The organism is Marinomonas flavescens, from assembly GCF_004352835.1.
In the GTDB taxonomy this organism is placed as follows: domain Bacteria; phylum Pseudomonadota; class Gammaproteobacteria; order Pseudomonadales; family Marinomonadaceae; genus Marinomonas; species Marinomonas flavescens.
In genome coordinates, this window is the sequence record NZ_SJSB01000004.1 from 230,687 (window position 1) to 288,357 (window position 57,671).

The window sequence follows — 57,671 nt, forward strand, 5'->3', positions numbered from 1 at the left end:
TTGAATGAGTGCTCAGCTTGGCTTGGTTGAATGAGCTCCCAAGCTGACCACTTGCTCAATACCGTTGAGTTATTAGGCTTTAAACTTATCGGTAATGCTTTTTATAATTTGTGCTTGTTTTTCTAATCTATCCATCTGAACTGAAGTCTCATTAGAATCATTACCAATATCCTCTGCTAACTGAGCAATACCTGACACGTTTTGAGAGATACTATTTGCAACTTGAGATTGTTCGTTTGCAGAGGTAGCAACTTGAACGTTCATCAATGTTAGGTTTCTAATAGACTCGGTGCTTGAGTCAATGATGCTATTAATTTTGGTCATAGACTCAACGACTTTTTCTTGCTGTTCCGTTGAACCGTGCATTTCATCGATCGTTTTAACGGCACTGGTCTGAAGTTTTTCCAGAATGTCTTTAATTTCTACGGTGCTTTGTTGAGTGCGTTGTGCGAGACCGCGAACTTCATCGGCGACAACCGCAAAGCCTCGACCTTGCTCTCCAGCCCTTGCTGCTTCAATTGCAGCATTGAGCGCTAAGAGATTAGTCTGCTCTGAAATACCTTGTATTACCCCTAGCGCTGTGTTGATTTCTTCGACATTGACTCCGACTACTTCTACGGATTGTTCTACATTGGTTAATACACGACTTAATTCATTTAACTGAGTGCTTGAGAATTGAACTTGTTTCACCACTTCCTGAATTTCTGCTTCAACGTGTTCGGCAGAATGCTTAGTGGATTCTGCTATATCGGCAATTTGTACAGAATTGGAAGCCATTTCTTCAACCGCAGTAGCAACCATATTGGTTTCGTCTATCTGCTTAGAAGAGACTGCTTGCAACTTTGCTTTCTGTCCATTGGCAGTCATTGAAATAGAATGTAATTCGTCACTCGAACGCTTCAGCTCTTTAATATCAATCGCCATTGAGCTTAAAAATGTATTAAAGTCATTTGCTATATTGTTAAGGATATCAATTGAGCTGTTTGGTAGCTGATTGGTTAGGTCTCCTTGGCCAGACGCTAGGTCTTTGACTGAGTCGCTCAATATGTATAAGGGTTTCAAAATTGTCTTGGAGGACAATAAAACACATAAAGTAAGGGCGATAAATACAGCTGCGAGGATTAACAAAGCATTTAGTAAGCTATTGTCTTGAATTTTTTTGATCGAGGTTTGGATGCTTCCAATGAGTTTGTTTGTGCTGTCGATGTAGAAACCTGAGCCAATGACAACATTCCATTTTGATATATAAACTGCGTAGCCGAATTTCTCAGACGCTTCTTTTGCACCTGGTTTAGGGAAGTAGAAAGTACTAAAACCATCTCCTTTCATGGCAGACTTGATTATGTCCTGAATGAAAAACTTGCCTTTTTTATCTTTAGCATCCCAATAGTTTCCACCTAAGGCGGCGCCTGCGCCATGCATCACCCGTACACCACTTGTGTCGTAGGCATAAAGGTAGCCTTGACCGTTATCAAATTTCACCTTGTTTAAGGTTTTTAGAGCATCTTCTAAGCCTGTTTTATCTGGCTTGTTTAGATCGTCTTGGATGACGCTCAAAGAAGTGCTTAAAACGGAAACTAGACGTTTCTTCTCAATATCAATTGTGGTCTTTTCGGTTAGGCTAGAAACGCCATCGCTAATAGATCGTAATGTGTTCATTTGTATGATTGCGCTAATAACGGCAATTATTAGAAAAGGTGCAAAAGCGAGTAAGTAGATACGTAGTTTTAAGGACTTAAATATCATTTGAAATAGATTTCCTATTATATTTTATGGGCGCTATGTTTACCGATAAATTGAGCGAGCAAGTAGAAATGGAATGTAGGAAATTTGAATGCAGAGGGTTAGGACAAGTTTTTCTTTAGGCTTCCTTGATGAAAGCGGTAAGTAAATGCCTTGATTTATACCTTCCTTAACAAATATTAGATTGGTACTATGCTCAGCCCAATTTAGCGGGTAGATAGTTAAGTATAGCCTCATTAAAATCAATCAGAAGCTAGTTTTATTTTGTTAAAACATGCCAAACATCAAGATTTCATATTTTTTGTCTATGCATTCTAGTTTTCAGTGGCTATCTCTTTTTAAAACCTAAGATATGAGTTCTTCATGAATACCGATTTTTCTATTCTCTCGACGTTTTTATTGTTCCTGTTTGTTATTGACCCTTTTGGTAACATTCCGATCCTACTGTCCGTGATGAAAGGCGTTCCACAGAAGCGTCAATATACAATCGTTGCACGCGATGGTGTGATTGGTTTGGTTATTTTGGTGGCGTTCTTGTATTTCGGTGCGCAATTTATGCAGCTGCTGCATTTGGAAACAGAGTCTATCTCTATTGCGGGTGGGGTGGTCTTGTTTGTGATTGCGCTTAAAATGATTTTCCCATCGGTCATGGCGAAAGAAAAAAACGCGGTGATCGAACCCTTCATCGTACCCATTTCTATTCCTATGTTGGCTGGACCATCAACGCTGGCGACCTTATTAGTCATGGTGAAAAGCTACCCAAGTGATCACGGTGGGTTGTTGGTCTCTGTTGTTTGTGCGTGGGGTGTGTCTGTTTTCGTTTTAATGATGGCGCCAATGCTGAATAGGTTATTGAAAGAAAAAGGGCTAGCTGCATTAGAACGCTTAATGGGGATGCTATTGTTGATGATGTCTGTTCAGATGATTGTTAATGGTGTACGTAGTCTGTTCACACACACGCTTAGTGCATTAAGTTAGCGAATAGAGCAGCTTTTTATTATGGATGCTCGTAAAAAAACGCCCAATTCATCACTGAATTGGGCGTTTTAATTGTGTTTTAAACCGCTAGCTAGTTGAGCATGTTACGCAGTACGTATTGCAAAATACCTCCGTGGTTGTAGTAATCCCACTCTTTTGGCGTATCAATGCGCACATCAACAAGAATATCTGTTTGCTTACCGTTATTGTCGGTGGCCACTAGGGTGACTTGCGTTGCTTTGTCGGTCAGACCCTTGATATCAAATTGCTCTTGTCCTGTTAAGCCTAATGACTCATGGCTTTCACCGTCTTTGAATTGTAAGGGTAGAATCCCCATACCAATTAAATTAGAACGATGGATGCGCTCATAACTTTGTGCAATGACCACTTTCACACCCAGTAACAAAGAACCTTTTGCTGCCCAGTCACGAGAGGAACCAGTGCCATATTCTTTGCCGGCTAGAATGATAAGCGGGATATTATTGCTTTGGTATTCCATAGCGGCATCATAAATAGTCGCCAGTTCATCATTAGGTTGTGTGCGGGTTACGCCGCCTTCTGTGCCAGGAGCAAGTAAGTTTTGCAGCCTGACGTTGGCAAAAGTGCCGCGCATCATCACTTCGTGGTTACCACGACGAGATCCGTAAGAGTTAAACTGTGATTTTTCTACGCCATGTTCTTGTAGATACAAGCCTGCTGGAGCGTCTACTTTAATGGCGCCGGCTGGCGATATGTGATCAGTGGTCACTGAATCCCCCAGTTTTGCCAAACAGCGAGCACCTTCTATGGTAGGAATCCCTGGTGGCGTTTTGGTCATACCATCAAAAAAGGGCGCTTTTTTGATGTAAGTGGATGCCGTATTCCAATCATAAAGTTTGCCATCGGGGATTTGAATTGTTTGCCAATGCTCATCGCCTTTGTAAACATTCGCATAGCTTTTTTCAAACATGTCTTGGGTGACCGTCACCTTAACCAGATCGCTTACTTCTTTGGCGCTTGGCCAGATATCTTTAAGATAAATGTCACGGCCTTGTGGATCTTGTGTGAGCGGTTCGTTGTAAACATCTATGTCAGTACGACCAGCAATTGCATAGGCAACGACCAGTGGTGGTGAGGCCAAGAAGTTCATTTTTACATCTTGGTGAATGCGTCCCTCAAAGTTACGGTTACCCGATAAAATGGAACTTACAATGAGTTGATGTTTTTGTATCGCCTCAGATATTTCATCGCCTAATGGTCCTGAGTTACCGATGCATGTGGTACAGCCATAACCTACGAGATTAAAGCCGAGGCTGTCTAAGTCCTCCAATAACCCTGCTTTTTTTAAATAGTCTGTTACAACTTTGGAGCCGGGCGCGAGAGACGTTTTTACCCAAGGTTTTGTATTGATGCCTAATGCTTTGGCTTTTTTAGCAACCAGCCCAGCCGCCATAATAACGCTCGGATTTGAGGTGTTCGTACAGCTTGTAATCGCGGCAATAACACAAGCGCCATCGTTTAGCTCAAACTCTTGGCCTTTAAAGGTGACGTTGGCGGCCCCCATGAATTGCGCTTCATCTATTGGCTCTTCTGGGTTGGTGATAGGCCCTTCACTGTCAATGAGCGTTATGGCGTCACCGTTATGAGCACGGCGAGCGATTCGTTCGTCTTGAAAGGTTTTTAAGTGGTTACGAATGACGCTTCCGGCTTCATTAAGCGGTATTCTATCTTGAGGTCTTTTAGGGCCTGCAAGGCTTGGCACGACATTATTAAGTGCAAACTCAAGCTCATCGGTATAGTCCGCTTCGTCGCCCTCATTTCGCCACAGTCCTTGGTGTTTTGCATAGTGCTCAATCAGTTGAATCTGTTCTTCATCACGATTGGTTAAACGGAGGTAATTAATGGTTTCATCATCGATTGGAAAAATACCGCACGTAGCACCGTATTCTGGTGCCATGTTGGCAATTGTCGCTCTATCCGCTAGTGGTAAGTCAGCCAAACCATCGCCGTAGAATTCGACGAACTTGCCTACAACCCCATAATTTCTGAGCATTTCCGTCACCGCTAATACTAAATCTGTCGCGGTGGTTCCTTCTGGTAATCGGCCTGTTAATTTCACACCAACAACTTGCGGGATGAGTAAGCTAATAGGTTGACCCAGCATGGCAGCTTCGGCTTCAATGCCGCCAACACCCCAGCCGAGTACCCCCAAACCATTGATCATGGTGGTATGGGAGTCTGTCCCAACCAGCGTGTCAGGGTAGGCGACCTTTTTGCCATTTTTGTCTTCATTAAAGACAACGCGTGCCAAATATTCTAAATTTACTTGGTGAACAATGCCGGTTGCTGGCGGCACAACTTTTAAATTATCAAAGGCGGTTTGACCCCAACGCAGAAATTCGTAGCGCTCTTTATTGCGTTCATATTCGAGTTTTGCATTTAAATCGAAAGCCCCATTGTTGCCATAGCCATCCACTTGTACTGAGTGGTCAATCACTAATTCGGCGGGCGACAGTGGGTTGATTTTGGCGGGATCTCCACCCAGCTTTTCCATTGCATCGCGCATCGCCGCTAAATCAACGATGGCAGGTACGCCAGTGAAATCTTGCATAACAACGCGCGCGGGAGTGAAGGCAACTTCGGCTGTGGGGGTTGCTTTGGAATCCCAGTCTAATAAGGCTTGAATATCTTGTTTTTTGATATTAACGCCATCTTCATTTCGCAGTAGATTTTCAAGCAAGATTTTTAAAGAAAAAGGTAAACGATTGGCTTTCTGGCCAAGCCCTTTTAAAGAATGAATATGATAGTGCTCGCTGTTAACAGCGAGAGAGTATTGGGTGTCGAAACTATTGTTCATCATGTGCCCCTTTGATAATTAAATAGAGTTGTAAGGATTTACCTCTGTTAGTGATGTTGAAAAGTTCATACCTCGTTGTCGTACTTAGTATGAACGCAGTTAACTAGCACATTGCAGATAGCGTGCTGAGTTCTAATCTTTATAACGAAAACTTTATAATGAAAAATGCTATTTACGACTTTGGCATTGCAAGCGGTTGTTTAGCAACTGCAATCCCATTTAAATCACAATATATATAGTCGCCTTGCATCACGGTTATGCCTGCAAAGTGAAGCGTTTTACCAACGTCTCCTAAGCCACGTTTTTCAGTTGGTACCGGGTGTGCGTTCAAAGCGTGAATACCGAGATTGACTTGAGATTGGGCGGCGACATCACGAATTGCGCCATTAATGACAATCCCTTCCCAGCCATTTTTCGCGGCTTTATCTGCCAGCATGTCACCCAGTAATGCTCGACGAACGCTGCCTCCGCCGTCGATAACTAACACCTTACCTTTGCCTTGAGTGGCGACGAGCTCTCGAACGCGGCTGTTATCTTCAAAGCAAGATATGGTGACAACTTCTCCATAGAAATGGGATTTTTTGCCATAGGATTTGAAAATTGGATCAGCAATCTGAAGATGTTCACGGTAGAGATCGCATAAGTCGGGGAGAATATCTATCACAAGGGCTCCAGTTTGAGTCAGAAAAGGTAAAGTTAATCATTAACAATTAATCTCTTCTGACTCTAAATAGGATACCTTAGTAGCGCCAGTTTCTTGTCTTTATACTCATCATTTTATTGACCTATAACAGTGTCAAGAAACCTTACTCTTGGGTGCTATCTGGAATGTCTGCGGGATCTATCAATCCGTGTTCAACCGCAATCTGCAACAATTGAATGATAATTTCATCAGGTGGTAGCAAGTGTAGAGGGGTGGTTAGGCCTTGCTCTGCCAGTGAATCGTTTAGCGACACGCCGCGTTCATCGAACCAAGAATGAATACTCAGTATTTCAAAGCTCGGATCTAAGTTTTTGATGTTATAAGTGGCTTCCACCAGTAGGCTTAACTCATCAGGGTCAAGTCCATAAATAACGTCAGTATCGAATTCATTGGTCCACTCAACCAATATGTCGCTGGCTTCAAAGCCGAATTCGTACAGTTGATTTTCATCAAGGTTTAGGGCGTTCGCATCGATATGATGATTTTCTAACCATTCGTCATCAGGAATCACAAGCACTTCTTTCACTTGTGCTTCTGGCGTTGACCAAGTAAATAAAAGAGGAAAAGCGGGCTCGTCAGATGAATTGGCGACAGCCGTCATGAATATAGGTAAACTTGCCATATATAGAACCAATGTTTGATTTTTAAGGAATAAAGAATGACCAGCCGAATCAAGATCAGTAGTGCGTTTGATGGCGGTAACATCTTTGTTATTGAAGCCTCGGATCCGGACAATATTAGAGTAAAAATCCCCAATGATACAAACTCTAAATTCCTCCAGTGGTTTTATTTTCGATTACAAGGCGGAATGGGCGAAAGTTGCGTAATTCAATTCGAGAACGCGAGTGATGCTGCCTACCCAGAAGGTTGGGTTGATTATCAAGCGGTCGCTTCCTACGACAGAGAATACTGGTTTCGTGTTCCTACTGAGTATATTGATGGCAAACTGGTAATTAACCACCAGCCAGAGCAAGACAGCGTTTACTATGCGTATTTTGCGCCATACAGCTATGAGCGTCATTTAGACATGATGGCGTGGGCGGCAAGCAATGAAGACTGTATTACTCATCATCTAGGTGAAACCGCTGAAGGGCGAGATATCACCATGCTGGAAATCAGTAAAACCCAAGGTTTAGCGAAAAACATTTGGATTACCGCTCGTCAGCATCCAGGTGAAACCATGGCAGAATGGTTTATTGAGGGATTATTAGAGCGATTGTTTGACGAATCTCACCCTATTTCACGCGCCTTGTTGGAAAAATGTCGATTCCATATTGTACCCAATATGAATCCAGATGGTGCCGTTCATGGCAATTTACGGGTAAATTCAAAAGGTGTGAATTTAAACCGTGAGTGGAAAAATCCGACGAAAGAATTCAGCCCAGAAGTATTAGCGGTTCAAACTAAGATGGCTGAAACTGGGGTAGACATGTTTTTAGATATTCATGGCGACGAAGCCTTACCAGTGAATTTTGTGGATGGTTGCCAAGGTGTGCCTTCGTTTGATGCTCGCATGGAAGCAATGGAAACCTTGTTCAAAGACATGTTCGTGGCAGTGAGCCCAGATTTTCAAACTGACATTGGTTATGCGCCAGATCAGTTTGGCGAGGCTAATCTAACCGTAGCGACCAAATGGGTTGGTGAGACCTATAATTGCCTTTCTTTTACCTTAGAAATGCCATTTAAAGATAACCAGAATTTACCTGATGAGATTGTAGGTTGGTCGCCTGAACGTGCCAAAATATTAGGTGCGGATGCCTTGTATCCTATCTACCATGTGCTTAATAGCAAATATATGAAAGTCGATAGTGAGTAATGGATTCTCTTGAAATACTGAAACAGACAATGCGTCAATTTGCCGAGGAGCGAGAGTGGGATCAATTCCACTCTCCGAAAAACCTTTCTATGGCGCTCGCAGGGGAAACTGCAGAATTATTAGATTGTTTTCGCTGGCTCACGGAAGAGGCGTCTTACCAATTGGACGAGCAGCAAGCTCAAGCGGTAAAAGAGGAGCTGGCAGATGTTTTGCTTTTTACCGTGCGCTTGGCAGACAAGTTGAATATTGATTTAATGGCGGCGGCGGAGCAGAAAATCGAGAAAAACGCACGCCATTATCCAATAGACAAAGTAAAAGGCAGTGCGAAAAAGTACAATCAGTATTAGCGACTGTAATTGGCTCTATAGAGTGAATTATTGCTAGCAGTATTTTGCTAACTGGATTAGCATCAGCGGCGAAATATCGCCGTATAATGCGATTGATTGGCACCGTAATAGGTGATTAGCATGGTGCCAAAAAAGATAAAACTTACCTATTTAATAACATGACAGTTTAGGATGTAGAAAATGCCAAAGGCGAGTGACATTAAAAAGAATATGGCCGTCGAATACGATGGTAAAACGTACATTGTGCGAGATATCGAACGTTCAGTACCGCAAGGTCGTGCTGGTGGTAGTCTTTACCGCATGCGTATGTATGATGTTGTATCGGGTCGTAAGCTTGATGAGACGTTTAAAGATTCTGATATGTTAAGTCTTGCAGATCTCATTCGTCGTCCGGTTATGTTTTCTTATGCCGATGGCGAAGAATACGTTTTTATGGACACCGAAGATTACACACCTTACAACCTAAATAAAGAAGCCATCGAAGATGAGCTCTTGTTTATCAACGAAGAAACCACAGGTATTCAAGTTATATTGGTGAATGACGCACCAGTAGCACTGGATATGCCTGCCAACGTTGAATTAGAAGTCATTGAAACAGATCCTTCTATTAAAGGTGCTTCTGCAACGTCTCGTAACAAACCTGCGAAGCTTGCCACTGGTGCGATCATTCAAGTTCCTGAGCATATTTCGACAGGTGATAAGATCAAAGTGAACGTTGAAGAACGTAAGTTCGCTGGTCGTGCTGAGAAGTAATTCTTTTTGCACACAGTCTGAATAGCTCTGATAAAACGCAGCCTAGGTTGCGTTTTTTTATGGGCGGTATTTCACTATCAGAGTTTTACTTATGATGGGTAGGCGCTTTTCCTGTACAATTCGCGCACCTTTTCTATCGAGTGTCCTTTTTACTAAGATCGATGCCGATTTCTCCACTTTTATGCAGTAAGTGATTTTTATACCATGGCGACTAAAGCAACCGTTTACAAAGCTTCTCTACAAGTGTCCGATATGGACCGCAATCATTATCAAACTTACGATTTAACCTTGGCGCTACATCCATCAGAAACACAAGAACGCATGATGGTTCGTTTAGCCACGTTTGCTTTATTAGCGGATGAAAAAGAGGGTGTTGAGCAGCTTAGTTTTACTAAGGGAATTAGCACCGAAGATGAACCTGACCTTTGGCAAAAGAACTTTTCAGACGAAGTTTTGATCTGGGTAGAGCTAGGACAACCAGATGAGAAACGCCTGCGCAAAGCGTGTGGGCGTGGTCAGCAAGTGATCGTGGTGAATTACAATGACAAATCAGACATTTGGTGGGAACAAAATAAAGGCAAGATCAGTCGATTCAGTAACCTGCGTACCCTAAAATTTGTCGAAGCAGAAGTGCAAAAATTGTCTGCGTTGTGTGCTCGCTCTATGCAACTTAATGTGACTATTCAAGATGGTGAAATGTGGATGTCTAGTGAGCTTGGGGAATGCACCTTGAATCCAATTTGGCGAGGCGAGCACTAAGCTCACCTCAACCAGTTAACGCTTTAAAGATGACAAGGCAAAAAGATTAGCTTTTGTGCAGCGTCTTTTGAAACAGCGCCACGGCTTTTGCGTAACATTCTAAAGCAAGAGCCGGATCATATCGGTCGCCTTCATCACGCATAAAGGCGTGTTGACCATTGACCTCATACCAGGTGAAGTTTCGATCTGTATCCAGTAATTGTTGGTAAATTTTCTGACGGCCTTGGGTAGATACATGCGGATCTTGTTTGCCCCATACCATGGTTAATTCCCCTTGAATGTCTTTAGTGCGAGTAAAGGAATCGTTGCCTTCATCGCAAGGGATGGTATTGGAATGAATGTCGGTCGCGTATAGGCAAAAGCTGGACTGAATGCGTGGGTTAAGCGCCGCACGGTACGCCAAATGACCACCCAAACACACGCCCATGCTGCCAAATTGCCCTGTGCAATATTCTGGCTGTGCAAAGTAATCCAACATGGCGATGGTGTCTGTATCGTGAGCTTCTAACGTCTTAGTGAATTTATCTTCATTGCCTTTGTCTTTACCCGCGTCGTCATAACCCAATACAGTGCCAATGGGATTTAATTCATGGAACACTTCGGGAACGACCACGACAAAACCATGGCCCGCCATAATGGCTGCTGAACGTGCGATCGGAGCGGTTTGTTGAAAAATTTCAGAATAAAAGAAAATACAAGGAAAGCGGCCTTCGGCTTGCGGGCGGTACACAGTACAGCGCATGGTGCCTGTCGGCGTGTTAAGATCCTGATTGTGTTTTTGAATAATCATGATTTTCCTAATGTCAGTGTCTGATGAAATACAGTGGGAATAAGCGTTAAACAAGGATGGCAAAACCACTATGGTTGACATGATATTCGACCCAACAACGATGAGCCAGTACTTACCATGCTATCGAAACCGAATAAGGGTATTTTGTGCGAATTTTATTAATTAGTGCTTACGAAGCGAGCAGCCATAAGGCGTGGGCGCAAACTTTGATGGATCAACTCCCAGAGCATGATTGGACTTATATGGCATTGCCACCGCGGCATTTTGCTTGGCGGATTCGCGGCAATGCCATGAGTTTTGCGTTTGACCCTAAGTTTAAACCCTTATTAGAAAAACCTTATGATTTGATCATCGCTACCTCGATGACAGATTGTGTGGGGCTGAAAGTGTTTTGTCCTGATTTACAAAATATCCCTTGGTTACTCTACTTCCACGAGAACCAATTTGCCTATCCACCTAGTGATAAACAACAGGGCTTGGTCGAAATGCAGATGGTGACCTTATACAGTGCGTTGGCGGCGGATCAATGTGTGTTTAACAGCCAGTTTAATAAAGCGTCATTTTTCTCTGGCGCACGAGCCTTATTAAAAAAACTGCCTGATTATGTGTCTCCCGATTGGTTAAATTTGACCGAAGAAAAAGCCTGCGTGGTGCCGGTGCCTGTCTCAGTGCCCAGCTCGATGAAAAAATTGAAAAATGATAAGCAAGAAGGGCAGGCTCCGGTTCGGTTAGTCTGGTCAGCAAGGTGGGAATATGACAAAGGTCCAGATCGTCTATTGGCGATTCTTCAAGCATTAAACGCTCGTCATGTGCCATTTGAAATCGCCATTCTAGGCGAACAGTTTCGCTCAATACCTAAAGAATTCGAACTGATTCAACAAGCTTTTCCAGAGCAAATCACCCAATTCGGTTACGCTAAAAGTAGACAGGACTACCTTAGTTGCTTAGCGTCTGCTGACATCGTCTTATCCACTGCTTTGCATGAATTTCAAGGGTTGGCTGTGCTCGAAGCAGTTGCTCTAGGGTGCGTTCCAGTGCTGCCCAATAGGCAAGTTTATCCTGAACTCTTTGGCGACCAATATCTCTATCAAAGTTATCTTTTGAATATAGATGATGAGGCCGAAAGCGCTGTCGACTTAATTGTTAACATAATGAAAGAAAGGCTAGAAACACCTTCTGTTGAGCCTTTTCAAATAAAGGGTCTGTTGCCGACGTATCGAACGATGATCCAAGAGGTTGCCGTGAAGCCTTTATTTAGAAATATTTAGGCGTTTATAAATATTTAGAAGTGATTGGAAAGTTTAGAGTATTTTTACTAATACTCTAATTGCTTTCTGCTTTCTGTGGTTACTCTGGTGCGTCTAAATTAATACAAGACCCTTCCATGGCTTTGGCGTCTTCGGCGTCGTGGGTGACGAGTAGGGCTGGAATGTTGGCTTTACGAATTTCATCCAATACAAAAGCTCGCACATCACGACGTAATGCAGGGTCAAGCTTGCTAAAAGGTTCATCAAGTAAAAGAAATTTAGGCTCAGACAGTAGCGTGCGTTGCAGTGCAACACGCGCTTGTTGACCACCGGAAAGTTGCTCTGGAGTGGCATTTGCCTTGTCTTTAATACCTACTTTTTCTAACGCCTCAAAAGCGAGCTCGAGTCGATCGCATTTTTTTACTCTAGCAGGGATAGCAAAGCTAAGGTTTTCTAGAATGCTCATATGTGGGAATAGCAAGGGTGTTTGTTGAAGTAATCCAACTCGACGGTCTTGCGCTTTCTTATTATGAATCGCAACATCGTTTAAAAATACTTCTCCTTGGGCATTGAGCCCAGAAGACAAGGTGCCGCTTAAAAACCCTAATAAGCTCGATTTACCAATGCCACTGGGGCCCATTATAGATACCACTTGTCCATTTTCTATTGTTACATTGAGATCTGTTATTAGTTTTTTATTCGCTAATGACAACGAAAAATTTTTAATAATGAGCACATTCTCTCCCGTGAGCTGCATGATGTACGTTGTTCATTTTAACGATTGTTTAGGAATTTGTTTGTAACACTTTTTGATACGTAAATAGATAGATAGGCGCCATTTTGTCCAGCGCGGCGGTAAGGCGTGAGCTAGCCAGAATATGAAAACTGGGAAGAATGCTTGTAGTAATGCCATGCTCCCGACTTGTTTTCTATCGCCAGAGGCCGCTTGTGCCACCGCTTCTGTGGTGAGTGTGCTGTATCGTCCATCACCTGCAATGAGAGTGGGCAAATACTGGGCGATACTCACTGAAAAGCCGATGGCGAAAGCGGTGAGTATTGCTGGTTTGAGCATGGCGAGCTTGATGAAAAAATAGTTACGCCAAGGTCGATTATTTAAGCGATTAGCCTGCACTAGGTAGTCTTCTTGATACGCTAAGTAAGGGCCTTTTAATGACAAATACACATAGGGTAAAACATACATCAGGTGTAGGCCAATAATCGCTACGAGTGTCCCGTTTAGATTAATTTGAATTAGCAGTATATGCAGCCCAAACAAAAAACCAATTTGCGGCAATAAAATAGGAACATAAATGAGCCAATCAAAAGGGTGGTTTTTCGTTGTTTTTGAGAGACGTTTAGTTTCTAGCATGAGCGCGCTCATTAGGCAGGCAATAACGGTCGCCACAATAGCGATTATGAGTGTGTTGCTAGACAGCTCTAAAAGTAACGGATAAGCGTGTTGGACATTGTCTAGTGTCCATGATGCCGGTAAAGCATCAGGAAAGCGCCAGCGACGGGTTAGCGACCAAATGGGTAGTATGACAAGGGAAACAAAAGCACTTGATAAGGTGATGAGGCCTAATACCACGCCCAAGCGCAGAAAGTAGTCTGTTGGCCCCGAACGTTTGCCATTACTGCGTTCGGCTTTGGTGAGTCGAGTGAAAAAGCAGTGAGCCATCTCCCAACCAAATATGACGAAAGCAATAACCAGAACCAATGCAATTGAGCCGGCGCTGGCAATAAAGCGTTTAGATAATGATGGGTCATTAAACCAACGAAATAAGGTGACAGCAAGAGTCGATGGGGTGTTTGGGCCAATAACAAGAGCTAGATCTACGACAGTGAGGCTAAACGCAATGACAATAAAAATAGGCATGCGAATAATTGGGTAAAGTTGTGGGATGAGTACCTTGCGCCATATCGTCAAACGCTTGTAGCCCAGTGTTTGGCAAACTTCGAGTGTTTTTCTCGCATCAATCGCATGCAAGCTTGCCAACATAATGAACAGTAAATAAGGCATTTCTTTCATAATGATGGCGAAGATTAAAGATAAGCCATAAGGATCTTGAACGGTAATCCAATTAGGTGGACGATCAAAGCCTGTTAACCAAGGGCTAAATAGGCGCATAAGCCAACCAGATGGACTCAGTAAAAAAAGTAATCCTATGGCGATGGCGGCATGTGGTATAGCGAGTATTGGTGCCAACAGATTTTCAATTTTTTGAAAAAATGGTCGTTGGTATCCCCAGGCTAATATAGACAAAGCCATCCATAACGCAATAATGGGTGAAATAATCCCAGTGGCTAGGGTCAGCCTTAAGCTTGAATAAAACTCACTACTATGAAGTAAGCTGATCCAAGCCGCGAAGGTAACATGGTATTCGCCAAGTGGTGGGAAATAGTGAAACGCGGGTAATAATGTGCCAATTAATCCAATAAGGACTGGAATAGCAAGCAATATTGCGACCAACCAAGTGATAAATCGTACGCTTTTTAATGGCATTCGGGGTTACATACTCTACTTTTAGATTACATGGTTGATTACAAAATATTGCTTAATAAAGCGTTAACAGTACTTCAATTCAGTAACAAGAAATCATACGAAAATACTACTCGCTATTGTGCATAGCGTTTTCGCCATTCTTGCTCAAGAGGTTTTACCCAACTGCTATGAGGTTCGGGTAAGGTTTTTCCAAGCTCGGCTATGCTAAGAGTCGCGATGCCTCGTGGTATTGCATCAAATTTCTTTTGGTCAGCTGGTGACAATTTATCATATGACAATACACTTAAGTCACCCCATACAGTGGGGGTTTGCTTGTGCATTTGTGCTTCAGGAGACAGCATGAAATTTGCCACGACTTCAGCGCCCGCGGTGGCGCTGCTGTTATAAGGGATAGCAAGGAAATGTGTGTTACCTATAGTGCCTTTGGTGAAAACGTATGAGCGAACGGTGTCAGGTAAATTACCTTGTTGAATTTGAACAGAGGCGGCAGAAATATCGAAGCTTAGTGCTACATCAATTTCCTGATCATCCAGTAAGCGAATCATTTGGGAGGAATCAGTGGGAAAGGTTACGCCATGACGCCATGCTACTTTGTTGAGTTTATCTAAGTATGCCCATAATGGCGCTGTGACTTTCTGAAAATCGGCTTTATCGACAGGCTGAGAAAGTGCTTGCTTATAGGGTGTTAGTTCATACAAAGCTTGCTTTAAAAATGTGACACCTAGGAACTGCGGCGGTGCTGGATAAGTAATTCGCCCAGGATGTTGTTCCGCATAAGCGAGCAATTCTGGCATGGATTTGGGCGGATTTTTCAATGTGGCGGTATCATACATGAAAATAACTTGGGCCATTCCCCAAGGGGATTCCATGCCATCGACAGGAGTGCCAAAATCACGAGTAATACTTTGTCGAGCATGCTCATTCACATATTTTTTATAGTTTGGTAACTCGGTACTGAATGGGCCATAAAGAAGGTTGTTGTCTTTCATTGCGCGAAAGTTTTCACCGTTTAACCAGATAAGATCAATCGAGCCATCGGTATTTCTACCGGCTGCTTTCTCGGCTAGAACGCGATTCACCGCATCAGATGTGTCAGTCAGTTTTACTTGTTTGAGGGTCACATCGTATTGCTCTTTAATGTGTTTAGCAGACCAGCGAATATAATCGTTTATATTGTCCGCACCACCCCAAGCATTAAAATAGACCGTTTGGCCTTTGGCTTCTTTTAGCGTGTCTTGCCAATCAGCTTGTGCGTGGATGCTGGTGAATAATAAAGCACCGCTTATTGATGCGGCGATCAAAGATTTGAGCATTCCTTTCTTCCTTAATGATGGCTTATATGACAGTGAATACTATATAGACGTAGTAGAGTGGTCATTTATTACAGTATTTTTTAATACTGAGAAGTTTTTATTATAGATATGTTTTAGCGTACCATGTTGCCTGCTCTGTTGCCTGTTCAATGTGGGCGCGTATTTCACCGAACTATACGAGTTATTATGTCATATCAAATTTATTCCCATACTTTACCGAGTGCAACATTGGGTACTCAGCGAATTCTTAAAGCGCATCATTTCGGCGAGCAAGGTGCGCGACCTAAAGTGTATTTACAAGCTGGTCTTCATGCCGACGAGTGGCCGGGTTTTTTGGTGCTTAATAGCTTGATCAAGTTACTTAAAGACGCCGATGAGAAGGGTTTGATTCAAGGAGAGATTATTATCGTTCCTGTGGCGAATCCGATAGGCTTGGCACAAAATTTCCATGGCTATATTCCTGGTCGTTTTGCCTTTTCTGATGGTGGCGGTAATTTTAACCGCAACTGGCCTCAGCTTGGCGAGAAAGTAAAAAAGCGTCTTAAAGGCGAAGTCAGTGCAGATGGCCAGGAAAATGTCTCTTTGGTGCGCTCTATCATGGCTCAAGAGTTGGCTGCGCTGCCTGAAAACACCGAATTACAAGGCATGAAGAAAACGTTACTGGCCTTGTCTATGGATGCGGATGAAGTGCTGGATCTGCATTGTTCTGGTGAAGCGAGCATGCACGCGTACGTAGCGCAAGAATTTGAGGAGCATTTTAAACCGCTTTTGGCGTTGTTGGGTGCAAAAGTAGGCTTGTCTGAATTAGAAACAGGAGCGGCGTCTTTTGATGAAACTAATGTTAGCGTATGGCGAACGCTTAAATCTGACTACGCTCATTTAATACCTTGGGGCTGTCGTTCTCTAACCGTTGAGTTACGAGGCGAAAATGACATTTCAGATGAATACGCCACTCAAGATGCACAGGCATTGTTTGCCTATTTAGTGCTGCGCAATGTGATTGCTGGTGACGCGCCTGTGATCGATGACAGCGCCGTGGTGTATTACCCATTAGACGCAATGGATTTGGTAAAGGCGCCGAGCGCCGGCATCGTTTGTTACCGAAAAAATATAGGCGGCACCGTGGAAGCGGGTGAAGTCATTGGTGAGGTAGTAGACTTAATGGACGACGATGTCGATGCGTCTCGTTACCCGTTGGTAGCCCGAGCCGATGGTGTGTTTTTTGCTCGTGTACAGCGTCGTTTGGTGGTGCGTGGTGAATCGATCGCAAAAATTGCAGGTCGTGAGCATCTAGCGTTTCGTGAGATCGGCAACTTATTTGAAGACTAGGCAAACGTATTTTGATGGATGAGACTTTGATAGATCAGCAAGTGGCGCCACGCCAATTGACGGCCGAGCAGCTTGCTGTGGTAGAGCACAATATTAGCTCACCGGCCAAAGTCATTGCGGTGGCTGGGGCGGGTAAAACAACCACCTTGATTTCGCGCATAGAATTTTTGCTTGAGCAGGGCGTCGATGCGTCTGAAATCGGTGTGTTTATGTTCAACAAAAGCGCTCAAGAAGAATTTAGTGAGCGCTTAAGCCAGCATTTAAACAACACTGGTCATATGCGTTCCCCCAGTGTGATGACCTTTCATGGTTTTGGCTTAAAGCTGTGTCGGCGTTTGGAGCAGCAAGCTTGGTTGCCCAATGCTAAATTGCTAACGGACGACTTTAGTTTGGTGAAAATGTTGCGTGAAGCGTTAAATCGCTTGGTACGCAAAGGGGAAAAAATCACCTTACAAGACGAAAAGGATTGGCTGGAAGACGTATTATTGTTTATTGATCAAGTGAAGGCCTCTGCGACCTCAGCCAGTGCGGTGTTTGAATCCCTTGGTTGGTCAAAAGAGCGGCAGTTTTTTCCTGCTTTGTACGATGAGCTTGAAGACCTGCGAAAACGCAATAACGTGCGTTTCTTTGCGGATCTATTGGCCGATCCTTATGCCTTGTTATTAGACCTTGATGAAGCAGAACGTCATCAAGTTCACGGTTTTGTACCGAACTTTCGTTATCTCTTGATTGACGAGTTTCAAGACATTAATCCCTGTCAGTATGAATTACTCAAAATCCTTTATCCGGCGCCTTGTCAGTGGATGATTGTAGGGGATGTGCAGCAGTGTATTTATGAATGGCGCGGTGCCAGCCCAGAGATTATGGCGAGTCAGTTTGATCGTGATTTCCCTGCGGTGGAAACGTATCCCTTGAGTAGCAGTTTTCGTTTTGGTCATGCAATCGGTTTGATGGCGTCGAGTGTGATTAGCGAAAATGACCCAGACGCCTTGGTGATTGGAGAAGGGAAGAGCACACAAGTGTCCTTTGCGCGCGCGCCGAAAACGGGCAAAGCCTTATTGGGCGAGTTAAAAGCGTGGGTAGAATCCGGTCGCGCCTTAAATGAATCGGCGGTCTTGGTGCGTTTGTACAGTGACATGGTGCCGGTGCAGCTGGCGCTGATGCACAAGGGCGTGCCTTACCAATTGCATGGTGATTCGCCGCTGTTGGAGAATCGACAGATACGCATGTTGATGGCGTATCTCGCCGTGATAGCAGGCGCATTAGAAAAACCGGCGCTCTTTTTTCGTCGTGACGATGTGGATTTTTTGCTGAGTGTGCCAAGTCTTGGTGGCTCGGTAGCGCAGCGAAATACCTTGATCCAGCAAGCAAGGCAATCGCCGCATTTATTGCCGCAAATTATCGAAACCATGGCGGAGCAAAGTGAAGGTTGGCGGGCTAAAAAGCTTTATGGACGCGCCGATTGGCTGCGCAGCTTGAGTATTTATCGCTCGGACCCGGCACAAGGTTTGGCGCATACTCTCGAAAAACTGGGGATTTATCGCTATTTCGAAAGCACCAGTAACAAAGACATTCAAACTCAAGAAAAAATCGCCACCTGTGATGCCTTTATGGCGTATGTGCGTGGAGTAGGCGGCGACGCCGAAAGTGTCTTAACGCAACTGGCGACGCTGAATGAAAAGCAAGCGGATGATGCGCGCGGCATTCACCTAATGACAATCCATAAGTCTAAAGGGCTGGAATTCGATTTGGTGTTGTTGTCTGGTTTACAAGAAGGGCGCTTTCCGTATTACGATGAAGATTTGAGTGCGATTGATAAAAAAGCCGCCAGTCAGATGGCCTCAGAGCGGCGTTTGTTTTATGTGGCGATTACCCGTGCTAAGCAAAAGCTGGTGTTGCTAGAAACACCGACACCAGAAGAAAGTAAAAAAATGAAACGTGGCGACATCCCACGTGCCGCTTTAAAGAATCTCGCGCTGTCGCGTTTTGTGTTTGAAGCGCAGCCTTATGCGGTCAGTAAAATTACTCAGCTGTGGCATGAAGACGCCAGCGAAGAGCCCATCGATACAGAGAAAGGCACCTTGTTTCAGCGTTATTTGAGTCGTGTGACACCTTCTCCGAATCTGGTGTTTCGCCATCAAATGAGCGATAACAATAAAGGCTTACAGTCCGGCGATAAGGTACGCCATGATCAATTTGGTCAAGGGGTAGTCGTGCGTCAGGAAGCCGACGGTAAACGGATGATTTTTGTCGATTTTGGTGAAGAAGGGTTGAAGCGATTTAACCCACAACATACTCAACTGGTGAAATTGTCGTCACGAACCTAGTGTGCTTAGATGCCGCTGGTTCGCCTATAAACACAATGATTAAATTGGAGCATCCAACCGTGTCTATCCCGTTAATTGATTTAGCAAAGCTAACGCACAGTAATGATTCGGTACGCCTAGAAGAAGTGGGTGCGCTGGATAAAGCCTGCCGCGAAATTGGTTTCTTCTACTTGGTGAATGCCGGTATTCCGGCGGCATTGTTTGATCAGCTGATGTCGACTGCTAAGACCTATTTCGCCCAGCCTGATGAGGTGAAGCGAGCTATTGATATCAAAAATAGCCCGAATCATCGCGGTTATGGGCGCATTGGCGAAGAGCAGCTTGATGAAATTTCCCATGCGGATTGGAAAGAAACCTTTGATATGGCGTTGGATTTACCGGTGACGCATCCGCTGGTGGCCAAATACCCTAAAATGTACGGCCCAAATCAAAATCCAAGTGATCCATCGGCAGTGGAAGTGCTGCAAGATTATTACGTGGCGGCTTTTGATGTAGCAAAAGTAGTGTTGACCAGCATGGCTCAAGCCTTGTCTCTTGAAGATGACTTTTTTACACGTTGCTTTACCGATCATGTGACGGTGCTGCGAATGATTCATTATCCGCCACGCCCACAAAGCGATCACGATAATGGCGCCGGTGCGCATACTGACTACGGTTGTGTTACGCTATTGTTGCAAGATCAAATTGGTGGATTGCAGGTCAAAAACCGTCAAGGTGATTGGGTCGATGCAACGCCGATTGAAAACGCCTTAGTGGTCAATATTGGCGATTTAATGCAGCGCTGGACCAATGATGAATACGTGTCTACGGCGCACCGAGTGGTGTCTCCGCTAGAGGGTGTACATCGTTATTCGTTTCCATTTTTTGTAGAGCCAGATTACGAAACCAATGTGGTCTGCGTTGAGTCTTGTCAATCACCCGATAAGCCTGCTAAGTATGAGCCGATATTAAGTGGCGATTGGATTCAGTCTCGCTTTGATGCGACTTATGCTTATCGTGAAAAAATATAAATATTTGATTCTAGGTGTTAAAAGCGGCTTATTATTAAGTAATAAGCCACTTTTAACGCTGTAGGTTAGTAGGATAAATAGCCACCATCTACCGGATAGTAGGCACCTGTTACAAAAGAGGCTGCATCACTGGCTAGCCAAGCCACTAAATTAGCAACTTCTTCAGGTTTGCCTAAACGTTTCAGTGCATGTTTTGACGCTAAGATATTGAGCATTTCATCTGAAAGTGCTTCGTCTACTAATGGCGTATGAATAAATCCAGGCCCTACTGTATTAACACGGATACCGTCTTCAGCATGTTCGATAGCTGCCGCTTTACTCATCCCTACAATGCCGTGCTTTGCGCATACATAAGCAGATGAGTTTTCAAATGCCACTTGACCAAGAATGGATGCCATATTAACGATGCTACCAGAGCCATTCTTGCGCATTGCAACAATGGCTTCTCGTTGGCAGTAGAAAACACCGCTTAAATTTATATCAATAACTTTTTGCCAGCCGTCAGTGGGGTAATCTCCTGACTTAGCAGATACACCACCAATACCTGCATTGTTTACTGCAATATCTAATCTACCTAGCGCTTTAACTGTTTCGTCCATAGCGTACTTGACTGCTATAGGGTCACTTACATCAACTTTAAAAGTGATGCACTGAACGCCATATTTGCTAATGGTTTGTTTTGCTTTTAGTAGTGAATGGTCATGTAAGTCCCATATGGCAATATCGGCACCAGAAGAGGCAAGTAATTCAGCACAAGCTAAACCGATACCGGATGCACCACCTGTGACCATCGCTTTTTTATTGTTAAGTTGGTAATTAATCATTGATAGCACCTTCCTTTATGGTTACGTGTTTAATGCCATTACACTATGGCACAACACGTTACTAAGAAAGCTTTAGTGCAAAAGTGATATGAAAATATAGAAATTGGTTGTCATAGAGCAAAAGATGGCCGCTTAAGCGGTCATCTTCATGAGGTTTGGTAAGGCTTCAACTTGGTATTTATTGTTTTTAATGCGTGCCATATGGCCTTGTGGAATCAATGCCCATCCTTCACTTGAAAGATCTAACGGCTCAGAGCCAATAACGATATGCTTTTCAAATTCTTTGCAGTACAAGCTTGGGGCGTGATCGTCACTTGAGAAACGTATTGCAAACATTTCCGTGCCATTGGATAAAATAGCAGTGAAACGAAATGGCTCGGTGATATTTCTTTGTGCCATCAAGTTAAGAATTTGAGAGATGGTGTCTGAAATGGCTTTTTCTGGATTTTTCTCTAAGCCATTGGCCACCATTAGCAAAAAGATCACTTCAGAGTCGGTCGCGCCCCGTCGTTCGTTATACAGATATTCAGGGATTAATCTGTCTAACTGCCAGCGTAATGTCTCATAATCACCAATTTGACCGTTATGCATAAACAACCAGTTTTTATAGCCAAACGGATGGCAATTGGAACGATTGGTTGCAGTACCGGTAGAGGCTCGAACATGAGCGAAAAATAAACCACTTTTGATGTGTTTTGCGAGACTTTTTAAATTGCAGTCGCTCCATGCGGGTAATATTTCATGATAAAAACCTGGCTCGTCTCGTTCGTCATACCAGCCTAATCCAAAGCCATCTGCGTTTACTGTCACTTCGGATTTCTTTGCGCTAAGGCTTTGATGGATAAGAGAGTGTTCCTGTTCAAATAATAATGACTCAAGGTATACAGAGTCACCTTGATACGCCATCCAACGACACATTTAAATCTCCTAAAGTAGAAAGGGGAGCGTTCCCCTTTGTGATTATTGTTTCTATGTAAAATTACATTTTAAAATAGCTAATCTTGGTCGAAAGCTGAGTCGCTAAATTGGCTAGTTGCTCTGCAGATTCGCTGATAGAGTGAATGGATTCCGTTGTTTTAGAAGCTATGTCAGTAATGTTGGTTACATTGCGGCTAACTTCTGAAGTAACGCTTGCTTGTTCTTCTGCTGTGCTGGAAATTCTATCGTTCATATCTCGTATTTTAGACACAGACAAATTGATATTTTCTAATGACGTTTCCTCATGCTTAACTTGGTTAACGGCTTCTGTTGAACGCTGATGGCTTGATGTCATCGCCTTAACCGCAGAAGAGGTGCCAGTGTTCAATAGCGTGATCATTTTTTCAATTTGTTGTGTGGCATCCTGAGTATTTTGTGCCAGATGTCTTACTTCGTCGGCCACCACGGCAAAGCCACGACCTTGTTCGCCTGCTCGTGCCGCTTCTATCGCTGCGTTTAAGGCCAATAAGTTAGTTTGATCTGCGATGCCGAGAATGACATTAAGAATATTACTGATTTCTTTGGTATTCGTTTCCAGTTCATTAATTATAGTCGCAGAACTGGCGATATCTTCAGCTAATTCTTGGATGCTGACAATAGTGTTTGCAACAATTTTCGCGCCTTCATTGGCCGCAAGTTCAGCATCGTGGGCTGCTTGGCTTGCTTCACTCGTAGATTCAGAAACATGAATAGCAGTCGCCTGTATTTCTTGTACCGCTTGAGATATTTGCGATGTTTCTTGTTGTTGGCGTTCAACCATTTCAGACGATTCATCGGTAATACGATTTAAGGCCGTAGCAGAACTTGTCAACATGCTACTTGATTGTGCTACTTCATTAATAATACTGCTTAATTGAGAAACCAATTTATCCATCGCTGTTTCAAGCATGCCAATCTCATCTTTACGCGATGAGTGAGACTCTTTTCGTACGAGTTCGCCTGATGCGATTTCTTCTGCGCGTTGAACAGCCTTACGAAGAGGGACGCAGATGCCATTCACAATCACTAAGCTGATAACAATGCCAACAACAATAAGCACAGCGGCGATAATCGCGCTAGCGTAGGTGCTTTTGTTCATTATGCTTTCTTGCTGCAACATGGCTTTGTTGTTGTAAGTGTGAATGGTTTTAATGATGTCTGCCATTTGAGTGTTTATTGACTTTAAGCTGGCGTCTGCTGCACGGCGAGACTTGTTTGCTTGCATCGTTTTTAATTTAGTCCACCAAGTATAGGTTTCTGTGCTTGATTTAAGAAAAGAGGTTTGCTGATCTTCTAAACTACTAATTTTTGTGAAAAGTTCAGTGATGTCTTTATTTTTTGGCATTGTGGCTAAAATGCTTTTTACATTGTTAATGCTCAGCATTAAATCAGCCGTGTATTTTTTGAAATTATTTTCTGATGCTTTGATTTGTTCGGTGCCATAACCATTCATTGATTTAGCAATGGATACTTGGAAAAAACCACGCTCGAATTCGACTGATTGTTGAAGTAATAGTTGACGGCTTTTTTCTAGATTACTCATCAAATCTAAGTTTTGTGTGGATAATCTTTGAAGTTCAGAAAAAATAGTCTTGCTCGATATGGCGGAATTAACGCTAACACCAATAATCACTATCGAAAACAGTGCAATAAGAGAAAGTATTTTAGAGCGTACAGACAGATTTAGCATGTATTGACCTAATTGTTATTATTGAGACGATGGTTTTTTATATTTAGCAAAACATATGCCAAGAGATAGAGGGGTTAACTGTATCTTTTCATCAGTTTAATGCTTGTGTGCAGTGAATGTCTATCTGGTTGAAATTTGAACAGAATATTTGTGAACATAAGGAAAGGTGCTGAGTAATAACGTCTTTCAGTGGCGGGAGTGTTATGTTCAATAAGAAATGTCTTCAAACTGGTTATTTGGCAGGTTGGTTTTGTGTTTAAAGCTTATATGAAAAAGAAGCGCAAAATAATGAAATTTAATCTGCGCTTCTCTATGGTGCGTTTGAATGTTGTTAGGTGTTTTGTTCTGGTGCGGAGTTAATAGTGACCTGATCGCCATTTACTCGAAAGAAAAAACAATCCCTACGATTTGTGTGGCAAGCGGGGCCGTTTTGGTTTACTTGCAGCAATATGCAATCACCGTCGCAATCAAATGACATAGAAACTAAGGTTTGACGATGTCCAGAGCTTTCACCTTTGCGCCAGTAAGTTTGGCGTGATCGAGACCAGTAGCAGACTTGACCTGTTGCTAGTGTTTCACGAATCGACTTTTCATTCATATAAGCAAGCATTAGAACTTCGCCGGTGTCATGCTGCTGGGCTATGGTGGCAATTAAGCCGGCATCGTCTGTTTTTAAATTGGCAAGCACCTCTTCTAAGGGGATGTTCTCGCCTTTGTTCATTGTTTCAAACGCTTTCAAACTCATGCTGTGTTTCCTGTTCTGTTGATGTTAGCTCTGTTGATGTTAGCTCTGTTGATGTTAGCTCTGTTGATGTTAGCTCTGTTGATGTTAGTTATGCTGCTGTTTGTTTTTCTGAAATAGCACCTTTGCCAATGCCTTCAAAGGCATAAACTTCGAGGTGCTTGCCAGGGTTTTCTGTAGCCAATATGCCTGCTATGTGTGCAGAAAGAGACTCTACTGTGGTGTCTTCATTAATCATATAGACTTGTTTGCTGTCGATTTTAAGCTCAAAAAGACCTTGGGCGCTTTCATAAGCAAAGTGGTGATACTGTTTGCTCTCTTTTTGAATAATGCCAAGTAAGTCTTCATCTGTGCCTAGGTAAATGTCTTTCCAGCGCTGCGCCCAGTTTTGCTCTAAAGAAGGCGAGCGGATGCCATCTAGATAGATTTTAATGGTTGATCGATGACCATGAGCAATACGCTGGCAATTTCCTGCATGCTTTTTTAATCCGTGGCTATATTGATACTGCGCACCATCAATGCGTTCTGATGAAAGTTGTAGGCTGATGGCCTCCAATTCGACTGGCAATAAATCTAATATTTTAGATTCAATCCATCTGGCAGCGTTTTCTGGTGTGACTGTGTCTGTTGGCAATGCGCAGATGGCTTGAGTAGGGGCGTCACACTGAAAGTGTCGACCGTCATCGTGTTTGAATTGAAACGATACTCGGTTGTTGTTGAGTGTGGTTATGGTTGAGTTTTTATGCTCTGCTGGCACAACCAGCATGTGGTCAATGTTTTCATCTAGCCATTTTTTAATGCGCTTTTTTACGATGCTGAAATCACATATCATGCTTTCATCATTTAGTTTGCCCGTTAGTGTGATATCGGCCTGCCAGCTTTCACCTAAAAGGCCTCTTTCAGCGTCAAAGTAAGACAGGTCAACATGGGTCAGGTTTTCAACAAACAACTTCAAGCAGTCACTCCTATAAATATAATGGCGAATATATTAGCGTAAATAGCGAAACGGGTACTAATTTTAAACCCCGCAAGGGGTAGGGTGGTGTTTATAAAGCGTTCAAATCAGTGGGCGAAAATGCTTTTTTGCTAAGCATTTGAAAAACGTAGCAAAAGTTGTTGATATTTCATAATAGCTGCGTATAATTCGGCTCCAAGGTCAACAGGCCTCCTTTATGGTGTCTCTGCTGGTCCCCTCGCAACAATAAGTCGTTAATCTGGTCAGATCCGGAAGGAAGCAGCCACAGCGATGGATTTGTGTGCCGAGGTGCGGCTGGTAGAGGTGCCACCTTATACTCCAGTCCTGAACGCCTACTCGTATACTAATATTTTATTATTAGTGATGTTTTTAATATTTGATTATCATGCTTAAGTTTTTAGCAGCTGTTTGACGTCGGCATCATAAATGGTGCGTCTGTTTAGATAATGCTTGGCTATTAAGTATTTAAATAACTATTTTGTATTAGCATCAATACGTGAACGTATGGGTTCTCTAGTAATTGTTCTGCTTTTTGTATACTGGCTAAATTTATTTAAATTGTATATAATTCGCGATCAGGTTTTCCTCAGAGAATATCCAGAAAAAATTTCGTTAAGGCATGTAAATTGTTACAGGCCTTGCTCCCACCAAAAAAGGTACACATTTACATGTCTGACGCTGAAATTCAGCCTACATTTGATTCGTTGGGCTTAATTGCCCCTGTTCTTAAAGCGGTTGCCGATCTCGGTTATGAGCAACCCTCAGCTATCCAAGCGCAAAGTATTCCATATTTACTAGAAGGTCGTGATCTTCTGGGGCAAGCGCAGACGGGTACTGGTAAGACGGCAGCGTTCGCGCTACCGCTACTGTCTCGCATAGACGTTACAGACAAAACGACACAACTACTTGTATTGGCTCCAACACGTGAACTTGCTATTCAGGTTGCTGAAGCATTTCAAACGTACGCTCGCCATCTTCCAGATTTTCATGTTTTGCCAATTTACGGCGGCATGTCATACGACACTCAACTTCGTCAGCTAAAGCGTGGCGTTCAAGTTGTTGTTGGTACGCCTGGTCGTGTGATGGACCATATTCGTCGTAAAACATTAAAACTAGATGGTCTTAAAGCGCTAGTTCTTGATGAAGCCGATGAAATGTTACGCATGGGCTTTATCGATGATGTTGAATGGGTTCTTGAACAGACTCCACCAACTCGTCAAATTGCTTTGTTTTCTGCAACGATGCCTGCAGTGATTCGTCAAGTGGCTAACCGTCACCTAACGAACCCTAAAGAAATTAAAATTGTTACGAAAACATCGACAGCAACAACAATTACTCAAAAATACTGGCAAGTAAGTGGTCTGCATAAGCTAGACGCCTTGACTCGTATTCTTGAGATGAGCGAACACGATGGCATGATCATCTTTGTTCGTACTAAAGCGGCGACAGTTGAATTGGCTGAGAAGCTAACGGCTCGTGGTCATGCTTGTGAAGCCTTGAATGGTGACATTAGCCAGAATTTACGTGAGCGTACGGTTGATCGTATCAAGAAAGGTCAAATCGACATTCTTGTTGCGACAGACGTTGTGGCGCGTGGTTTGGATGTTGAGCGTGTTAGTCACGTAGTCAACTACGACATTCCATACGATACAGAGTCTTATGTTCACCGTATCGGTCGTACTGGTCGTGCTGGTCGTTCTGGTACTGCGATCTTGTTTGTTGCTCAACGCGAACGTCGTATGTTGCAAGCTATTGAGCGTGCGACTCGTCAGCCGATTGAGAAAATGAATTTACCTACTGCTTCTGATATTAATGAGCAGCGTGTAAGTCGTTTCAAACAGCGCATTACAGACACAATGGATAATGAGAACCTAGATTTCTTCTTGGAGCTTGTAGAAAGCTACCAGAAAGAAAACGAAGTTGATCCGTTGAAAATGGCCGCTGCTTTGGCCCATATGGCTCAGGGTAAAAATCCTTTGCTATTGTCTGAGATGGAAGTGCGTCAAGAGCGTCGCGAACGTTCTGAGCGTAGCGATCGTCCAGATCGTGGTGATCGAGGAGACCGTGGAGATCGTCCAGATCGCGCGCCTCGTGAACGCAAACAGCGTCCAGTTACTAAAGATGCGATGCCATTGAAAGACGATCCAAATACCGAGATGACTCGTTATGTGGTTCAAGTTGGTTACAGTGATGGCGTTAAGCCTGGTAACATTGTAGGCGCGATTGCGAATGAAGCGGACATCGAAAGCCGTTACATTGGTCATATCGAAATCTACGAAAACTTTGCAACGGTTGATTTGCCAACAAATCTTAAAGCAGAAGCGATCGATAAGCTGAACAAGACCCGCATTTGTGGTCAGCGTTCTGAGATTGCTAAACTTGAAGATGCGGATGCATTGAACAAGCTTGCGGCAGCGCCAGCGCGTCGTCGTCCAAGCAGCAATGGTTCTGGTGATCGCCGTCGTCCGGCTAATCGCGATAATAATCGTGGTGATCGTCGTCCAAGAGCACCTCGCAAAGACAGCTAATCCTGTTTTGTAGCGTGATATTTTAAAAAGGCTGAGCAATTATGTTGCTCGGCCTTTTTTTATGGCTAGGTAAAAGCTTTTATGATTGGATAAAGGTGTTTATTGACGAGATGAAGGTCTTTATAGCTGTATGAAAAGAGCCATGCTCTGCTTTACGCTGTCTCTGTGTTGTGAATCTGTTAGAATCTTTTTGCTTTCTTTTTTTGACCAAAAGGCCTGTGATGAACGAAATTACTATAATCAAGCCAGATGATTGGCATCTACATTTTCGCGATGACGACATGCTGCTAGAAACCGTACCGGCCACGGCGCGCTGTTTTGAGCGTGCGGTGGTGATGCCGAATCTTGTGCCACCTGTGACCACAGCGGCGTTGGCATTGAGCTACCAAGAGCGCATTCTAGCGGCTCGACCTGAAGGGAGCACCTTCACGCCTGTGATGACGATCTATCTTACTGATAAAACCTCGGTGGAAGATATTCAGGACGCAAAAAAGGCCGGTGTATTGGCGGCTAAAATGTATCCAGCTGGCGCGACCACGAATTCCGACTCAGGTGTGAATTCCCTAGAGTCATTGTATCCCGTGTTTGAGGCGTTAGCGGACAACGACATGTTGTTACTGATTCACGGTGAAGTGACGCAAAAGCACATTGATATTTTTGATCGTGAAAAAGAGTTTATCGATCAGCATATGGTTAATATTGTTGAGCGAGTACCAAACCTGAAGGTGGTATTCGAGCATATTACAACGAAAGACGCGGCCGATTTTGTGTTGGCGGCCCGTGATGGTGTTGCAGCGACTATCACCCCTCAGCATTTGTTATTGAACCGCAACGACATGCTGGATGGCGGCATGCGTCCACATAATTACTGCCTTCCAGTGTTAAAGCGCAGCACTCACCAAGAGGCACTGCGTGCCGTGGTGAAATCTGGCTCTCCTAAGTTTTTCTTAGGGACAGATTCGGCGCCACATGCGAAGCATCGTAAAGAGTCAGATTGTGGCTGTGCTGGTTGTTACAGTGCTTGGTCTGCCCTTGAGCTTTACACGCAAGTGTTTGATGAGCTAGATGCGTTGGATAAGTTAGAAGGCTTTGCTAGCTTGCATGGTGCTGATTTTTACGGCTTGCCTCGAAATACACAAACTGTCACCTTGGTAAAAGAAGCGTGGCAAGTGCCTGATAGCATTGTTTTGCCAAATGGTGATTCAATTGTGCCTTTCTTTGCTGGCAAGCAAGTGAATTGGAAGTTGAAATAGTGTCTGCAAGGCGCTAAACAATAGAGCGAAAAGAATGGAAAGAAAGGTCGAGTTCAGTAATGGGCTTGGCTTTTTTTATGTGAAAAACTGAGCGTTAGCCAAGGGTTGAATGCATCTTTAAAATATATTCAGGGCTGGTGGCGATAAGTTGTTTAGAAGGTGTGGAAGTATTTATGGATAAGACAGATCGAGAAGTTACTAAGAGAGGTATTAAGTGGTGCGGATGGAGAGACTCGAACTCTCACGCCGTGAAGCACTGGAACCTAAATCCAGCGTGTCTACCAATTCCACCACATCCGCATGTCGTGTTGACGCGTGCATAATACTTATATCTAGCTGTAATGCAAGGTTTTTTAATTTTATTTGAGTGGGTAGCAACGGCTTTCTTTTTGGCTATTGCCCGCCCTACCAAGGACAAAGCACACAAAAAGTGATTTAATAAAGATCCTCTTTTATTCGCCTTTAGATAGAGTTTCAAAATGGAAAGCAGCTCAGTTTCTTCGCTTCTTGACCCCCTTGATCTTGTTACCTTATTTGTATTTATTGCCTGTTGGGGTGGTTATGCTTTTTATGCGACTTATAACGCTAAGCGCCGTCCTTGTCTTGTGAGTGTGTTGCATCAATTTCGGCTGGCGTGGATGTCGCGCTTATTAAGGCGTGATAATCGCATTGCTGATGCGTCCGTTATGGCGAACCTAGAAAGAAGTAGTTTGTTTTTTGCCTCGAGTTCATTGCTGATTATTGCCGGTTTATTTGCTGGCTTTAAGTATTCCAGTGAGGCGCTTGAAGTCTTGTCGGACTTTTATTTAATGGCGCCGGGTAGTCGCCAAGAATGGGAACTTAAAATCATTGTGCTAGTGCTGATTTTTGCCTATGCCTTTTTTACCTTTACTTGGTCGGTTCGACAATATAACTTTTGCTCAGTATTAGTGGGTAGTGCGCCATTGGCGACTGAACGCGGTATTGAAGATAGTGAGCGGGAGCTGTATGCCATGTATATGGCGCAAATATGCAGTTTGGCGGCCAATCAGTTTAATTACGGGTTGCGAGCATTCTATTTTTCCATGGCGTTTAGTGCTTGGTTTCTTGGGCCATATTTCTGCATGGCGGCGAGTGTTATGGTTGTTGCTGTTTTATACCGTCGAGAATTCAGATCAAAAACTTTTAAAACATTGAGTCGAGGGCTCGTTATTAAATCCCATGCTTCCTAATTTTCCTAAACCATTACCCGATCATGACACCCCCACCAACCGTACTGTTAAGGTTGATGACAGGTTGTATCAATATTTAATCGATGTCTCCGTCCGTGAGAGCGACATATTAAAAGCCTTACGACGTGAAACCGCCCAATATCATATGGCCAGAATGCAACTTTCTCCCGAAGTCGGGCAATTGTTGAGTTTGCTGGTTAAGCTGCAAGCGCCGAAAAAATTATTAGAAATTGGCGTCTTTACCGGCTACAGCACCTTATCGATGGCGATGGCGATGCCTGACAATGCCAGACTAGTTGCGATTGAAAAGAAGCAGATGTGGCTGGACATTGCGTCTCGTTATTTGGAGGAAGCGGGCGTTCTGGATCGCGTCACTACTTATTGCGATAAGGCGTTGCCAGTGCTTGAATCTTTGCTGGATGAAGCGGGCACCTTTGATTTCATTTTTATTGATGCGGATAAAAAGAACTTACTGGCGTACTACCATTTAGCCAAGCAATTGCTGCGCCCTGGTGGCTGTCTATTGATCGACAATACCTTGTGGTGGGGCAATGTGGCCGACGAGGCGTTTGATGACAAAGACACCTGTGTGGTACGTGAGTTAAACAAAACCATTCATCAGGACGCTGAGGTCGAGTTGTCTTTGATTCCCATTGGTGATGGTTTGACGCTAGTACGAAAAAACACCGAATTCTCCTGATATATCCCTTCCTGCTGGGCAGCGGGCTTCTAGAATGCTGTATTTTATGGTTTTTGCTTCTTTTTTATAAATACGCCTCTTGAAATTCGTTGAAGAGGCTTTATTTAGATTGCACAAGTATTAAGAAATACACCCTTGGTTTTATCTGAGGGTTCATTCAAATAGGAGCAAGCTATAACATGGCAACTGATACTCAAAAAGAAACGTTAGGATTCCAAACAGAGGTAAAACAACTACTTCATTTGATGATCCACTCTTTGTACTCCAACAAAGAAATTTTTCTAAGAGAGCTCATTTCTAATGCGTCTGACGCAGTAGACAAGCTTCGCTTTGAGTCTGTCGCTAACGCAGACCTTCTCGCTGAAGATCCAAATCTACGTGTGCGCATTGAATTTGATAAAGACACGAACACCGTCATTATCGATGACAACGGCGTGGGTATGTCTCGTGAAGAAGCCATTACTAACTTAGGTACCATTGCTAAGTCTGGTACTTCTTCTTTTCTAGAGCAATTAAGTGGCGACCAGAAAAAAGACAGCCAATTGATCGGTCAATTCGGTGTGGGCTTTTACTCTGCTTTCATTGTTGCAGATAAAGTCACAGTAGAAACACGTCGTGCTGGTGCCACTGAAAACGAAGCAGTACGCTGGGTGTCTGATGGTTCTGGTGAATTCACTATTGAAAACATCGACAAAGCCACTCGCGGTACACGCATTACTTTGCACTTGAAAGCAGACGAAAAAGACTTCGCGGATAATTTCCGTCTTCGTTCTTTGGTGACTAAATACTCAGATCACATTTCTATCCCTGTGGAAATGGAAAAGCCGGTTTACCCAGAAATGGACGAAGAAGGCAATCCAAAACCTGTTGATGAAACCAAGGCGCCTGAATTTGAAGCAGTGAACTCTGCAAAAGCTTTGTGGACTCGTCCTCGTAACGACGTCACCAAAGAAGAGTACGAAGAGTTTTACAAGCACGTTTCTCATGACTATCAAGCGCCTTTGAAATGGTCACATAACAAAGTCGAAGGTAAGTTGGAATACACAAGCTTATTGTACATTCCATCCAAAGCGCCGTATGACCTTTGGAACCGCGACATGCAGCGTGGTCTAAAGCTCTACGTGCAACGTGTTTTCATCATGGATGAAGCCGAAGCCTTCCTACCTCCTTACATGCGATTCGTAAAAGGTGTGGTGGATTCAAACGATTTGTCTTTGAATGTGTCTCGTGAAATCTTACAGAACGACCACGCGGTTGATTCTATGCGTTCAGCATTGACGAAACGCGTATTGGATATGCTGGCGAAAATGGCGAAAAACGAGCCAGAAGATTACCAAAAATTCTGGGATGAATTCGGTAATGTAATCAAAGAAGGCCCTGCAGATGACATGGGCAACAAAGACAAAATTGCTGCATTAATTCGTTTCAGTACGACGAAAACCGATGCACCAGAGCAAACAGTGTCTTTGGCTGACTACATTGAGCGCATGACAGAAGGCCAAGATAAGATTTACTACATCTACGCTGAAAGCCATAACACGGCGAAAAACAGCCCTCACTTAGAAATTCTTCGTAAGAAAGGCTACGAAGTGCTTCTATTGAGTGATCGTATCGACGAATGGATGATGTCTTCTCTACAAGAGTTTGATGGCAAATCTTTCCAAGATGTGACCAAAGGCAAGCTGGACATCGCTGAAGACGACAGTGAAGAAGCGAAGAAAGAGAAAGAAGAGAAGGCGGAGCATATCAAGCCTTTGCTTGAGCGCATGAAAAAAGTATTGGATGGAAAAGTCGCGGATGTTAAGAGCACCGATCGTCTAACCAGCTCTCCTGCGTGTCTTGTGGTTGGTGAGAATGACATGGGCTTGCAAATGCGTCGTTTGCTTGAGCAAGCGGGTCAGCAATTGCCAGACTCTAAGCCAAGTCTAGAAGTGAATCCTGATCACCCAATTGTGGCGAAAATGGATTCTGAATCCGATGAAGAGCGTTTCTCTGACATGACTTGGTTGTTGTTTGAGCAAGCAACGTTATCTGAAGGTGGTCAGCTTGAAGATCCTGCAACCTTTGTTAGTCGTATGAATAAGTTGATCGTTCAGCTGAGTAAATAACATCACACCAATGTTTTGTACTTAGACTCAGCGTTAATATGATGTAAAAGCCCAAACTCCTTGTGGAATTTGGGCTTTTTTTGTTTCTTTATATTGCTGAGATGTCAGATCGTCAGTAACACGAAATTTGTCTGTGTGTTGAAGGAAATCTACATGGCTATGATTCTAGAGACTGAATATAGGACTCTAAGGGTGAAATGTACTAAGCTTACCTCAGTGGTTCTCAACAGTAGGTAGTAATGGGGTACTGGAATTTAACGAAGGGGAGTAGCAAGGCATAAAAAAGCCAGCGTGGTTTTAGCGCTGGCTTAGTGGTTAATCAGGTATTTATTTTTTTGTGGGGCAAATTTTTTGAAAATATTAGCGTCTTCTTAGTTTTCGTTCTTTCCAGCGTTTTATTACGTGAAGTCGCCAAACTATCAAGATAGTCATATATGCAATAGCGCCAAATACTAATCCTGATACTACGGAGCCTACGTATAAGGGGAGCCATATGTGCTCTAATTTCGCCCATATCCACGCGACAGAAAGATGGAAGTCTTTCCCTTTGTCTCCGCCAACAATCATGGTGCCCACTTTATAATTAAAGTAGAAAACAAACGGCATGGTGAGTGGGTTAGTAATCCAAACAAGCGCAATGGACAATGGAATATTAGCTCGCAATGGAATGGCCAGCAGAGCAGATACGACCATTTGAAATGGCATTGGAATAAATGCCCAAAACAAACCATTAAAAAAAGCTTTGGCGACAGAGCGTCTATTTAAGTGCCATAGATCAGGCTCGTAAATCTGTGTTCCTAATAATTTAAGCGCTTTGTTTTCTTTTAATTTTTCTGGATTTGGGATGAATTTTTTTATGTAACGCTTCGGCATAAGCAAGTATAAGTCAGGTTAGCAATCTAAGACACGGAGGTCTTATGTTACTAAGTGTTTTAATCTTGATTGGCGCCATTTTGGTGCCAACTGAATATATGTGGCTGTATTCTACTCATATCATTCTGGTGTGTCTCTATTTAATCTGTACACATCGTTTCTTGATGCTACTTTTGACCTTTGTTTCCCTGATTGTTGTATATCTTAGTGAAGTAGATAATGTCATCGACATTTCTTTTGATAAAAATCTGCCAATGCGCTTTAGCCCAGAGTTAAACCAGCTTTATGTGAGTGACGTGGCGGCACTTGAGAAGATTGACGAAAGATTTTTTTTAGTAAGATTAAGTCATATTGAGGGCGGCAAACAAAATTTTAATAATGTTCAAATTAAACCGCTGTCACAAGCATCTTCTTCGTCAATAGAGGTTACCTTGAAGCGTTTTGTGCTTGCTTCCAAAGACGGTAGTTGGTTGGAGCAGAGGCTTTATGCGCAAAGGCAAGCTGCGCAACTGGATATACAGTCTGATTCAAAATTTCAAAATCCATTGGTAAGAGAGCATTCCATCAGGTCATACATACATGCTCGGCTGGAAGGTGTTTTGTCTTTTTATTCAAGCTGGCGTTTTTCAAAGGCTTTGCTGCTTGGTGATGATAGTGGCTGGGATGATCGAGACAAATGGATTGTTAGATCGCTAGGTTTGGCGCATTTATTTGTCGTGTCTGGGCTACATACGGGCTTTGTATTTGTTTTTGGGCGTTTGTTAAGCCGCTTTTTATGGCGTTTTTCACCCAATAAATGGGTGCTTTCTGGTGTTAATTGTTGGTCTGTTGATGCCATTATCATTATTCCTATTTTATTCTTTTATGCTTATTTGACAGATTGGGGTGCGCCAGTGGTGCGCGCAGCCATTATGTTAAGCCTGTATTTATTATCAAAAGTGCTTTTTACACAGACATCGCCCTATAAAGTCATTCTCTTTGCTTTGTGGGGGATTTTGATGTTTGATCCAAGAGGGGTGTTGCAGCCAGGTTTATGGCTGTCATTTAGTTTGGTCTGTTTTCTTATTGCATTTAGTCAACCAGCTAGGCGCTGGTCGCGTTTTTTACTTCTCCAGCTTATGCTTTCTACTGCCTCAATGGTGCTCATCTGGGGGTGGCAACTGTCTATTTCGATTCTCTCAATTCCAGTGAATTTGTTGATGATTCCATTGGCTGCTTTTTTATGGTTTCCGATTGGAATTTTAGCCAGTGTTGAGGCGCTATTAATACAAACATCCTATTTGTATTACGTTTTAGATAGCGGCATTGTTTTGGTTGTCAGCTTACTAGAGTATTTGGCTTTTACTCTGCCTATGTTGGCTTTTGATACTTACCTCAATAGCACCACTAAAGTTATGTTGCTGTGTATGGTTGTTTTTTGGGTTTGGCAAGCGCCATTAAAGAGAGGAATAGGGTGTGTGTTACTCATTTGGTGTGTGCTTTTGTTGCCAAGGGATGATGTCTCTGGGTATCAGTCTCGTATAGTTAATAACGGCAATGAGCTGGTTTTTGAACGTGATTATGACATTGAGAACTCGAGTAATTGGTCAAAGCATGATTTATCTAAGCGCTTGATAACACCGCTAAACGACGCAAATAAACGAGATTATCCGGTAATATTGCTAGCCAGAAATCTAGAGGAGCTTTCTCCTTCAAATCTTCTGAAAAATAACATTGATTGGGTATTACTTAAAAGCAAGCCATCGGAGTCGTTACAATCCATGCTCAAAGGCTTAAATATACATTGGCTTTCTATAGAGTCTGGTGAATCGTTGCTATTTCGTCAATACAATAACCGCGTCTCGATTCGCCACTTAGCCTGTTCTTTTTCGATTTTTCTCTTTAAATCTGACGCTTGTAAGCGTGTTGAAACGTTAGAGTTTATGTTAAATTAACATCACATTTAAAAGGGAGTTCGCGGTGTTAACCTTTATTCAAACTGGTGGTTTTTTCATGTGGCCTTTATTGGCCTGTTCTATTCTTACGCTAGCAATCATCATTGAACGCTTTTGGACATTACGGAAGTCGCGAGTCGCACCGAAAAATTTGTTACTTGATGTTATGTCACGCTTGCGCGATGACAGAATGTCTCTTGATTATATTCGCTCTATGCAAGCCCAAATTGGTCTATCTTCTATTTTTGCGGCGGGTTTAATGAACTCAAAGCACGGCCGTACGACCATGAAGGAAAGCATGCAAGGCGAGGCAAGCCATGTCATACATGATTTAGAAAGATTCATGAGCAGTCTTGGTACCATCGCAGCGGTCTCTCCATTGCTTGGTTTGCTGGGGACTGTTGTGGGTATGATAAAAGTGTTTTCTGTTCTAATGGAACATGGTGCAGGTAATACTTCTTTATTAGCGGGTGGTATTTCTGAAGCGCTCTTAACTACTGCTGCGGGTCTTGGTGTTGCTATTCCCGCCTTAGTTTTCCATCGTTTTTTCAGTCGTAGAATAGATGATCTTGTTGTTAGCATGGAACAGCAATCGACCAAGTTAACTGACGCATTACATGGCGACAGAGATTCGAAGTCGGGAGTAAGTAAGTGAAATTTCGTCGTCAAAAAATAGATGACGTACAAATCAATTTAACGCCTTTGATTGACGTCGTTTTTTTGTTGCTGATTTTTTTTATGGTCAGTACCACGTTTAATCACAGTTCTGAGTTAACGATAGACTTGCCATCCGCAACCAGTGGGCAGGCAATGGCCAATCGAAGTCAGGATGTCGAAATTGTCATTACCAGTGATGGCCAATATGTGATTAACGGCAGAACTTTAATTAATGAGAAAGTAGACACGTTAGTTAAAGGCATTCAAGAAGTCTCGCAAGGTGACACTAAGCGTCCTCTTATTATCACGGCTGATGCTAAAGCGCCTTATGAAATGGTGCTTAAAATTTACGATGCCGCTGCGCAACTAGGTATCGCTAAAATTGCTCATACTGCACAAAGCGAGCAAACTAAGTGAATGTAGAGTCGTTATTTCTGCGTGCTTGGTATGGAAGCTGTCCTTGGACGAAGGTATTTTCTCCTTTTATGCCTTTCATTAAGAATGCGATTCAAAAAAAAAGGGCTGCATTTTTAGCGAATCCCAATCAATCTTATACTGCGCCGATTCCTGTCGTTATCGTGGGCAATATCAGCGTTGGTGGGACTGGAAAATCACCAATGGTTGTGGCGTTATGTAAATTCCTGATTGGTCATGGATTTAAACCTGGGATTATTTCGCGTGGTCATGGCGTTAAGCTGATTAATCCCATTGCGGTTAATTCAGACAGTTTGGCTTCTCAGGTTGGTGATGAACCCGTTATGCTTGCCCGCAGGACGCAATGTCCTGTTGTTGTTTTCCCTCAGCGAGCAGAAGCGATTAAGCAGTTACTTGCTACTACTGACGTAGATGTCATTGTTTGTGATGATGGGATGCAGCACTACGGTCTAAATCGGGATATTGAAATTGCTATGGTGGACGCACAAAGAGGGCTTGGCAATGGTCAGCTATTGCCAGTTGGTCCATTACGTGAACCTATCAGTCGACTGGATAGTGTTGATTACGTCATGAGTGTTACAGATGGCATGACACAAATATTGTCTGATCTTAATCGAGCTGTTTTAATTGCCTCTCTTTCTTCTTCAAACTTGGTGTCGCTTGACGGCAAAAGAGAATTGTCTTTTATTGACGCTTTTCGTGAAGATCAGGATTGGCACATAATGGCAGGAATTGGTAACCCAGATCGTTTTTTAGTGACACTAAAAGCGTTGGGGTTAAATAAACCCAAATCAGTTTGTTGGTTTGGTGATCATCATAACTACATTGAAAATGATATTCCAGAGCATGGGCGTGTCATTATGACAGAGAAAGACGCCGTAAAGTGTCAGGCCTTAGCGATAAAAAATTTAGATATTTGGTATTTGCCTGTCTCGTTAGCGTTACCAGAGGCATTTACAGCAACATTTCTACAAAAATTACAGCATATTAACAATGAGAAACGACATGAATAAAGTTTTATTAGATATTTTGGTTTGCCCTGTGACTAAAGCGCCACTGACGTTAAGTGAAGATGGTACTGAGTTGATAAGCAAGGCGGGTGGTATGGCGTATCCTGTTCGTGATGGCATTCCTGTCCTTTTGGAGACAGAGGCTCGCACATTAAATGCTGAAGAAAGATTGGATTCAGGCTCAGCAAAGTGAAAAAGGTCAAAATACTGACTGTTTGTTTGGGGAATATTTGTCGTTCACCAGCCGCTCAGGGGATTTTACAATCTACAGCTGAATCTTATAAGGGATTGGCTTTAGAGGTGGATTCAGCAGGTACAGCGGCTTATCACATAGGGCATTCCCCAGACTCACGTTCAATTCAGGTGTTATCAGAGGTTGGCGTTGATATTTCAGGTCAACATGCTCGTCAAATTTCGTTAGAGGATTTTGAGTGTTTTGATTGGATTTTGGCAATGGATGCAGAAAATCTTTCAAACTTACAAAAAATTCAACCTGAATGCAGCAAAGCTAAAGTCGTTTTATTTGGACAGTACTGTCCTGATGTTACTTTTGGTGAAGTTCAAGATCCTTATTATGGCGAGCAAGATGGCTTTATTAAGATGAGGGACAAGTTGCAAGTAATAGCGGAAAGTTTTATTAATCATCTTATGTCGTCTGAACAGGATCTACATCGTTCATAATGAATATTCGAGAAAAAATAATCGGTGACATGCCGGACTTAATTCAAACAGATGTTTCTCTTTCTCCTTTTAATACCTTCAAGTTTTCTTATCAGGCGCAATATTTTGCTTTAGTAGAAGACCTTGTTTCTCTGAAGGCCGCCATTGCTTGGGCGAAGGCCAGTGAAATACCCATTACTATTATTGGTGGCGGTAGTAATCTACTTATCCGTAATGATATTTCAGGGCTGGTTATCGTTAACAGATTACAGGGAAAGCAACTTGTACGAGATGAAGGCGACAACTTGATTTTAAGTGTGTCAGCGGGTGAAAACTGGCATCATCTTGTCGACTTTACCGTTCATAAAGGGTGGTTTGGGCTAGAAAATTTAGCGCTTATTCCGGGAACAGTAGGGGCTGCGCCAGTGCAAAATATTGGTGCTTATGGTGTTGAAGCCAAGGATGTTCTCGAACGAATACAGGTTTTGGATCTAATAAGTGGCGAATTGCTGTGGTTGCTTGCTAAGGAATGTGGCTTTGCATATCGTGATAGTCACTTTAAAGGGAAATGGAAAGGGCGCTATATTATTACTGCTGTCGAGATGCGCTTATCTCGTTCGTCTCAGTTTATCCTTAGCTACGGAGGGTTGAAGGGGAAGATTGAAGGTGAGTTAACGCTTGAATCGGTATTCGAGGCAGTATGCTCCTTGCGTCGTAGCAAGCTTCCTGATCCTAATATTATTGCCAATGCAGGAAGCTTCTTTAAGAACCCTATTGTCAGTGTCGAAAAGCATGATCAACTTAAGCTTATTTTTCCAGAATTAGTGTCTTTTTCTTTTGCCGGTGGCTACAAGCTGGCGGCGGGGTGGATGATTGACCAAGCAGGTTGGAAAGGCATTCGTCACCAAGGTGTTGGGGTTTATGAGCATCAGGCATTGGTTCTGGTTAATTACTCTGAAAACCAAGCACCACCCTTGTTGGAATTAGAGGCTTTAATAAAGCAATCTGTCTTCGATCGTTATGGCGTCTGGTTAGAAAGAGAACCAGTAGAGTTGCCTGATGCTTTCAATGTGACTTCAAGTGATACAGAGGCGTTCTCTTGAAAATAGGGGTGATGGACTCAGGTGCGGGAGGGATAACGATTCTGAATACGATTCGTCAGAAAATCCCTATGCTTGATTTGGTTTATCTCGCGGATGAGTTTTTTGCACCTTACGGTGAGAGAAGCCCGGCAGATATTCAATCACGAGTCGTTAGTATTGGCTGTTTTTTCGAGAGCCAAAATGTGGATGCTATTGTGGTTGCGTGCAATACCGCCACTGTGATTGCTATCGATGCATTGCGGGCTAGAATTGCTTTGCCAGTCATTGGCGTCGAGCCAGCAGTTAAGCCTGCCTTTAGGGTGAGTAAGACAAGGCATGTTGCTGTATTGGCAACGCCACTTACGGCTCATAGTCAGCGACTTAAAGAACTTATTTCCTTGTGGCGTGAAGACAGTAATGTTCACATTATGTCTAGTTCCACGTTAGCTTTTGATATTGATGCTTGGCCGCAATCAAAAGTGACAGTAGAAGAAACAGTCAAAAATCTGTGCCTTGAAATGATTGAATCAGGCATTGATACCTTAGTGTTGGCCTGTACGCATTACCCCTTAATAAAGAAGTTATTTGCTGTAGAGCTTGGTCCTGATTGTGAAATTATAGAGCCTAGTGAAGGCGTTGTTGCTCAGCTAGTGCGACGCTTAAATCAAACATACCCAACTCAATTCCCCGCATTCTTGTCTAGTGTCACCAAAGGAAGCATTGAGGTTATCAGTACGAAAGGGCTTGATAATATGGATAGGTTAACCAGTTGGATAGAGGATCGAGACTCTATTGCGGCTAAAAAAAGTATTAATCTCTCCGCTTAAAATTACTAAAATTATTTCTATTAACGAATAATAGGAAGTGTTGTTCTTCCATTTACTCGACGTTATTGCTCTCCTGTCTGACTCGGCTTAGTCAATAAACACTAAACAATAGACAATAAAAAACCCGCATTAAGCGGGTTTTTTGTTGCTCTGAATAAGTGGTTTATTCAGCTGAAGAAGACTCTTCTGTTGTTTGCGAAGTGTTGCTTTCTTCACGAGCTATTCGTGGGTCATTCTTGACGCGACCAGCTGACGTTGTACGACGTCGAGAGGCTGCAGCTTGACGTTTTTCGGAAAGGTCTTGCTTCATCTTTTCTTGTTGAGCAAGGATTGCTTCAGGCAGTTCTACAGCAGCTTTCTTTTCAGTCGCTGGCTTAGTAGCAGGTTTTCCTCGTCCACGGCGTGGTGCGCGGGTGCTGCTAGCTGTTTTGGTCTCATCAATCACTGGTTCAGCTTGAGTTTCAACAACTGGCTCAGCTTGAGTTTCAACAACTGACTCAGCTTGAGTTTCAACAACTGACTCAGCTTGAGTTTCAACAACTGACTCAGCTTGAGTTTCAACAACTGACTCAGCTTGAGTTTCAACTACTGGTTCAGGTTGTGCTTCAACTACTGGTTCAGCTTGTGTTTCAACAACTGGCTCAGCTTGTGCTTCAACTACTGGTTCGGCTTGTACTTCAACCGCTGGTTCAGGTTGTGCTTCAACCGCTGGTTCAGGTTGTGCTTCAACCGCTGGTTCAGGTTGTGCTTCAACCGCTGGTTCAGGTTGTGCTTCAACCGCTGGCTCAGGTTGTACTTCAGCTACTAGTTCAGCTTGTACTTCAACAACTGGCTCAGCTTGTACTTCAACAACTGGTTCAGGTTGTACTTCAATAACTGGCTCAGGTTGTTTTTCAATAACTGGCTTAGCTTGTACTTCGACAACTGGTTCAACTTGAGTTTCAGTAGCGGCTTCAGTGTTCTCAGTATTTGCTTCGTCTGCTTTTTGAGGGCGCTGACGAGAGCGGCGAGAGCGACGTGAACGGCGTTGTTCGCGAGGCGCATCTTCTGAATCGCCATCAGCGCTACGAGCTTCTTCAGCAGCTTGGGTAGCGGCTTCTGCCAATGCAACTTCTTCTTGCTCTCTTACTTTTTCTGATATTTGAATATCTTCTTTTAATTTGCCATTGCGACGACGGTTGTCGTTACGATCGCGTTTACGCTCAGTAACTTCAGGAACGACCTTTTCTCTAGGAGCGGCTTTAGCTGTAACTTCCCTTTTTTCGCCTCTAGTTTCTTGGTGGTCTACTTTGTTATCCGGCTTATTGTTACGTGAACGATTATTGCGGTTATTTGTTTTCTCAGCAGATGTCGTTGTTGCTTCAGCTTGTTCGCGACGAGATTGGCGAGTAGATCGAGTATTTTCAGTGCTTGAGCTAGTCTTCGTTACATCGCGATCTGAGTTCTGGTGCTTGCTGCGTTTGTTGCGATTGTTACGGTTCGCATTATTGCTAGCAGAAGGGCGTTGTTCGCTTGAATTACGCTCACCTCTTTGGTTTGTATTAGTATTCTTAACAGTAGTTTTCTTAACTGCTGATGTTTTTGGCTTGGTTTCTGTCGCGTTGCTTTCGCCAAATAGAGCGGTAAGGATGCGTTTAATCAAGCCTGGTTTAGCTTTGCTTGCTGCTGCAGGTGCTTTAGCCGCTGGGGCAACAGCATGTGCTGGCGCAGGAGATTTAGGTGCAATGCTCGTTACAGCCGCTTGTGGACGAGCATTTTCATCTACTTGTCTAGGCTCATAAGGAGGTTGTTCAGGTGTCTCAACGATCGAGTAGCTATTTTCATGTTGTACAGCAACCGTACTGTCATCACGAATACGTTCTACTTCAAAGTGAGGTGTTTCCATATGAGGGTTAGGTACTAAAATAATATGAACGTTGTTGCGTTTTTCTATTTTAGCGATGTTGGTACGTTTCTCGTTTAACAAGAAAGTCGCAACAGAAACTGGCAGTACAGCACGAATTTGTGCCGTGCGTTCTTTAGAACATTCTTCTTCAATAAGGCGAAGCACAGAAAGAGCTAAAGACTCAACGTCACGAATAAATCCTTGGCCATTACAGCGAGGACAAACGATACCGCTTGTTTCGCCAAGAGAAGGGCGTAGGCGTTGACGAGACATTTCTAATAAGCCAAAGCGTGAAATGCGACCGATTTGAACCCGTGCGCGGTCAGCTTCAAGCGCATTTTTCATGCGAGTTTCGACTTCTTTCTGGTTGCGTACTGGTGTCATATCGATGAAATCGATAACAACCAAACCACCAATATCACGAAGGCGTAATTGGCGAGCAATCTCGTCTGCGGCTTCTACGTTGGTTTGCAGTGCGGTTTCTTCGATATCGCCGCCTTTCGTCGCGCGAGCCGAGTTAATGTCGATAGAAACAAGTGCTTCCGTCGGGTCGATAACAATCGAGCCACCAGAAGGTAAGCGAACTTCACGTTGGAAAGCGGTTTCGATTTGGCTTTCGATTTGGAAGCGGTTAAATAGTGGTGTTGAATCGGTGTAAAGCTTGATGCGTGATTTGAAATGCGGCATTACTTGCATTACAAAATTGATAGCATCTTGGTAAGCGTCTTTCTCATCGATAAGAACTTCACCAATATCTTCACGTAGGTAATCGCGAATGGCACGAATAACGATGTTGCTTTCTTGGTAGATTAAGAAAGGAGCAGGTTTTTCAGTTGCGGCTTTAGTAATGGAAGACCATAGCGTGTCTAGGTAGTCTAAATCCCATTGAAGCTCTTCGGTAGAACGGCCAACGCCAGCTGTACGTACAATTAATCCACCATTTTCTGGTGTGTTTAATCCTGACATGGCTTCTTTTAATTGAGAGCGATCATCGCCATCAATGCGGCGAGAAATACCACCAGCGCGTGGGTTGTTTGGCATTAATACCAAATAGCGACCCGCTAAGCTGACAAACGTCGTCAATGCGGCGCCTTTATTGCCTCGCTCTTCTTTATCTACTTGAACAATAACTTCCTGACCTTCGCTTAATACGTCTTTTATATTAATGCGACCGTCATGGTTAGATCGTTTAGAAAAGTAGGTTTTTGAGATTTCTTTAAGAGGCAAGAACCCATGGCGATCTGCGCCATAGTCTACAAAAGCAGCTTCTAAACTCGGTTCTATGCGAGTAATGCGGCCTTTATAAATGTTTGCTTTCTTCTGTTCTCGTGAACCAGATTCGATATCAAGATCGTATAAACGTTGGCCATCGACAAGGGCGACCCGCAACTCTTCTTGTTGAGTTGCATTTATTAGCATTCTAATCATTATAAGTGTGAACTCTGTTGGCTGATGCGAACAAATGCACAGGAAAAGGAGCTAATTAAGATTTTAGCCCAGAATAGTGACAACGATTCGTAGTGTTTAGGCAAATGGAGTGCGCGATGCGTTTATAAAAATAAAAACGATTTTATGCGGTCGCCGCCAAATCAATAACAAAAAGTCCCTATACTGGTCTCGTTTTTTTGCTTTTTTACGAAACAACGCGAACGCGCGGCCGAGCAATTAATGAGATTTCCTTCCCACTGACACAGATTTATCCGAATCATGCGGTTTATTATTTAAGATTAACTGTTACAGAGGTAAGATAGAGGGCCGAAGTGTCGCTTCGGCAGTATTCATTCAATTCTCAGTGTCTTATCTTCGAGGTGTTCTGTTGCCTCTTACCCTCTGTGAATGTGAATATAACAGTAAAAACTAAGTGCTTCAATTATAAAGGAAAGCAATCTTTGGTTATGTCGGACTCAGATCAAAATTCCACAGAGCGACCAGCGGTACGCTATGTGACGATTGACGAGAATAATTCTGGTCAACGAATCGATAACTTCCTTGTTACTCTGCTAAAAGGAGTACCTAAAGGTAAGCTTTATAACCTTTTGCGCAAGGGGGAAATTCGCGTTAATAAAAAACGCACCAAACCAGATTATCGATTGCAGCACGATGATATTGTACGGATTGCGCCTATTGTCTTAGCGCCAATACCGGATAAACCTACCCTGTCAGATAAGCTAAAGGACAGCATAGAGTCTCGTATCATCTATGAAGATAAAGGCCTGATCGTGGTGAATAAGCCTTCAGGGCTGGCGGTACATGGTGGTAGTGGCTTGAGTTTTGGTCTTATCGAAGTGATTCGTCAAATGCGGCCACAAGAAAAGTTCACTGAGCTTGTTCATCGATTAGATCGTGATACGTCTGGTTTGATCATGATTGCCAAAAAACGCAGCGTACTGAAAGAACTGCATACGGCGCTTCGTGAAAAAGAAGGCGTGCAAAAAACCTATCTTGCGTTGGTGTATGGCAGCTGGCCAAAACGCAAACTTCAGGTGAATGCTCCGTTGCTGAAAAACGAGCTGAAATCCGGTGAGCGTGTTGTGAAAGTTCATACTGACGGCAAAGAAAGTTTAACGCGCTTTAAATTGGTTCGTCAATTTGAAGGCTACAGCTTGGTCGAGTGTGAACCAGTAACAGGGCGTACTCACCAAATTCGAGTGCATGCTTTGCACGCTGGGTATCCGATCGTCGGTGATGATAAATATTCTCCGGTTGAATCATTAAAAGAAACCAAAGCCCTTGGCTTTAAACGATTGTGCCTGCACGCAACGCGCTTGGACATCATGCTTAATGGCGAACGCATGTTGTTTGAAGCGCCATTGGACAAAGAATGGCAGGCGTTAATGAATGAAAAATTAGACGCGGTGTTTCCATAAAGCGTCTGACTAACGAAAATTGATCAAAGGAGCGGATAATTATTACCAGATAATTACCCGCTCTTTTTTTTTGCTTTGTGTTTTCTGCCCTTCGTTTGAGCGATGCTCGTTTGAGTGATGCATGTCAGCGCCATGATGGTGAAAAATCGCTAGCATTCAACGACGGTATTCGTCGTTTTTGACGGTCATCTTGGTGTAGGAGTGTGTATGAAGGCGGGTGGTGTCAAAATTGTTCCCGGCATTGTGTCTATTGGCTTGGCATTGTTAATTTGGTTTGTCGTGCCGGTCCCTGAGGGTGTGTCAGTCAATGCGTGGCATTTATTGGCGTTGTTTGTTGCTACTGTGGTTGCCATTATCGGGAAGGTCATGCCGATTGGTGCGTTGGCGATTTTAGCCATCACGCTGGTTGCGATAACGGGGGTGACGAATGACAGCCCCTCAGGCGCTATTAAAGATGCGCTAAGTGGCTTTTCTAATTCTCTTATTTGGTTAATCGGTATTGCGATTGTTATTTCTCGTGGGTTGGCTAAAACGGGCTTGGGCAACCGAATTGGTTATTATTTTATTTCTTTATTTGGTAAAAAAACCATCGGCATTGGTTATGCGCTGGCATTGTCTGAATTGGTGATTGCGCCAGTGACGCCAAGCAATACCGCACGTGGTGGCGGTATTATTCACCCGATTATGAAATCCATTGCCAGTAGTTTTGGTTCTTCTCCAGAAGACGGCACCTCTCGTAAAATAGGCCATTATCTTGCCTTGGTGAATTACCATATAAACCCGATTACATCGGCTATGTTTATTACCGCGACCGCGCCAAATCCTCTTATTGTAAAACTGATTGCCGATGCGACCGGAGCCAGTATTAGTATTTCTTGGGGAACTTGGGCGTTGGCTGCTTTGTTGCCAGGGTTGGTGTGTATAGCCTTGGTGCCTTTGGTGATTTACGCCATTTATCCACCTGAAATCAAAAGTACGCCAGACGCCAGCCGTTACGCAAAATCCAAGTTGGCAGAGATGGGGGTCATGAGTTACGGCGAAAAAGTCATGGTAGCGGTATTTGCTCTGTTGCTTTTGTTGTGGGCTGGCGTGCCGGCCATGTTATTGGGTCCTGAGTTTGCGGTAAACACGACGGCGGTGGCTTTTTTAGGCTTGTCTGTGCTGTTGATTAGCGGCGTCTTGAGTTGGGAGGATGTACTGAAAGAAAAATCCGCTTGGGACACAGTAGTGTGGTTTTCCGCTTTGGTGATGATGGCTACTTTTTTAAACAAGCTTGGCTTGGTGCATTGGTTCTCGACCGTGGTGCAAAGCAATATTGAGCAATTCAATCTGAGTTGGGGAGTGTCTGTCGTCATCTTAGTCGCGGTGTATTTTTATGTGCATTACTTTTTTGCCAGTACGACCGCTCATATCACCGCCATGTTTGCCGCTTTTTATGCCGCTGGGCTGGCTCTAGGCGCACCGCCTTTATATCTTGGTTTATTACTTGCGGGAGCATCTTCTTTAATGATGTCTTTGACTCATTATGCCACCGGCACATCGCCCATCATCTTTGGGTCAGGCTATGTTTCCATGGAAGACTGGTGGATCATGGGCTTTATTATGAGTGTCGTGAATTTAGCCGTCTGGGGAATCGTCGGCGGACTTTGGTGGAAAGTCTTAGGGTATTGGTAATATCAATACAGTCAGTGGTTAATGACGGACAGTAACTGGCTAACAGTAGATTCAATAAAAAGGGTGACCACGAGGTCACCCTTTTTTTATGATTTGTTTACCTTACGACAATTTAGGAATGCCGGTTAGGTAGCCAACCGCTGCGCCGTAACGATCTTTGTAATTGGCGCGAATGTACGGGTCTAATACGTCTTTTACTTTATCATGCAGTGGGCTGCTCCAATCACCTGGGTGTTGGAAGTTGCTCATGATGTAAGTCCAGCCGTTGAGCTCATCTACGGCGTGCAAGCCGGTTGATTCTGCGCCTGCTGGGGTAGATAAAATGCGCGCTAGTTCACCGCTGTCAACGTTATACGCCCACAAGAAGTTATTCACGTGATTGCCGCTGTCTTCACCGATAAATAAGGTGCGCAATGCTTCAGAATACTTAAGGTTATCTGGGTTGGAAATACGGTCTGCATGCGCCGTGTTGCCAAGTGCATCAGGCACCATTAGGTCTTCACCGATCAAGTTCGCTGGCGCTTCCATACGAACCGATACCCATTCGCTGTCAATGGCGTGGCCATGATTGTCTTTTTGACCACCGGTTAGTGTGTGTTCATAAACCGCACCGGCTTTTGGGCCTTCTACATGAATGTCTGTACTGCCATCTGTCATGGTTTTGTAGATGTAAGACATCGCCGAGTAGGCTTTTTTATCTTTGATGTTAACAGTCGTGCCTTCCATTTTAGTGAAGCCTAGAGACGCGCCAATCAAAGCCGCATAGCGGTGAGTTTCTAGGAAAGCGGCTTCTTTTTCCATGCCAGGTTTCAATTTTACCCAGTTGGTTTTTCCGCTGTAGCCAATCTTGGTGAAGCTGGCGTCTTTAGGGTCTTTTTTATGGATTTCCATGATGTCGCTTGATTTTATGCCGGCATCTACAAGGCGTTGGATCTCGTCGCTGTTTGCTTCGCCGAGCTTGATCCACGTTAGGTTGCCTGCGCCCGATCCTTTGCCAGACGTTTGATGCCATTTAGCAGCGTACAATGTACCGGCTGACAGGTCGCGTGGCTTGTCCGCAATAAACATAAACAAGCCGCTGTTGGTGAAATCGTCGCCCATCAATACGGTGCGCTCATCTGGCATGACTTGCACAAGCTCATGAGAAAGTCGTCCCATGCAGTAATGCTTTATGACAGAGCCAGTGCCGTCTTTATTAACGGTAACTTCTGGCATGTGGCCGTAGTTGTAAGGTTTGGCTTTGTTTTCATCGCCAAATAAATTTTTACTGTAGGCTTTGAATTGTTTGTTATCTGGGTCTGAAGCATCTGGCTGATATTCTTCACTGGAAAGGTGAGTGCCCCAAGGAGACAAGCTCGCGCCACAGGTGATCCACAAGCCGCCAACGTTTGAAGTGTCTACGTTGTGGTATTTAACCAGCTTAAGTTCACCGGTTTCTGGATTTTGATCCAAGGTCAGGATGGCAACAGGAGAAGGTAGGCGACCGTACATTTCATTGCCAGCGCCATCGCGACTGGTGTATTCAAACTGCACCACGGCAAAAACATGGTTGCCGTATACGCCAGCGACCTTTGCGTCTTTAACTGTCAGTAGGCTAGAGCCATCGGGACAGTCAGAGAAGAACTGACGATTATTAAAAGTAGGATCTGTAATGGGTTTATTATTGATATCATAATAACCACCCGCAACGAGTGTATTGCCCTGACCATCTGGCACGCGGTCACCCGATACAAAGAAAGCGTGATAATCCAATTTCACTAAGCGGCTAGAGCCATCTTCAAATTTCAACTGCATGGCGGCGTTGGTGTAAGCGGTGGCCATGGCAGCGGGATTACTAAGAGAGGGCGCTGTCATAGGAACAAAGCTGACGGAAGATAAAGGCGCCTCTGTCATATTTTCCGCAAACGCTTTCGCGCTAAACATGCCACCAGCTAGTGGTAGCAATGGCGCGCCAGCCATAAAGCTCAGCATGCGGCGACGGGTGTTATCAATTGACTGACTCATGGTTATTATTCCTTTCTGTATTCAGGGTTTGCCCGTAATAAAGTAAAAAGCACGAAGATATTGGTTTATAACTGCCGATGCAGTAAATCACGTCGGCCATGACGCTTTCGTGACAGCAAAATGATCTTTTTATGTCAGATCAATGAAATAGTCTGAGAGTTAGAAAAGAGAGAGGGCGCGCTAGGTGTGATAATCTAGCGGGATATATTTCATAATGTGTTGGGTGTTTGTACATGAGTTCGGAGTTTGATCGGCCTAATTTTGTGATGATTCGTCGTCAATTTGATTTTCGTGGTATTGAAATGGGTCGCTGGGTAAAACCTGATGAGCGCGATCGAGCGGCGGTGAATTTTTATCAAGCGTTATGCGACTTGATGGACGTGCTGCAGGGGCCTGAAACACTGATTTCATTACGTGGCACCCTAGGGCTTCAATTTGGTAAAGGTGGACGACCCGGCGTGGCGGCCCATTATATGCCAGCCACACGGCAGTTAGCGTTAGCAAAAAATGCCGGCGCGGGGTCGCTCGCGCACGAGTGGTACCACGCATTCGATCATTATATGGGGGACAAAATGTTTCCTGTTTTGGGCGCGCAATCCTTTGCCTCATCCAACTGGCTAACCGCGACTAAGATGCAGCCTCATCCGCTAAACACACTATTAGAAAATTGCTTTAAAGTGATTATGCTCAATGCGGAGGGAACCGCGCCAAGTGCGCTGTTTGATGCTTCGAAACGAACAGATCAGACATTAAATATTGTCTATTACGCCAAGCCAGAAGAATTGTGCGCCAGAGCCTTTGAAGCCTTTATTGAAGACGAAAAGCCCCAAAGTCGTTTTCTTGTGAAAGGCAGTCGCTATTCAGACGAAGCCAAAGCAGGACTCTACCCACAAGGCACGCAGCGTGAACACATAAACGCTGCTTTTAAAGCCTATTTTTCAAGGCTTGGGGCTGCGTTACATCGACAACAGAGTTAATTGCGCCTCGTAAAACTGGGCTTTTTGTGGGGCTTTAAAAAGAACTGTATAAATATGCAGTACCCGCTTTATGTTCTTATTTCTAAATTGCTTGCTACATGAGTCGCGATTCTTCTGAATCAGCTCTAAAAATTATCAATGGTATAGGCAAAAACCTATGAGAATTATAGAGCTCGTCAAAAATGCCTTAGGCTGACTCTTTGAGGAAGGCTAAAGTAAATCTGGTCAAGTAAGATTTGTTTTTTGGACAACGTTCTCGTAAAAGCGTTGCCCAAACTCATTCATTGTTGCAGAGCCTTTGTAAAAATTATTTCCTCCAATTGGTAAGTCTAAGAGGCCTGTGGACATTAATGGCTGAAAGTTGATTTTTGCACTTTCTTCTTTAATCTTTGTTTTCTGACTGGGGTCTGATTCAGCATTTACTCTCTTTAAAAGATTGTAATAATCTTTAAGGGTTGGAATCCCGATATATGGATGTATTTGTTCAATACTAAATAACAAAGTGTTGTACTCATCAGAAGTAAATGATTTGGTTAGAAATGTTGCTTTGAATAGTTGGCCAAGTAGCTTGGCCTTTAGCTCGTTATGGTATCTATCTAGATATAGGATTGTTTCTTCAATAATCTTCTTCTGGTTTTTTTCATTGGATAAATGTGACTGTAATTGTTCCGCTTCAGTTTCACTTAGCTCATTAATTACACCTATAAAATTTGCGAATTTACGTAGAGTGTGAGCATTGTTTATTGCACTGACACCTTTAACGACAGCGATGAGGCTCCCAATTATTGGGATGTCTTTTAGTAATTCGTTGTCATTCATCGTAGATATCACTGTATCTAACGATGCTTCCGCAATGCTTCCTAGAGCGCTTTTAACACTCGATTCACGCGATGCGGCAATTAACCCTTTAGTATGATCTACCATAATATGTTCCTTTGGTTTGCATGTATTGAAATTATCATCCTTATGTTTCTATGTCCCTCATTTCTGGTCTTTAGGTAAAGAGCTCTTCATTTCGCAAAAATTCGCTTGGTCTTTCGTCTTCTCTGAAACTATACTGTATATATATACAGTATTTAGGATGACCTATGCGTGTTTCTTATCTTGGTGTTTCAGAGTCTGCTTCTTTTATTGCTGGTAACAGTGTGCGAATTCCGCTTTATGTGGATTCTGTGTCGGCGGGTTTTCCATCGCCTGCTCAGGACTTTGTTGAAAAATCCTTAGACTTAAATGAGTTCTGTGTGGCTCACCCAACTGCGACGTTTTACGTGCGCGCTCAGGGGGATTCGATGATCGATGTGGGTATCCTGTCGGGCGATGTGTTAGTGGTGGATCGGTCGTTAACGGCGCGCCATGGGGATATTGTGATCGCGTGCATTCATGGGGAAATGACGGTAAAAATGCTGGAGTTAAAGCCAAACGTATTGCTTCGCCCAAAGAACAAGGCCTATAAGGCGATTCCTATTACCGAGGAATCCGAGCTGGAAATCTTTGGCGTGGTGGCGGGTGTGGTTCGTAAGTATGATCGTCATTAATGCAGACTGTCTTTGCGCTTGTCGATTGCAATAACTTCTACGCGAGTTGCGAGAAGCTGTTTCGACCCGATCTGAAACATACCCCTGTGGTGGTGTTATCGAATAACGACGGCTGTGTGGTAGCGCGTTCTAAGGAGGTGAAAGCGCTGGGGTTGAAAATGGCGGTGCCGGTCTTTCAGATTCAAGACGAGATAAGAAAGCACGGCATTGTGTGCTTTTCGTCGAATTACGCTTTGTACGCGGATTTGTCGAATAGAGTGATGACGATCATTGAGGAAGAGGCGCCACGAGTGGAGGTGTATTCCATTGATGAGGCGTTTATGGATTTAACCGGAGTTGACCATGTGGTGGATTTACTCACCTTCGGAAAACAAGTAAAAGCCAAAGTAGACAAATGGACGGGGATTGCGGTGGGTATTGGCATTGCGCCCACCAAAACGCTGGCAAAATTAGCTAATCATGCCGCGAAAAAATACCCAGCCACTGGGTCTGTCGTGAATTTGATGGATAGCGACCGACAACGACGATTGATGGCGCTGGTCGATGTGAGTGATGTGTGGGGTGTTGGTCGACGGACCACTGAGAAGTTGAGAGCAAAGGGTATTCATACCGCGTTAGACTTGGCCGATGCGAACCCAAAAGAAATACGAGCTGGATTCTCGGTTGTGCTCGAGCGCACGGTTCGTGAATTGAATGGTGTCTCTTGTTTGGATTTAGAAAGTATAAGGCCAACCAAGCAGCAAATCATTTGTAGTCGATCGTTTGGTCACAAGGTGACAGACAAGCAAGCGCTGCGTGAGGCCATCGCCAAATACACCACCAGAGCGGCCGAAAAACTACGAGGCGAGCAGCGCCTTTGTCGCGTGGTCAGCGTGTTTGTCCGTACCAGTCCGTTTATTCCCAGTGAACCGCAATACTCACAAACTCAATCGGCAGAGTTGCCCAGCCCAACGGACGACACACGAGATTTATTAGAGGTAACCGATGCTATCTTTCAACAACTTTATAAAGAAGGCTTTCGCTACGCAAAAGCTGGCGTGATGCTTGCGGATTTCTACGAACACGGTGACGTTCAAGAAGATCTCTTTAGGCCATCAACCAATAAGGCCAATTCAAAAGCCCTGATGGGCGTCGTGGACAAAATAAACCACAGCGGCCTCGGCAACGTTTTCTTTGCCTCTCAAGGCGTGTCAGCTCAGTGGTCAATGAAGAGAGAGTACCTATCGCCAGCGTACACAACCAGATGGGAAGAGTTACCAAAGGTTTTTTGATGCGAATGTCACTTTGATGTTTTGTGTGGTTTTATCAATAACTGTATAAATATACAGTTATTGATTTTGGTCTTATGTTCCAGCTTCTAGAGTGCTCGCTACATGATCCGTAATTCGCTCTGAATCAGTTCTAAAAAAGCCTCTTTGGCTTTGTGAAAACCGGTGTTTTTATTCCAGAGAAAGTAGTTTTTGATGGGTTTTAGTTGTTCAATTCGATAGCCCTTGATCCCGCCGATGAGTTTAAATTGTTCATAAATCCCTCTTGGTACCAATGAAATTCCTGCCCCAGAGCTGACACAGCCAAGAATGGTGCCATAACTCGCGATGCTGGTTATTGTGGCGGACACTTGATTCATCTCCAGCCAATTTTCTAATGCTTTGCGATACGGGCAACCTACCGGCCACATGTAGAGGTTTTTGCCGATTAGGTCAGCCGGAGAACGGATGGCGTCAAAGGTCGCTGGGGCGATTAAGAGAATGTCTTCTTGGTAGATTTCGACGCATTGGATATCTGGGTGCACGCTTTTACCAGCGATGATGGCGCTGTCGAGTTCGTGTTTGACCACGGCGGTTTCCAGTTCTTTCCATTTTCCTGTGCTGAATTCAATGTGCACATCTGGATAGGATTGGTGATATTTGGACAGTATTTTAGGCAATCGACTGGTGGCAGAAGACTCAATGGCACCTAGGCTCAAAGTGCCTGTCGGTACACCATCAGAGGTGATGGCGCGTTTCGCCTCCTGACACATAGAGAGAATCTTATTGACGTATTCAAGAAAGATCTCGCCTGCTGGGCTTAATGTGAGTCCTCGACCTTTGCGAACAAACAAAGGCTCTCCTAGCTCTTCTTCTAGATTTTTGATTCGTGTGGTGATGTTCGAAGGAACGCAGTGCAGATGCTCAGACGCCTTGACGATGCTGCCAAGGTCTGCGACCGCTTTAAACATACGTAATTGAGAAAGCTCCATTCTATCGCTCTTTAAAAGTGAATAATTACTTTAATATAAGTTACTTTTATTTAGGTATCCAGTTGATTAGCTTAGCAGGGTGTTTATCCATCAGTGCTCTGATTCTTCTATGCGCTGAGACATTTAGTCTGCTTTTTAGGAGTTAATCATGATTTCTGGTCCTGCCGATATGATCGCGTTAGGTTTGTTTTCTTTTTGCGGTGGGCTTATTGATGCGGCTGTGGGGGGAGGTGGTTTGATACTCTTACCAGCGTTAATACATGCCTTGCCAGAATACGCATTATCAACGGTATTTGGCACCAATAAAGTGGCCGTTTGGGTCGCCGCCGTGACGTCCATTGGCACTTATCTTAAAAAAGTGAATATTGTCTGGAGAATATTACTACCTACGGCCTTGTCAGCGTTTGTGTTTGCGTACTTTGGTGCCATGTCTGTAGCCAGTATTCCCAAAGACAGCATGCAGATCGTGGTGTTTATATTGCTGATTGTGATGGCCGTTTACACCTTTCACAAAAAAGATCTGGGGCTTAGCCATAGAAAGGTAGAAGCCAATGGAAGAAACATAGCGAAGGGGGTCGCGTTTGGTGGTTTGATTGGTTTTTACGATGGTTTATTTGGTCCTGGCAGCGGTAGTTTCCTGATTTTTCTGTTTATTAGAGGGTTCGGTTTTGATTTTTTAAATGCCTCGGTATCGGCAAAACTGGTGAATCTTGGGGCATTTACGGCGGCATTACTCTTCTTTATACCTTCGGGGCATGTGTTGTGGAAAGTGAGCGCGCTCATCGCTGTTTGTAATGTGCTGGGAGCGCTCACTGGTGTGTATTTAGCATTAAGGTTAGGTAGTCAGTTTATCCGTGTGTTGTTTTTAACCCTGTTGTTGTTTTTGATCAGTCGAATGGGATTCACCATGTTATTGGTTTGATGGCAGCCTAATGTTGGCCTTATTATCTGTGATGTTGTTATCCATGCTAGGAGCTAGATTGTTTTCGACTTAGAGTGTCACAGACAAAACATCCGATTCTTGCATTGTGTCGGATTTTATCAGCCGACAACGCAATCAAATAAGTTAGCAATAAACAGATGGTTGCGCGGATTAAAAAATGCTGAAATGTAACCAATAGATTCAACGTAATAGAGTCAACTCCATTGTTTAATCGAGATAGCCATCATGTCCATTCCTTCAGAAACTGAGATGAGAAAAGCTATTGCGGAAAGAGATTCAGCCTTTGACGGGCAATTTCTTTATGGTGTGATCACCACAGGGGTATTCTGCTTGCCCTCTTGTCCGACTAAGGCGGCCAAGCCTGAAAATGTGCGTTTTTTTGCGGACATTGATGCCGCTATGTTGGCCGGATTTCGACCTTGCAAACGTTGTCATTTTGTCGATAAAGATACCCGTACCGACCAGTTGATTGAAATCGCTCGCTATATTGAGTCCTATTCTGATGAGAAGATAACCCTTTCAAGTTTGGCTGAGATTGCCGGTGTCTCCGCCTCAAGATTGCAGCGGCGGTTTAAGGAAGCTTTTTCTATTTCGCCAAAAGCGTATCAAGATGCGGTTCGTTTGCGGTGTTTCAAGCAATCCCTTAAAAACGGTGACGCGGTAACCGATGCCATTTACGGTGCGGGTTTTGGTTCTATTAGTCGAGTCTATGGCGAAGCAGATCGCCATATAGGTATGACCCCAAAGGTTTATCGAACTGGTGGTAAAGGAGAGCGTATTAGCTACGCGTGCCGTAAAACGGCACTGGGGTTAATGATGATGGCAGCGACGGATAAAGGGGTCTGTAGTGTTCAGTTTGGCGACACTGAAAGTGAGCTGGTGGCGGCGCTGAACAAGGAATACCCTAATGCGGAATTGATGCTGTCATCAGCACAAGAAAGTCCTGAGCTCGATCGCTGGATGGAAGCCCTAGATCAGCATGTCAGTCTTGGCGCGCCTAGACCTGATTTGCCGTTAGACATTAAAGGCACGGCTTTTCAAATGAAAGTCTGGCAATTTTTGTTGAGCATTAAAGAAGGGGATGTGATGAGTTATAAGCAAGTAGCAGAGCGCATCGACAGCCCTAACGCAGTGCGGGCAGTGGGCACAGCCTGCGGAAAAAACCTGCTCGGGGTGTTGATACCTTGTCATCGAGTGTTACGAAGCGACGGTGGCTTAGGGGGCTACCGCTGGGGGTTAGAACGAAAACAGTTATTGCTGAAAAAAGAACAGAAACACACAGAAAAGTGCCACCAAGAACGAACGCAATAAATCTAGATGCCTTTAAATTTATAAACATTAAAAAAGGCGACCCAAATCTGGGTCGCCTTTTTGTTTTATACCGTGACGGCGAATGACTTAACGGCTAACGATTTAATTGTTAGCAACTTAGTCTTCGTAGCTGTCGATTGGTGGGCATTCGCAGAACAAGTTACGGTCGCCGTAAACGTTGTCGATGCGGCCCACTGGTGGCCAGTATTTACGTGCTTTGATCCAAGGAAGTGGGTAAGCCGCGTCTTTACGAGAGTAGGCGTGAGTCCATTCCATATCCAGCAAAGAGTCTGCTGTGTGTGGTGCGTTAACCAATGGATTGTCTTCCACTGGCCATTCACCATCTTGTACACGGCTGATTTCGTTGCGGATTTGAATCATCGAATCACAGAAACGATCTAGTTCTTCTAGATTTTCAGATTCCGTTGGCTCTATCATCAAGGTGCCGGCAACTGGGAAAGACATAGTTGGCGCGTGGAAACCAAAATCCATCAAACGCTTAGCGATGTCTTCTTCACTGATTCCAGACTCTGCTTTTAGCGGACGAATGTCGATAATGCATTCGTGTGCAACGGTGCCGTTTTTGCCTGTGTAAAGCACTGGGTAATGCTCGCCTAGGCGCTTGGCAATGTAGTTAGCATTCAAAATGGCATTAAAGGTCGCATCGCGCAGCCCTTGGTCGCCCATCATTTTAATGTACATCCAAGTGATGACAAGAATGCTTGCACTACCATAAGGCGCAGCAGAAACAGCACCATGTTGCTCTTGCATGCCCATGACGGGTTCAACAGAATGACCCGGTAAGAAAGGCGCTAGGTGAGATTTGACACCAATTGGCCCCATACCAGGGCCGCCGCCGCCGTGTGGAATGCAGAAGGTTTTGTGTAGGTTAAGGTGAGAAACGTCCCCACCAAAAGCACCAGGAGGCGCAATGCCTACCAAGGCATTTAGGTTGGCGCCATCGATGTACACTTGACCGCCAAAGTTATGCACTATGTCACACACTTCACGGATGTGTTCTTCAAATACACCGTGTGTGGATGGGTAAGTCGCCATGATACAGCTTAGTTCAGCTGCGTGTTTTTCTGCTTTGGCAGCGAGGTCTACAAGGTCGATGTTGCCATCTTCATCGCATTTTACAATGACGACTTTCATACCAGCCAATGCCGCAGAAGCAGGGTTAGTGCCGTGTGCTGAGCTTGGGATTAAACAGATATTACGATCGTGGTCACCACGAGATTTGTGGTACTTATCAATGGCGATTAGACCAGTGTATTCTCCTTGGGCACCTGAGTTAGGCTGCAATGATACTGTG

At 43.8% G+C, this 57,671-nt stretch carries 48 protein-coding genes, 1 tRNA gene and 1 other RNA gene (1 of these 50 cut by a window edge); 30 read left to right on the forward strand and 20 right to left on the reverse strand.

The window, feature by feature from the left end:
* Window positions 1-72 precede the first annotated feature (72 nt).
* Window positions 73-1,746, reverse strand: coding sequence for a methyl-accepting chemotaxis protein (locus tag E0D70_RS06265; RefSeq protein WP_133011416.1), 1,674 nt, complete (start codon window positions 1,744-1,746; stop codon window positions 73-75).
* A gap of 360 nt (window positions 1,747-2,106) precedes the next feature.
* Here E0D70_RS06265 and E0D70_RS06270 point away from each other — a divergent pair, with 360 nt between their 5' ends.
* The gene (locus E0D70_RS06270) at window positions 2,107-2,721 is read left to right on the forward strand and encodes a MarC family protein (protein ID WP_133011417.1); all 615 of its coding nucleotides are present in this window, start codon (window positions 2,107-2,109) and stop codon (window positions 2,719-2,721) included.
* A gap of 91 nt (window positions 2,722-2,812) precedes the next feature.
* Here the strand turns inward: E0D70_RS06270 and acnA are convergent, their stop codons facing one another.
* The 3 genes from acnA to E0D70_RS06285 form a co-directional block, all read right to left on the reverse strand.
* On the reverse strand, window positions 2,813-5,557 hold the full coding sequence (acnA, locus tag E0D70_RS06275; RefSeq protein ID WP_133011481.1) for an aconitate hydratase AcnA: 2,745 nt from the start codon (window positions 5,555-5,557) through the stop codon (window positions 2,813-2,815).
* A 172-nt stretch (window positions 5,558-5,729) separates the two neighbouring features.
* Window positions 5,730-6,221: a putative 4-hydroxy-4-methyl-2-oxoglutarate aldolase gene (locus E0D70_RS06280; RefSeq protein WP_133011418.1), complete on the reverse strand. Its 492-nt coding sequence runs from the start codon at window positions 6,219-6,221 to the stop codon at window positions 5,730-5,732.
* Window positions 6,222-6,363: 142 nt separating this feature from the next.
* The gene (locus tag E0D70_RS06285; protein ID WP_133011419.1) at window positions 6,364-6,882 is read right to left on the reverse strand and encodes a hypothetical protein; all 519 of its coding nucleotides are present in this window, start codon (window positions 6,880-6,882) and stop codon (window positions 6,364-6,366) included.
* Between the two features lie 36 nt (window positions 6,883-6,918).
* On the opposite strand from E0D70_RS06285, the gene E0D70_RS06290 reads away from it, so the two are divergent.
* The 4 genes from E0D70_RS06290 (at window position 6,919) to E0D70_RS06305 (ending at window position 9,935) form a co-directional block, all read left to right on the forward strand.
* Window positions 6,919-8,076 carry a M14 family metallopeptidase gene (locus tag E0D70_RS06290; RefSeq protein ID WP_133011420.1) on the forward strand — a complete coding sequence of 386 codons (1,158 nt, stop codon included), beginning with the start codon at window positions 6,919-6,921 and terminating at the stop codon, window positions 8,074-8,076.
* Window positions 8,076-8,423 (forward strand): nucleotide pyrophosphohydrolase, encoded by a 348-nt coding sequence (locus E0D70_RS06295; RefSeq protein WP_133011421.1) that lies wholly within the window; start codon window positions 8,076-8,078, stop codon window positions 8,421-8,423. The genes E0D70_RS06290 and E0D70_RS06295 overlap by 1 nt, the downstream gene beginning before the upstream one ends.
* A 180-nt stretch (window positions 8,424-8,603) precedes the next feature.
* Entirely contained in the window at window positions 8,604-9,176 is a 573-nt protein-coding gene (efpL, locus tag E0D70_RS06300; protein WP_133011422.1) for an elongation factor P-like protein EfpL, read from the forward strand.
* Between the two features lie 204 nt (window positions 9,177-9,380).
* Window positions 9,381-9,935 carry a YaeQ family protein gene (locus E0D70_RS06305; RefSeq protein ID WP_133011423.1) on the forward strand — a complete coding sequence of 185 codons (555 nt, stop codon included), beginning with the start codon at window positions 9,381-9,383 and terminating at the stop codon, window positions 9,933-9,935.
* A gap of 46 nt (window positions 9,936-9,981) precedes the next feature.
* Here the strand turns inward: E0D70_RS06305 and E0D70_RS06310 are convergent, their stop codons facing one another.
* On the reverse strand, window positions 9,982-10,725 hold the full coding sequence (locus E0D70_RS06310; RefSeq protein ID WP_133011424.1) for a dienelactone hydrolase family protein: 744 nt from the start codon (window positions 10,723-10,725) through the stop codon (window positions 9,982-9,984).
* A gap of 146 nt (window positions 10,726-10,871) precedes the next feature.
* Here E0D70_RS06310 and E0D70_RS06315 point away from each other — a divergent pair, with 146 nt between their 5' ends.
* Window positions 10,872-11,993: a tRNA-queuosine alpha-mannosyltransferase domain-containing protein gene (locus tag E0D70_RS06315; protein WP_133011425.1), complete on the forward strand. Its 1,122-nt coding sequence runs from the start codon at window positions 10,872-10,874 to the stop codon at window positions 11,991-11,993.
* A 79-nt stretch (window positions 11,994-12,072) separates the two neighbouring features.
* Here E0D70_RS06315 and E0D70_RS06320 read toward each other — a convergent pair whose 3' ends face one another.
* The 3 genes from E0D70_RS06320 to E0D70_RS06330 all read right to left on the reverse strand — a co-directional run bounded on the left by E0D70_RS06320 (window position 12,073) and on the right by E0D70_RS06330 (window position 15,788).
* A complete protein-coding gene (locus E0D70_RS06320; protein ID WP_207923219.1) occupies window positions 12,073-12,708 on the reverse strand; it encodes an ATP-binding cassette domain-containing protein in 636 nt (211 codons plus the stop codon).
* Between the two features lie 33 nt (window positions 12,709-12,741).
* Window positions 12,742-14,475, reverse strand: coding sequence for an ABC transporter permease (locus E0D70_RS06325; RefSeq protein ID WP_133011427.1), 1,734 nt, complete (start codon window positions 14,473-14,475; stop codon window positions 12,742-12,744).
* 113 nt (window positions 14,476-14,588) lie between these two features.
* A complete protein-coding gene (locus E0D70_RS06330; RefSeq protein WP_133011428.1) occupies window positions 14,589-15,788 on the reverse strand; it encodes an ABC transporter substrate-binding protein in 1,200 nt (399 codons plus the stop codon).
* 186 nt (window positions 15,789-15,974) lie between these two features.
* Here E0D70_RS06330 and E0D70_RS06335 point away from each other — a divergent pair, with 186 nt between their 5' ends.
* The 3 genes from E0D70_RS06335 to E0D70_RS06345 are packed head-to-tail and all read left to right on the forward strand — an operon-like array spanning window position 15,975 to window position 20,454.
* Window positions 15,975-17,117, forward strand: a complete 1,143-nt coding sequence (locus E0D70_RS06335) for a succinylglutamate desuccinylase/aspartoacylase family protein (RefSeq protein ID WP_133011429.1) — start codon at window positions 15,975-15,977, stop codon at window positions 17,115-17,117.
* Between the two features lie 14 nt (window positions 17,118-17,131).
* Entirely contained in the window at window positions 17,132-19,444 is a 2,313-nt protein-coding gene (locus tag E0D70_RS06340) for an ATP-dependent helicase (RefSeq protein ID WP_133011430.1), read from the forward strand.
* Between the two features lie 59 nt (window positions 19,445-19,503).
* Window positions 19,504-20,454 carry an isopenicillin N synthase family dioxygenase gene (locus E0D70_RS06345; protein WP_133011431.1) on the forward strand — a complete coding sequence of 317 codons (951 nt, stop codon included), beginning with the start codon at window positions 19,504-19,506 and terminating at the stop codon, window positions 20,452-20,454.
* Between the two features lie 65 nt (window positions 20,455-20,519).
* Here the strand turns inward: E0D70_RS06345 and E0D70_RS06350 are convergent, their stop codons facing one another.
* The 5 genes from E0D70_RS06350 to E0D70_RS06370 all read right to left on the reverse strand — a co-directional run bounded on the left by E0D70_RS06350 (window position 20,520) and on the right by E0D70_RS06370 (window position 25,622).
* On the reverse strand, window positions 20,520-21,278 hold the full coding sequence (locus E0D70_RS06350; RefSeq protein ID WP_133011432.1) for an SDR family NAD(P)-dependent oxidoreductase: 759 nt from the start codon (window positions 21,276-21,278) through the stop codon (window positions 20,520-20,522).
* 132 nt (window positions 21,279-21,410) lie between these two features.
* Window positions 21,411-22,196, reverse strand: coding sequence for a class II glutamine amidotransferase (locus tag E0D70_RS06355; protein ID WP_133011433.1), 786 nt, complete (start codon window positions 22,194-22,196; stop codon window positions 21,411-21,413).
* Window positions 22,197-22,257: 61 nt separating this feature from the next.
* Window positions 22,258-23,925, reverse strand: coding sequence for a methyl-accepting chemotaxis protein (locus E0D70_RS06360; protein WP_133011434.1), 1,668 nt, complete (start codon window positions 23,923-23,925; stop codon window positions 22,258-22,260).
* A gap of 331 nt (window positions 23,926-24,256) precedes the next feature.
* Window positions 24,257-24,670 carry a phosphoribosyl-AMP cyclohydrolase gene (gene hisI, locus E0D70_RS06365; RefSeq protein WP_133011435.1) on the reverse strand — a complete coding sequence of 138 codons (414 nt, stop codon included), beginning with the start codon at window positions 24,668-24,670 and terminating at the stop codon, window positions 24,257-24,259.
* Window positions 24,671-24,758: 88 nt separating this feature from the next.
* Complete coding sequence (locus E0D70_RS06370) at window positions 24,759-25,622, reverse strand: 6-carboxytetrahydropterin synthase (RefSeq protein ID WP_133011436.1); 864 nt, start codon at window positions 25,620-25,622, stop codon at window positions 24,759-24,761.
* A gap of 227 nt (window positions 25,623-25,849) precedes the next feature.
* Here E0D70_RS06370 and ffs point away from each other — a divergent pair.
* The 3 genes from ffs (at window position 25,850) to pyrC (ending at window position 29,424) form a co-directional block, all read left to right on the forward strand.
* An RNA gene (gene ffs / locus E0D70_RS06375) (signal recognition particle sRNA small type) lies at window positions 25,850-25,946 on the forward strand.
* A 365-nt stretch (window positions 25,947-26,311) separates the two neighbouring features.
* Window positions 26,312-28,171, forward strand: a complete 1,860-nt coding sequence (locus tag E0D70_RS06380) for a DEAD/DEAH box helicase (RefSeq protein ID WP_133011437.1) — start codon at window positions 26,312-26,314, stop codon at window positions 28,169-28,171.
* Between the two features lie 221 nt (window positions 28,172-28,392).
* Window positions 28,393-29,424: a dihydroorotase gene (gene pyrC, locus E0D70_RS06385; RefSeq protein ID WP_133011438.1), complete on the forward strand. Its 1,032-nt coding sequence runs from the start codon at window positions 28,393-28,395 to the stop codon at window positions 29,422-29,424.
* A gap of 215 nt (window positions 29,425-29,639) precedes the next feature.
* Here the strand turns inward: pyrC and E0D70_RS06390 are convergent.
* Window positions 29,640-29,724, reverse strand: a tRNA-Leu gene (locus tag E0D70_RS06390).
* Window positions 29,725-29,903: 179 nt separating this feature from the next.
* Here E0D70_RS06390 and E0D70_RS06395 point away from each other — a divergent pair.
* The 3 genes from E0D70_RS06395 (at window position 29,904) to htpG (ending at window position 33,443) form a co-directional block, all read left to right on the forward strand.
* Window positions 29,904-30,635 carry a DUF599 domain-containing protein gene (locus E0D70_RS06395; RefSeq protein ID WP_133011439.1) on the forward strand — a complete coding sequence of 244 codons (732 nt, stop codon included), beginning with the start codon at window positions 29,904-29,906 and terminating at the stop codon, window positions 30,633-30,635.
* Window positions 30,625-31,335, forward strand: a complete 711-nt coding sequence (locus E0D70_RS06400) for an O-methyltransferase (protein ID WP_133011440.1) — start codon at window positions 30,625-30,627, stop codon at window positions 31,333-31,335. Before E0D70_RS06395 ends, E0D70_RS06400 begins: the two co-directional genes overlap by 11 nt.
* Window positions 31,336-31,514: 179 nt before the next feature.
* A complete protein-coding gene (htpG, locus tag E0D70_RS06405; protein ID WP_133011441.1) occupies window positions 31,515-33,443 on the forward strand; it encodes a molecular chaperone HtpG in 1,929 nt (642 codons plus the stop codon).
* A gap of 360 nt (window positions 33,444-33,803) precedes the next feature.
* Here the strand turns inward: htpG and E0D70_RS06410 are convergent, their stop codons facing one another.
* A complete protein-coding gene (locus E0D70_RS06410) occupies window positions 33,804-34,316 on the reverse strand; it encodes a DUF2062 domain-containing protein (RefSeq protein ID WP_133011442.1) in 513 nt (170 codons plus the stop codon).
* Between the two features lie 44 nt (window positions 34,317-34,360).
* Here E0D70_RS06410 and E0D70_RS06415 point away from each other — a divergent pair, with 44 nt between their 5' ends.
* From E0D70_RS06415 to murI, 8 genes are all read left to right on the forward strand, one after another.
* On the forward strand, window positions 34,361-36,250 hold the full coding sequence (locus E0D70_RS06415) for a ComEC/Rec2 family competence protein (RefSeq protein ID WP_133011443.1): 1,890 nt from the start codon (window positions 34,361-34,363) through the stop codon (window positions 36,248-36,250).
* A 25-nt stretch (window positions 36,251-36,275) separates the two neighbouring features.
* Complete coding sequence (locus E0D70_RS06420) at window positions 36,276-36,905, forward strand: MotA/TolQ/ExbB proton channel family protein (RefSeq protein WP_133011444.1); 630 nt, start codon at window positions 36,276-36,278, stop codon at window positions 36,903-36,905.
* On the forward strand, window positions 36,902-37,324 hold the full coding sequence (locus tag E0D70_RS06425; protein ID WP_133011445.1) for an ExbD/TolR family protein: 423 nt from the start codon (window positions 36,902-36,904) through the stop codon (window positions 37,322-37,324). The genes E0D70_RS06420 and E0D70_RS06425 overlap by 4 nt, the downstream gene beginning before the upstream one ends.
* A gap of 68 nt (window positions 37,325-37,392) precedes the next feature.
* The gene (lpxK, locus tag E0D70_RS06430) at window positions 37,393-38,355 is read left to right on the forward strand and encodes a tetraacyldisaccharide 4'-kinase (RefSeq protein ID WP_240537007.1); all 963 of its coding nucleotides are present in this window, start codon (window positions 37,393-37,395) and stop codon (window positions 38,353-38,355) included.
* Window positions 38,348-38,545 carry a Trm112 family protein gene (locus E0D70_RS06435; protein WP_133011447.1) on the forward strand — a complete coding sequence of 66 codons (198 nt, stop codon included), beginning with the start codon at window positions 38,348-38,350 and terminating at the stop codon, window positions 38,543-38,545. Before lpxK ends, E0D70_RS06435 begins: the two co-directional genes overlap by 8 nt.
* Window positions 38,542-39,033: a low molecular weight protein-tyrosine-phosphatase gene (locus E0D70_RS06440; RefSeq protein WP_133011448.1), complete on the forward strand. Its 492-nt coding sequence runs from the start codon at window positions 38,542-38,544 to the stop codon at window positions 39,031-39,033. Before E0D70_RS06435 ends, E0D70_RS06440 begins: the two co-directional genes overlap by 4 nt.
* Window positions 39,033-40,115: a UDP-N-acetylmuramate dehydrogenase gene (gene murB, locus E0D70_RS06445; RefSeq protein ID WP_240537009.1), complete on the forward strand. Its 1,083-nt coding sequence runs from the start codon at window positions 39,033-39,035 to the stop codon at window positions 40,113-40,115. The genes E0D70_RS06440 and murB overlap by 1 nt, the downstream gene beginning before the upstream one ends.
* Window positions 40,112-40,921, forward strand: coding sequence for a glutamate racemase (gene murI, locus E0D70_RS06450; protein WP_133011449.1), 810 nt, complete (start codon window positions 40,112-40,114; stop codon window positions 40,919-40,921). Before murB ends, murI begins: the two co-directional genes overlap by 4 nt.
* A gap of 163 nt (window positions 40,922-41,084) precedes the next feature.
* Here murI and rne read toward each other — a convergent pair whose 3' ends face one another.
* Window positions 41,085-44,234: a ribonuclease E gene (rne, locus tag E0D70_RS06455; RefSeq protein WP_133011450.1), complete on the reverse strand. Its 3,150-nt coding sequence runs from the start codon at window positions 44,232-44,234 to the stop codon at window positions 41,085-41,087.
* Between the two features lie 467 nt (window positions 44,235-44,701).
* Between rne and rluC the strand changes: the two genes are divergently transcribed.
* Window positions 44,702-45,673, forward strand: a complete 972-nt coding sequence (gene rluC, locus E0D70_RS06460; protein WP_133011451.1) for a 23S rRNA pseudouridine(955/2504/2580) synthase RluC — start codon at window positions 44,702-44,704, stop codon at window positions 45,671-45,673.
* 207 nt (window positions 45,674-45,880) lie between these two features.
* Window positions 45,881-47,347 carry an anion permease gene (locus tag E0D70_RS06465; protein WP_133011452.1) on the forward strand — a complete coding sequence of 489 codons (1,467 nt, stop codon included), beginning with the start codon at window positions 45,881-45,883 and terminating at the stop codon, window positions 47,345-47,347.
* Window positions 47,348-47,449: 102 nt separating this feature from the next.
* Here E0D70_RS06465 and E0D70_RS06470 read toward each other — a convergent pair whose 3' ends face one another.
* Complete coding sequence (locus E0D70_RS06470; RefSeq protein ID WP_133011453.1) at window positions 47,450-49,351, reverse strand: PhoX family protein; 1,902 nt, start codon at window positions 49,349-49,351, stop codon at window positions 47,450-47,452.
* Window positions 49,352-49,584: 233 nt separating this feature from the next.
* Between E0D70_RS06470 and E0D70_RS06475 the strand changes: the two genes are divergently transcribed.
* Window positions 49,585-50,328, forward strand: a complete 744-nt coding sequence (locus E0D70_RS06475) for a CLCA_X family protein (protein WP_133011454.1) — start codon at window positions 49,585-49,587, stop codon at window positions 50,326-50,328.
* Between the two features lie 225 nt (window positions 50,329-50,553).
* Here E0D70_RS06475 and E0D70_RS06480 read toward each other — a convergent pair whose 3' ends face one another.
* Window positions 50,554-51,252 (reverse strand): hypothetical protein, encoded by a 699-nt coding sequence (locus tag E0D70_RS06480; RefSeq protein WP_133011455.1) that lies wholly within the window; start codon window positions 51,250-51,252, stop codon window positions 50,554-50,556.
* A gap of 164 nt (window positions 51,253-51,416) precedes the next feature.
* Here E0D70_RS06480 and umuD point away from each other — a divergent pair, with 164 nt between their 5' ends.
* Both umuD and umuC read left to right on the forward strand, forming a co-directional pair.
* Window positions 51,417-51,863 (forward strand): translesion error-prone DNA polymerase V autoproteolytic subunit, encoded by a 447-nt coding sequence (umuD, locus tag E0D70_RS06485; protein WP_133011456.1) that lies wholly within the window; start codon window positions 51,417-51,419, stop codon window positions 51,861-51,863.
* Window positions 51,863-53,134 (forward strand): translesion error-prone DNA polymerase V subunit UmuC, encoded by a 1,272-nt coding sequence (gene umuC / locus E0D70_RS06490; protein ID WP_133011457.1) that lies wholly within the window; start codon window positions 51,863-51,865, stop codon window positions 53,132-53,134. Before umuD ends, umuC begins: the two co-directional genes overlap by 1 nt.
* Window positions 53,135-53,232: 98 nt before the next feature.
* Here umuC and E0D70_RS06495 read toward each other — a convergent pair whose 3' ends face one another.
* A complete protein-coding gene (locus tag E0D70_RS06495) occupies window positions 53,233-54,102 on the reverse strand; it encodes a LysR family transcriptional regulator (RefSeq protein ID WP_133011458.1) in 870 nt (289 codons plus the stop codon).
* 148 nt (window positions 54,103-54,250) lie between these two features.
* On the opposite strand from E0D70_RS06495, the gene E0D70_RS06500 reads away from it, so the two are divergent.
* Both E0D70_RS06500 and E0D70_RS06505 read left to right on the forward strand, forming a co-directional pair.
* Window positions 54,251-55,024, forward strand: coding sequence for a sulfite exporter TauE/SafE family protein (locus tag E0D70_RS06500; protein ID WP_207923221.1), 774 nt, complete (start codon window positions 54,251-54,253; stop codon window positions 55,022-55,024).
* Between the two features lie 246 nt (window positions 55,025-55,270).
* On the forward strand, window positions 55,271-56,356 hold the full coding sequence (locus E0D70_RS06505) for a bifunctional transcriptional activator/DNA repair enzyme AdaA (RefSeq protein ID WP_133011459.1): 1,086 nt from the start codon (window positions 55,271-55,273) through the stop codon (window positions 56,354-56,356).
* A gap of 117 nt (window positions 56,357-56,473) precedes the next feature.
* Here the strand turns inward: E0D70_RS06505 and gcvP are convergent, their stop codons facing one another.
* Window positions 56,474-57,671, reverse strand: partial view of an aminomethyl-transferring glycine dehydrogenase gene (gene gcvP / locus E0D70_RS06510; protein WP_133011460.1) — the 3' portion only. 1,667 nt of this gene lie beyond the right edge of the window; 1,198 of the gene's 2,865 nt are visible here — the last part of the coding sequence; its start codon lies off the right edge, out of view — the gene reads right to left on this strand; it ends in the stop codon at window positions 56,474-56,476.

What these genes read in the sequence shown, in the direction of transcription:
- E0D70_RS06265 (WP_133011416.1), bottom strand. Translation starts at nt 1,746, where the DNA reads ATGATATTTAAGTCCTTAAAACTACGTATCTACTTACTCGCTTTTGCA.
- E0D70_RS06270 (WP_133011417.1), top strand. Translation starts at nt 2,107, where the DNA reads ATGAATACCGATTTTTCTATTCTCTCGACGTTTTTATTGTTCCTGTTT.
- acnA (WP_133011481.1), bottom strand. Translation starts at nt 5,557, where the DNA reads ATGAACAATAGTTTCGACACCCAATACTCTCTCGCTGTTAACAGCGAG.
- E0D70_RS06285 (WP_133011419.1), bottom strand. Translation starts at nt 6,882, where the DNA reads ATGGCAAGTTTACCTATATTCATGACGGCTGTCGCCAATTCATCTGAC.
- E0D70_RS06290 (WP_133011420.1), top strand. Translation starts at nt 6,919, where the DNA reads ATGACCAGCCGAATCAAGATCAGTAGTGCGTTTGATGGCGGTAACATC.
- E0D70_RS06295 (WP_133011421.1), top strand. Translation starts at nt 8,076, where the DNA reads ATGGATTCTCTTGAAATACTGAAACAGACAATGCGTCAATTTGCCGAG.
- efpL (WP_133011422.1), top strand. Translation starts at nt 8,604, where the DNA reads ATGCCAAAGGCGAGTGACATTAAAAAGAATATGGCCGTCGAATACGAT.
- E0D70_RS06305 (WP_133011423.1), top strand. Translation starts at nt 9,381, where the DNA reads ATGGCGACTAAAGCAACCGTTTACAAAGCTTCTCTACAAGTGTCCGAT.
- E0D70_RS06310 (WP_133011424.1), bottom strand. Translation starts at nt 10,725, where the DNA reads ATGATTATTCAAAAACACAATCAGGATCTTAACACGCCGACAGGCACC.
- E0D70_RS06325 (WP_133011427.1), bottom strand. Translation starts at nt 14,475, where the DNA reads ATGCCATTAAAAAGCGTACGATTTATCACTTGGTTGGTCGCAATATTG.
- E0D70_RS06330 (WP_133011428.1), bottom strand. Translation starts at nt 15,788, where the DNA reads ATGCTCAAATCTTTGATCGCCGCATCAATAAGCGGTGCTTTATTATTC.
- E0D70_RS06335 (WP_133011429.1), top strand. Translation starts at nt 15,975, where the DNA reads ATGTCATATCAAATTTATTCCCATACTTTACCGAGTGCAACATTGGGT.
- E0D70_RS06340 (WP_133011430.1), top strand. Translation starts at nt 17,132, where the DNA reads ATGGATGAGACTTTGATAGATCAGCAAGTGGCGCCACGCCAATTGACG.
- E0D70_RS06350 (WP_133011432.1), bottom strand. Translation starts at nt 21,278, where the DNA reads ATGATTAATTACCAACTTAACAATAAAAAAGCGATGGTCACAGGTGGT.
- E0D70_RS06355 (WP_133011433.1), bottom strand. Translation starts at nt 22,196, where the DNA reads ATGTGTCGTTGGATGGCGTATCAAGGTGACTCTGTATACCTTGAGTCA.
- E0D70_RS06360 (WP_133011434.1), bottom strand. Translation starts at nt 23,925, where the DNA reads ATGCTAAATCTGTCTGTACGCTCTAAAATACTTTCTCTTATTGCACTG.
- hisI (WP_133011435.1), bottom strand. Translation starts at nt 24,670, where the DNA reads ATGAGTTTGAAAGCGTTTGAAACAATGAACAAAGGCGAGAACATCCCC.
- E0D70_RS06380 (WP_133011437.1), top strand. Translation starts at nt 26,312, where the DNA reads ATGTCTGACGCTGAAATTCAGCCTACATTTGATTCGTTGGGCTTAATT.
- pyrC (WP_133011438.1), top strand. Translation starts at nt 28,393, where the DNA reads ATGAACGAAATTACTATAATCAAGCCAGATGATTGGCATCTACATTTT.
- E0D70_RS06395 (WP_133011439.1), top strand. Translation starts at nt 29,904, where the DNA reads ATGGAAAGCAGCTCAGTTTCTTCGCTTCTTGACCCCCTTGATCTTGTT.
- E0D70_RS06400 (WP_133011440.1), top strand. Translation starts at nt 30,625, where the DNA reads ATGCTTCCTAATTTTCCTAAACCATTACCCGATCATGACACCCCCACC.
- htpG (WP_133011441.1), top strand. Translation starts at nt 31,515, where the DNA reads ATGGCAACTGATACTCAAAAAGAAACGTTAGGATTCCAAACAGAGGTA.
- E0D70_RS06410 (WP_133011442.1), bottom strand. Translation starts at nt 34,316, where the DNA reads ATGCCGAAGCGTTACATAAAAAAATTCATCCCAAATCCAGAAAAATTA.
- E0D70_RS06415 (WP_133011443.1), top strand. Translation starts at nt 34,361, where the DNA reads ATGTTACTAAGTGTTTTAATCTTGATTGGCGCCATTTTGGTGCCAACT.
- lpxK (WP_240537007.1), top strand. Translation starts at nt 37,393, where the DNA reads ATGCCTTTCATTAAGAATGCGATTCAAAAAAAAAGGGCTGCATTTTTA.
- E0D70_RS06435 (WP_133011447.1), top strand. Translation starts at nt 38,348, where the DNA reads ATGAATAAAGTTTTATTAGATATTTTGGTTTGCCCTGTGACTAAAGCG.
- murB (WP_240537009.1), top strand. Translation starts at nt 39,033, where the DNA reads ATGAATATTCGAGAAAAAATAATCGGTGACATGCCGGACTTAATTCAA.
- rne (WP_133011450.1), bottom strand. Translation starts at nt 44,234, where the DNA reads ATGATTAGAATGCTAATAAATGCAACTCAACAAGAAGAGTTGCGGGTC.
- rluC (WP_133011451.1), top strand. Translation starts at nt 44,702, where the DNA reads ATGTCGGACTCAGATCAAAATTCCACAGAGCGACCAGCGGTACGCTAT.
- E0D70_RS06465 (WP_133011452.1), top strand. Translation starts at nt 45,881, where the DNA reads ATGAAGGCGGGTGGTGTCAAAATTGTTCCCGGCATTGTGTCTATTGGC.
- E0D70_RS06470 (WP_133011453.1), bottom strand. Translation starts at nt 49,351, where the DNA reads ATGAGTCAGTCAATTGATAACACCCGTCGCCGCATGCTGAGCTTTATG.
- E0D70_RS06475 (WP_133011454.1), top strand. Translation starts at nt 49,585, where the DNA reads ATGAGTTCGGAGTTTGATCGGCCTAATTTTGTGATGATTCGTCGTCAA.
- E0D70_RS06480 (WP_133011455.1), bottom strand. Translation starts at nt 51,252, where the DNA reads ATGGTAGATCATACTAAAGGGTTAATTGCCGCATCGCGTGAATCGAGT.
- umuD (WP_133011456.1), top strand. Translation starts at nt 51,417, where the DNA reads ATGCGTGTTTCTTATCTTGGTGTTTCAGAGTCTGCTTCTTTTATTGCT.
- umuC (WP_133011457.1), top strand. Translation starts at nt 51,863, where the DNA reads ATGCAGACTGTCTTTGCGCTTGTCGATTGCAATAACTTCTACGCGAGT.
- E0D70_RS06495 (WP_133011458.1), bottom strand. Translation starts at nt 54,102, where the DNA reads ATGGAGCTTTCTCAATTACGTATGTTTAAAGCGGTCGCAGACCTTGGC.
- E0D70_RS06500 (WP_207923221.1), top strand. Translation starts at nt 54,251, where the DNA reads ATGATTTCTGGTCCTGCCGATATGATCGCGTTAGGTTTGTTTTCTTTT.
- E0D70_RS06505 (WP_133011459.1), top strand. Translation starts at nt 55,271, where the DNA reads ATGTCCATTCCTTCAGAAACTGAGATGAGAAAAGCTATTGCGGAAAGA.